The sequence below is a fragment of the Pseudoalteromonas sp. OF7H-1 genome, assembly GCF_022347825.1.
Taxonomy (GTDB): domain Bacteria; phylum Pseudomonadota; class Gammaproteobacteria; order Enterobacterales; family Alteromonadaceae; genus Pseudoalteromonas; species Pseudoalteromonas maricaloris.
The window spans coordinates 1-57671 of record NZ_JAKRFX010000014.1 but is presented as its reverse complement, the minus strand read 5'-3'; the positions used below and the strand labels follow the sequence as shown (position 1 = coordinate 57671).

The window sequence follows — 57671 nt, the reverse complement described above, 5'->3', positions numbered from 1 at the left end:
AAGATTATGTTCACCGTATCGGTAGAACAGGCCGCGCTGGTGCGACAGGTGAAGCTATCTCGTTTGTTACCCAAGAGACCGCAAGCGACTTATTTGGCATTGAACGATTAATTCAACAGTTGGTGCCACGTAAAGTGGAGCCAGGGTTTGAACCGCAACTTGCCGTACCTGAGTCAAAATTAGATACGCGCCCAATCAAGCCGAAAAAGCCAAAGAAACCGAAAAAACCAAAGGCGACAGACGCTGAGCAAGCACCTTCCGCTCAGCCGAAAAACAAACCTAAGCAAAATTCAGGTCCTCGCAACAATAAGCCAAGTGGTAACGGTAAACCTGCTGGTAATAACAATGGCAACCGTAGACGTCGCCCATCATCGTCTGCAAACAAGCCAAAGAGCCAACACGCTGGAGAAAAACGTACACCACGCCAGAAGCCCACTTCTGGCAATCAATAATTAATGGTGTAAGCAGGTGTAATAGCATTTGCAACACCTTCTCCTAAGCTAAAAAGGCTGTTAATCGTAACAGCCTTTTTTCGTCAAAGGAGCTAGACAATGAATATCTTGAAATTGATACTGTTCACATTGTTTGGTAGTACATTTTTAGCGCACGCTGGTACGCAATATGTGACCCAAGCTGCGAGCAATATCACAGAAACCTCCGCTCAATTAAACGGCTACTCCGCCTCTACTATTGGTTTAAGTGGAGAAACGTTTGATTATGGCCCAACCACTAACTACGGCTACAGCGTACTCGCAACACCGGCTGGTGTGAATGGCCCGGTTAGCGCACAAATAGCGAACCTAGAGTGCGGCAGCGAATATCATTTCCGTTTTCGAGGAGATCCAAAGCCACCTCGCACCACCATTCAAGGGGAAGACTTAACCTTCACTACAGCCCCATGTGGCCCGACGATTTTTACTAATGTGTCGTTTGAAACCGGCGGACAATATTACTTCGTCGCAGAAAATAATGGCGGTAATACAGTAAACGCCAATCGTATTACGATTGGCCCTTGGGAGAGGTTTAATCTTATCGATGTCAACGGCGGTAACCTGTTTGATGGCGACACCATCCACATTCAAACAGCCACTGGCTATTACTTTGTTGCAGAGCAAGGTGGGGGCGCTGAGTTAAATTCCAACCGAACGGTGGCTTCTATTTGGGAAACCTTCACGATTGAGTTGCCGAATAATCCCGGCGCCTTGATCCAAAATGGCGATAAAGTGGCGCTGAAGTCAATCAATGGTCACTATATCCAAGCCACAGGTAATGGTGGCGCGGGAGCCAATGTGCATCCTACCGTCATAGGCTGTAATGCCACTTATCCCTGTTCATGGGAAATGTTTAAGATTATTTTTTAACGCACTTGGCCATGGTAAAAAATTTTATCACGGCCTTACACGCGCTATCCGTTCGAGCCATGTTATAATTGCTGTTTTAGAACTACAGAGACAGCGACTTTGACTCAGCCACTTTTTTCAAGTACCTCACTTTCCAGCGCCTTACTCGATAACCTCGCGTCATTGGGGTATCACACCATGACTGACATTCAAGCACAAACCTTACCGCTTATCTTGGCGGGTAAAGATGTCATTGGCCAAGGTAAAACAGGCTCAGGTAAAACCGCCGCTTTCTCTTTAGGACTATTACATAATTTAAACGTGAAACGCTTTCGCGTGCAGGCGCTCGTGGTATGCCCAACTCGAGAGCTTGCCGATCAGGTTGCGGTTGAAATTCGCAAGCTTGCCCGTGCTGTTCATAACATCAAAGTGTTAGCGCTGTGCGGTGGTGCACCTATGGGTCCGCAAATTGGCTCTCTTGAACACGGTGCGCACATCATTGTGGGCACGCCAGGGCGTATTGAAGAGCACCTGCGCAAAGGCCGTTTGTCGCTAGATGAAGTGAATACCTTTGTACTGGATGAAGCGGATCGCATGTTGGAGATGGGCTTTGAAGAGTCACTACAGTGCATCATAGATCACTGCCCTACAGCACGCCAAAATCTGTTATTTAGTGCAACTTACCCACCAAAAATAGAGCAGCTCGCGCAGCACATCATGAAAGATGCTGCCAAAGTCACGGTTGAAGCAACACATGACGATAGCTCAATTGAACAGTACTTTTACGAAGTCGACAATAACGACGCGAGATTGCCTGCGGTACAAAAGCTGTTAATGCAATTTCAACCAAACTCAGCGGTTATCTTCTGCAACACCAAGGCAGAATGCCAGAACGTATGCGACAGCCTATATAGCCTAGGTTTTGATGCAGCAGCACTTCACGGTGATTTAGAGCAAAAAGACCGTGACCGCACATTGGTTCGTTTTGCGAATAAGAGCGTGACCATTTTATTGGCAACGGATGTCGCAGCCCGGGGTATCGACGTCGATCATGTAGATATGGTGATCAACTACCATATCGCCCATGACCCAGAAGTACATGTTCACCGCGTTGGCAGAACCGGACGAGCAGGCAATAAAGGCGTGGCATGCTCTTTAATGAGTTATAAAGAATCGCATAAAGTAAATGCCCTTGAAGACTATTTAGGCAAGACCATTGAGCCCAATCCCCTGCCAAGCGATCAAGTATTAAATAACAAAATTAACCGGGCACCGATGGTAACCATTCAAATCGACGGCGGTAAAAAAGCAAAATTAAGACCGGGTGATATCTTAGGTGCACTGACCTCAAATCAAGCGTTAAAAGGTGATCAAATCGGCAAAATCAAGGTTACTGCGATGTCATCATACGTTGCGGTTGAGCGCAGTGTTGCCAACGTGGCGCTTAAAACAATCTCAGAAGGAAAAATGAAAGGCCGTAACTTTAGAGCTCGTAAAGTGACAAAATAACAGATAACTTTTCTTTCCCTACGGTGGTCAACTTTTCCCTGACCACCACGACTTTAGATTAGCTCAGCAATTACTCGCCTATTTATAACCTATTTCCACCACAGGGGTTTAAATCTGCACAATGACCCCAAGGTCTTAGTTAAGCAAACACTTTAAAGGAGTTTATCTATGAAGACCTTAATCATTGGTGCCAGTGGTCAAATTGGAAAAATGACGACAAAGAAAATGCTGGAACAAGGCCATGACGTTGTGGCGTTAGTGCGCAATAAAAACAAGCTAGCTGATATTCAGTCTGAGCAACTCACTATCATAGAGCAAGACCTTGAAGGCGATTTTAGTTCAGCCTTTGACAACGTCGAGCAGGTAATATTTAGCGCAGGCTCTGGTGGAGAGACTGGAGCGGATAAAACCCTACTTATTGATTTGTGGGCCGCCATTAAAGCCATTAACTATGCTGTGAAAGCAAACGTTAAACATTTTATTATGGTCAGCTCTATTGGTGCTGACGATCCTGATAACATTGAAAGTGAAATCAAACCGTACTTGGTAGCCAAACACATGGCTGACCAACACCTACAAAAAAGTATTGTAAACTACACCATCGTCCGACCAGGTGCGTTGCAAAATGAGCCTGCAACTGGGGGATTCTCCACTTCACGCCCTACAAATAGAGAAGATGCCGTAATAAGTCGAGAGAATGTCGCAGACGCGCTAGTTTACCTTGCCACTCAACATCCTCAGAATCTAACGTTTGAGCTATTTAACGGCAAGCAGTCAGTCGAACAAACGCTGTGCTAATAGAGTAACTATGTCTCGGGGTTTAACGCCTCGGGGCAAACTTAGGTGCTTTAATTTGGCTAAGTGTTGAAAATATTTATCGCTTCGCTGACATAAAAAGCTTGCTTTAAAAAATGCAATTCTATATCATCCCTCTCTTGCTTTAACTTCCTCTCAAAATAAAGCAAACCTCAAGTAATGCCTCCTTGCCTTGATCCAGTAAGTCCGCATAAAAAATACAAGTAGAGCTTAATATAGTCAGGCGAAATCAAGCCAATTAAGAAAATTGGTATAAGCTGTCATACCCGTCTCGGGTCGTTGCGAGGACAGTGTCTTCTGTTCGCTAAACTGTAATGAAGCTCATCTACTATCAAAAGCATCAGCTAATTTGCTGTGCATTATAAAAGTGAGTTTTATTATGTCATATACATATAACGGAACAGAGATCCGTGTTGAGCAACCAATTCGCTCAATTTCGGTGAACAAATCTAAAGTGATCTTTGCTGACGGCACGGGCCGTAAGATCACACAATTCGCCAATGGCGGCGAAGCACGTCAATTTCTGAGCTGGTTAACTTCAGCTCAGTAATCGCTAAAACGTCGAGCTTGCTCGACGTTTGCCATCCTAATAAAACAAATGAACTAAATACTCAGATTCGCAGCTGTCTAATCGCTTTGATTAGGTCTTTGTCGCTGATTCGCGTTGACTTTAATTTGCTGATTAACTTTTTAGCACCTAGGGTATTTCCTTGGAGCATATAGAGCTGGCTTAAACGTAACCGTGCCCAGTTTTTATCTGGACCATCTGTACTGATCTCAAGTGTTAAATACGTTTGTAATGCTGCGATCCCCTCGTCTACATTAACCTCTGAAAACACCGCCGTCCGACCAATTTGGTAAAGCCCCGCAGCGTAATGCTTTGCTTCCTTAATTACTATTAAAGTTCTAAAAAACGCAAATGCACCATCGTAATGTTTGATACTCTGCAGCGCTATTCCAGCTTTAAACAACACTGTTTCATCAATAGTTTTGCGTTCGAGCAAGGTGTTAGTATATGTTATCAACGCTTCATCATTGCCAGTCTGCAAATAAAAGTCGATCCATAGTTTCATTGCGGCATGGGAAGATAAGGCTTCTATCGCCCTTATCTGTCGCACCGCCTTGGCCTCAGAGCCACCAGCAATGCTTGGTGCTGAAAGGTAGAAATAGAACAACCCTTGCTGCGCTTTGATATGCGTTGCGTCTTTGTCTATTGCCGCTAAAAACGCATCTTCTGTGTTGCTGGCATAACTCAGTTTTGAAAATATAGAAGCATGCTTTATCTGCTCTGCATTTACCTTGGCGTACCAATAATACTCATCCGCACTGTTGGGCTCGAGACGCAGTGCTTTTTCAAGGTACTCTTCTGCTTCATCAAATTGATTCGACACCAACTTAACTCTGCCAAGATAATAGAACGACTCATTTGGATGCGTTTCTTGCAGCGCCAGAAAAGCTTGCTCAGCATCCACTATCGCCTGTTGCTCAAATAGTATTTTGGCATGCTTCAATGCATCGGTAATATTCGGCATCGCAAACACTTTTGGAGTTACCACTAGTATCATCATTAAGCAAAGTACTTTATTCATCCGAAACATTATTTGCTCCCCCTTGCTTGACGGTGATTAAGCTGTTTTTTGTAAAACAGGATGCCCAAGGTGCCAACCACAGCGGGTAACAACCATGGTACTAGCTGCCAAGCCCCAGGCATTAGCTGCGCTAACCAATGACGTCCACCCACCGCAAAAAATGCCGTATATACTGCAATCCCAGCGCCTAAAATGGTACTCATATGCTCCAGCACCCACTCTCGTGGTTTGAGTGTTGGTTTAAATATGTAGAACAACATAGTAGCGACGGTAGAGAACACAATAAGTGAAAATATTAGATAGAGCGTACTGCCAAATGTAAGCGCTGTGTACAACACTCGTCCACCCGTTGCCGCTAAGAGCCCAATCAGCAATAAATGAGACCCGCTTCTTAATCGCTCTCGGTGCTGTTTAGCCGCTAAAACCAAGCTCGAATGACGAATATTTGCCAACACCAATACTGACAGCATCAGTAAAAATTCACTTAATTGACGTTGCTTCAATACCAGCTGTTGCCCTAGCGCCTGATCAATGTGTTGAGAGGGGTAACGGATCGCCAATGGGTCGTAGATCACAATTAGGCACATGACAATGCCACTGACGGAAACTAGCCACATACACCAAGTAAATATTTTTCCCCATAGTCTATGCTGTGGGCTGCCTTTTACGGTCACGACTGGAACCCAAAATACAATTAGCGCAATAGCACCAATAATTATGTGCAAATACAAAGCAAACTGATGAACAATAAGCATAACAATTTCTCTTTTATGATTTTGGTCTTTAGCTTAACGTCACTACATTTGGAGTGCCTGTCCCAGACGTCATGATGTAAAACCATGACTTTTGGCCTATAGGCACAACCTTGTTACTTTGTCATACTTAGTGAAGAAAACGGCACGAGGACATAAGCGTTGGCATTCAGCACATTAATCGCAAATCGAGATATGAGAGACCTACTGGCGCTGATGACTTGGGTTGCCCTTTTCGCTATTTCAGTTTACATAACGAATCAACAGCCTGAAGCGCCCGAAATATCTCTCTTTAGCAGCTTCTTCTGTTTTTATGCGCTTGGCTATCTCATTGGCACCTGTGAGCAATGTAAACACAAATTACGATGGCTTGCGCTAGCCCTTATGCTATTTTCAGCTTTTGCCTGTGGCTGGATCCTGCAATTTGGATACCTATCCATTCTTACCATTATCTGGGTTGCCGTTGTCGCTTATTTGCTCCCCATTCGCGTATCAGCTTGCTCCACTCTCATCATCGTATTGGCCTGGTTTACGATGCAGAGTGTAAAGCAACAACATCTGCTTTGGATTGAGGGATTACTGTATGGCCTGTTTCACTTATTCGCCTTGCTATTAGCCACCACCCATCAACGAGAACAGCAAGCTAGGGTTGAGCTACAAAATCAACATGCTCAGTTGCAATCCACACAACACTTGCTTTCTGAGCTGTCGAAGCACTCTGAGCGCACCCGCATCGCGCGGGACTTACACGATCTGTTAGGTCATCACCTCACGGCACTCAGTATTAAGTTGCAAATAGCGCAAAGAATGACTGCCGACGCACCAGCCCAGCAGCAAATCCTAGAATGTCAAAGCGTAGCTAAGTTACTACTCAATGATGTACGAGATGCCGTGGATATGCTCAGACAGCATAGAGATATTGATTTTCATCAATCGCTTACCTTACTACTCCAACATACTCCTGAGCTAAAAGTGCATGCAACCATTCCACAACATATTGCTGTTGACGATAGCCATATAGCACAAGTGCTGCTGCGCTGTGTTCAAGAAGCAATAACCAACAGCCTAAGGCACAGTCATGCGAAGCAATTTTGGATTGTAATGACGCAAGATGAAGAAAAGCTTTTCGCCAATATGCATGATGATGGCTATATCAGTGAACAATGGCAAAAAGGGAATGGTTTAACGGGGATGTCTGAACGCGTATCTGAGTGTGATGGTCACTTGCATCTCTATGAGCACAATCGTGCCCTACACTATAAAATTGAACTCCCGTTAACTCCACAGTAAGGACGATATTGATGAAAGTAGTCGTGGTTGACGACCAGAAACTCGTAAGAGAAGGCATTGTCACTTTATTACAATTTAACGAAGAAGTTGAAGTGATTGCCCAGTACGACAATGGTCAGACGTTACTTGATGGGCTATCAGAGGTTTCACCTGATATTATTCTACTGGATCTATCCATGCCAATTATGAACGGTATCGCTACTTTGAAGCAGCTAAATAGTCGCGGTATAACGATCCCAGTATTAGTGCTAACAACCTTTGATGACCCCAAACTCGTTCTGGACAGCTTAAGTAATGGAGCCAAAGGCTTTGTACTCAAAGATATCGCTCTGGATTCGTTGGTGAATGCAATGAAAACCATCCTCAATGGTGAAACCTACTTTCAACCGGCAATTACAGAAACCCTATTAAAGTATGCACCAAAACTCGACAATGATTTTTCTGAGTTCAAAGCCACAGAGACGCTTAGCGTACGAGAAATAGAGGTATTGAGACTGGTTGCAAATGGTTATTCCAACAAGGAAATAGCCGAAGCCTTACACAAGTCAGAAGGCACAATCAAAAATCATGTCTCCAATTTACTTTCTAAACTGGGTGTGAGGGATAGAACCCGTGCGGTGCTATTAGCAATCGAGATGGGAATATTACAGTAGCTTAAACAAAGCGCACCAATTTACCCCTGAGCAGATTGGTGCATCGTCACGGCGCTTAGCAATAGTAAGCTTCAACCGTTCCTTTTGATTTAATTAGCAAAGGCTGACCTCGGCGATCTAGCGCTTTTGGCGCAGCGACTTTGATCCAGCCTTCACTAATGCAATACTCTTCAACATCGGTACGTTCTTTTCCATTAAAACGAATGCCAATGTGGTGCTCTAGTATTTCTTTAGCATAATGTGGGCTGCGAGGATTGATAGAAAGTCTATCTGGTAGTGCTGGTTTTTCGATTGAATCTGTCATCGTTTTTCTTCAATTATTTAAGCATGCTGTATTGTAGGTAATCCCACGCGTGCGCTCAATAGCTGAGCGTCTTATAATCGCAATTGAATTAAAAACTGTATCGATTTAAGAGCGCTATGAGGTCTCTGAAGTTTAGCTAACGTTATTACTTAGAAATGCCTTGGCACATTCACCCACGTATCGACGGCCAGGATTATCTCCACTCAACCATTCTTCCACAGTAAACAGCTCAAATAGACCTATTTTACACAGCGTTGGGATTGCAAGCTTTAGCTCGTCCTCTACTTGTCCTCGCTCACCAGCATTGTAAAGGTCAATGTTATGCAACATAGTTGCTACTGTACCCGTTTGCACTCTACTACCATCTTTTAATTGTACCGATGGTAAGCACTCACCTTCTCTTACTACCTTTTGATTTACCGCAGCCAACTGCTCAGTGTTTTCTACATTTTTCATCTATATATGCTTCCTATAAATAAAATACCCATCCCCCTTGCACTCTCCACTTTTCTCGATAAGATAAACAATGAAGTTAACACAAGGAAACAAGTATGAAACTTAAATTAAACAAAAAGGCGATTAAGTCCCTTTCAAAAGATTTACAAGACTTACCAATGGCGCAAACCCCAAATATTGCAGGTGCTGGCAATCCACCTTTATACCCAGAAAGCAAGTTCGATCAAGGCTGTCCTTGGTTTACACACTTTCAGGTTCGAACTTGTCCAAATCCGTATTAATGCGCCATTGTGGGTAAGTACTCTTACCCACTAAACTTGTTATAACACCTTTACCATAAAATACTTACAGCCATCTTTAGGGTAATGTTCTTGGATCCATTGGGTCTCATAGCCATGCTTTTCATAAAATGGCATTGCCTGAAAATTTAAGGTATCGAGTAAGCATTTCACGCACCCTCTTTGCTTGGCTGCCGCTTCTAGACTTTCTAGTATCTGTGAGCCGATATTTTGACCTCTTAGTGTCTCAGAAACCCACAAAGTATCAAGCAACAACCAGTTGCCAAAAGTACGCGCGGCTGCACCTGCAACAACCTCTCCTGACTCACCCTTTACTTCAACCGCCAATGGAAGGCGCTCTGTGACCTCCCAATTCACCCAGTTAAACTCGCTAATTTTACTACTTAAAAAATCGACAAAGTGTTGCTCAGGATTTTCTACTACGGATATTTTCACAGCTACGCTCCGGTTGACTACGTTGAACTAAGGTAATTGTTGTTCGTTTTAGTATTGTCACCTATCATAGTCAACAAAGTACCTATAAAGGAATCATCTATGATGAAATCAAAATCTAGCATTGGAAGCTCAATTGTATCTATTATCGTGATTGGCATTGTGTTACTTTTTTCCATCACATCTTGCACAAATCCAAGCACACCCGCAGGACATGAAGGCTATGTTTTTGAGCAACCAAGATTTTTTGGTTCTGGTGGTTACCAAGGTAGCTTAGTAGGTCCGAGCAACTATGGTTTTTCCCCGCTCAGAAATCAAGTCGTCAATATCGATATGCGCCCAAACACTTATACAGAACGCTTTGAGATCTTAGCCAAAGATGACTTGAACATCAGTTTTGATTTTCATGCAGTCATTGCAATTAAGCCAGACACAGTAAAAGATGTCGTTGAAAATTATGGTGCAGAGAATTGGTATCAGCGTTTTGTTCGCGAAACTTTCAGAACCTATGTTCGCGACGAAGTCCAACAATACGATAGTGGCGCATTAAAAAGCAAACGCGAACAAATTGCTGAAATCGTAACAAAGCGCTTAAAAAGCTACCTACAGTCAGCGCCATTTGATATCAAACAAGTGGTGATCGGTAACATTAATTATCCAGATATTGTAGCCAATGCCGTAGAAAAGAAACTCGCTGCGCAACAGCTGCTAGCAGAAAAAGAGACTCAAAAGGCCATTGCTAAAAAAGATGCTGAAATTCGGATTGAAGAAGCAAAAGGTATCGCTGAAGCGCAAAAGATCATCAACGCCACACTTACTGCAAACTACTTACAACATGAAGCGATAAATGCGCAGCTAAAAATGGCAGAATCTCCCAACCATACAACGGTTTATATTCCGGTTGGCACCAACGGCATTCCACTGGTTAAAGAGAGTCGATAACAAAGTACCAATAATTCGTTTGAGTTGGGAGTAACAATAGCAAGAAGGCCTGTTGTTGCTCTCAACCTAGGTTATTAAATAAACTCTTTTTCTGTCGCATTTACCAGCTGTTGAAATGCGCGAGTACTGCCTAGGAGCTCTCGCTTTACCTTATTCCACTGTGCATTGTGATGACCAAACCTTAATTGCCATTCGCGCTTTTCGTCCACACTTAAAGGGTGCAGCCTTGCGCCCAAGGCCATGAGCTCGTGCTCACAGCGCTTTTGCAGTTGCTCTATCTGCGCAATATGGGTATGAAATGTTTGCTTACCCGCGTCCTCGATTTCCCCTTTTAAGCGCAGCGGCAAACCATCTAACCAATGCTGATTTGCGACGGTCACCCAAGCATCGGGGACACTTTCGAGTAAAGCTATCTGCCCTATCTCGTTTTTTAGCAGATCAGGACCTGCAAACAAGCCAACAACGCTAGGGTCAATAACCTCTATATGTTTTGTTCTTGCCATTTTGGCCACTTGTGCCCAAGGCACATCAATAACATTTGCCGACGTCATACTGTAAAAATGACTCAAAACCTTAGAAGCAGGCACTCTTAGCACTACTCCTTTGAGTTTTTCAGGCAAATTAATCAAGCGGTTGAACTGTTTTGTGCTTGTTAGGGTGCGACCTCCAACGAGATGATGCATTAAGATATTCAGTTTTCCTTGTTCACTAATAGGCTTAATAACGAGTGACTGCCACTGTGGCGAACAAATTAAATTGAGAAACGCGCGATTTGAGCTCGCCCAAAATGGGATATTAAGGATATCTAGCACAGGTAACGCCCGAGACAGATTTGACACAGAGATAAGTGCGGCCTCCACATATCCACGAGTCACTGCCGCCATTAACTCGCGGCCACTTCCAAGCGAGCCACTATGGTGAATATCAACATAGATTTTACCACGAGTCATAGACTCAACATTCTCCTTAAACACTTGATGCATGTGCGGGATAAAGTCACTTTGATCCGCAGGGTATGGGGAAGCTAATCTTAAAATATGGAGGGCAGCACTGCGCTTAGCCATTTCTTGTTCTCGTTCATCTTCTGAGAATAAATGTAGTGCAAGTACTTGGCTAACCGGAAATGAAGCACTCAAACATGCCGCTAGTGAAGCTTCAAGAAATTGACGTCTACTCTTGGACATGGGAGTACTACCTATATTCCATACCTTAATTAAAGATAGCTGAGTCGATCACTATTTCAATAAGCTTAGATGTACACCCAAATCCAAAACACAAAAAACTCACTTGTATTTAACAAAATTTATACTAGTCTATTTTGGATTCACCACAAGGAGTGTAGTGCTAGTTTATTCATCAAAAGCGATAGCTTTACTATCATTACTTTTGTCTCGCTAGGTGTTTTCTTAAAACAAAGCAAATTTAACGCAGTAATCACGTTCATATCGATTAATAAAAGGAGATTAACGATGAACAGAAGAAATGCACTAATCTGTGTTGCCTTGGGGTTTTGTGCCCACTTATCCGCCAAGACACCTCAACCAACCCTTTCGATCAACACTAACCTTGATTATGACGGCCTCATTACAACACCAACTGGAAAGGCTTATTTTGGTCAGCAGTGGCTTGAAAATGCCAGTGAAGTCACTTTATACCCAAAAAATGGCAACAGCGCGCTTTGGACATTAACATTAACCTATTCTGATGGCAGACCGGCCGTTGGTAAAACCATTACTATAAATTCAACTTATAACACGCTCACCACATCAAGTTGGCGAGATAAAAATACCATGGCAAACCGTTTTCCGAGTGGTTCAAGAGCAACGGTAATTCAAAGAATAGACCAAGGGCTGTTCCGATTACGAGCTCCTTACGAAGCTTCAAGTCTAGTGACCGATGCTAATGGCCAAGTGAAAGTTACCGTAAATAACTTCCATAGCTGCGGTAATGAACAACAGCCAGGCTCTGATAAGTTAACAGCCTCAACTGGTAACTTGCAGGCTCAGCTAATCGTAAAATGCGCAGTAACAGGCTTAGTCAACATTCCAGACCGCGCAAGTGAAGGGCTTACTACAGCAGGTCTAGTTGGCCGCCACTTACACCCAGACTTGCTAAGTGCTTTACAAAATTTAGGACAAGCTTGGAAAAACGTACAAAACAAACCTGTCGGGATGCCAAATTATCTCACAATAACGGGAGCAACCATGCGCTGGGGTGGAATAAATCCTCCTCACTTTACGCACAAGTTTGGTGGTACAGTAGATATTCGTCCGATAGGAACATCATCAGGCCCAGTTAGCGTTGGTGACGCACACTACCATCGCCAAGCCACACAGACTATAGTTGACGCTTTGGTACAATTAGGCGCAACTAAAATTATCTTTGCCGATAATTTGAAAGGCGTTACAGATGTTAAATCAAATCATAAGAATCACCTACATGTCAGCTTCTTAACTGAACCTTTAGAACCTTGGCTTGCTCCTAATGATAACGAGCTTGATAGCGAAGGTGAAGCTTGGCATGACTACAGCAATATCTACGATACTAGCTATTTCGTGCCTCAAGTTAAATCGTTACAGGTTACCGACTTTCATTTTGAATTAGGAAAATAATGACGAATATCGCTTGGCTAATTTATCTCGCTATCTTTAGCATTTCGGCAAGCTTTGATTTATTAAGCTGCGAGCTCACTATGTCTAGCGATAAAGTAGCCTTAGCACCCTCTACTGAGCGGCCAGAGTGCCGCTTTGAACAATCAGACAATAATGAGTTAAAGCCTACATCGTTGCCGCACACGCATTTTATTCCACCAAACTATCCAGATGCTGCAATACCTCTCAATTTCGATAGGGTTCAGTCAGCCTGTAAACTTAAGAGTGACACCATCCATTGCCAGTTTGCTGACCGACAAGGCGCTTTGCCTTTAGCTAGTCAATACCAACGTGGTCGGTTAAGCTATGATCAGTGGCGCGTAGACAACCACTATTTTATTGGATGGACCTCGCACGACCCAGAAAAACCTGCCGGATTTATGGTACTTTCCACCACCAAACCCGCTTATTGGTTACCTGTGGAAGATGCTTGTAAAGCAAGGCTCAGCACACGAGTCGTGACGCTTAATAGCAAAGAGAATCTCTGTTTGAATCACCAGGGTGCTTGGCAGCGCAGTAACACAAAGTCACTACCTACGCCTTGCGAAAACCCATACTCTGTCGCTACCGATAAAAATGGGGTGTGGGCTTTGCAGCTAAACAATGAAAATCAAAGCTGGAATATTTGCCACTTTGATCACGCATTACAACTGGTGAAAGCATATCAATATCAACTTGATATACCGCAATCGCTAGCGCCATACAAGCTTGTACCTACGTCTTTTTCTCAGGTTACCGCCTTATTCGGCGAATATGACAATGCGCCAGCATACGCATTTGATATTAGCGCTGTTGAGCCTATGTTTCTATCAGCCTTCCCAAGCTCAATACGTCGCATACAAATCCCACTTACACGAGCTAAATATCGGTTAAGCCTAATAGCTCAATAACCTGCTTTACCGATAACTCACAACCCATTTGAGACTTTAGAAAATGCTGTAACGGTTCCAAATTATTTCTTCTTTCCCTTCCTTTCAAAACAAAAACTTCCATTTTCACATTCTCTGCACTTTTGCCTGCCAATTTTAAAACTCGAATCACAATAAGGTTTGGAATAACGATGAACAACGCGAACTTTCTACGTGCAATGGCACTTGTTACCGCGGTGGCAAGTTTACCAATAGCAGCACAACATAAGCCTCTACCACCTCCGCCTCCAGGCCAGCCACAACCAAGCTCGGCGCTGGATGATGAACTCTCACAAATTATGCGTGCTCGCGGTATTACAGGCAGAGTTGCAGGTGCACAACAATTGCCGAGGATCTCAGATCCCATTGCTCAGCTCGGCATGCAGTTATTTTTTAGCAAGGCCCTTGGGGGAGAAAAATCAGTCGCTTGTGCGAGCTGTCACGATCCAAGGCTTGGTGGTGGCGATGGCCTTTCGTTGCCAATAGGTACAAACGCAGTAGAAAGTGATGTGGTAGGCCCAGGTCGCCAAGCAGTCAACGATGACATCAATATTCCACGTAACTCTCCCACCATTTTTAATACCGGATTTGCCAACAACGCTTTATTTTGGGACGGCCGTGTTCAACGTGTGACTATCACTGACGACCAAGGCAATGAAAGCAGTTTTATCAGTACGCCTGATTCAGGTTTTAACCAACCAGATGTAAACGCGGCAGATTCACTAGTTGCAACCCTGTCTCGCTTTCCTGTCACCTCTCGTGAAGAAATGCGTGGAGAGGCTTTCGAAAGTGCCGAGACCAATGAACAAGTCCGCTCACACTTAGCCCAACGCATTGGCGATTACGGTGATGAAGCCGGAGGCTTGGCCACCAATGATTGGCTTCAGGCCTTTAGAGAAGCATTCAACTCGCAAGCTGACGCGCAAACCTTAATTACCTTTGATAGTATTGCCTTTGCGCTCGGCCAGTATCAAGCGTCATTTGTGATGGTGGATACCGATTGGCATCGCTATGCTCGTGGTGACCGTGGCGCACTTAGTGTTCAACAAAAACGTGGTGCTAAACTCTTTTTTACTCCAGTAGCTGAAGGCGGTGCAGGATGTGTTGGGTGCCACAGTGGTGAACGTTTCACTAACGATGGTTTCTTTAACCTCGCCTTTCCACAGTATGGTATTGGCACACAAGATAATCAGGCCGATATCGGACGCGCTGCAATTGACCCCTCGCCTCGCAATCAATTTGCGTTTAGAGTCCCGAGCTTAATCAATGTTGCCCTGACTGCGCCATATGGTCACGCAGGAGCCTACGAGTCGTTAGAACAAGTGGTCAATCATTACTCAAACCCTGAGCAAACCGTCGAGCAATTTTTTCAACGTGGTGGTGCTTGTGGATTAAAGCAGTTTTCCTTAACCGCTCAGTGTGACACACTAAACCTACAAGCGAGAGAAAATAGTGAAGCGGCGTTAGCGTTACTGCGCCAGTCACCCTTTGTTGCCGCTAATTTAGCGCCACAACAAAAGCAGGATCTCGTTGCGTTTTTACATGCCTTGACAGACAAGTGTGCAAAAGACCAGCAGTGCGTAAGAAGGTGGGTGCCAAACCGTCGCACACCAGACCCTGATAATTTACGCTTGCATGCACAGCGTTAACCGGTGGAATAACAACAACCATGAAAATGACCATTCGCGTCAAACTATTGCTGATAATTTTGATAGCCAACACCACATTGGTGCTGGCTATCTATATCGCCAATAAATTAGCATTTGAAAAAAGCTTTACTGCCTATCTTGAAAATACCTCTCGGGCACAACTCAAAAATGTGGTAACGCAAGTTGCTGAGACTTACGCACGCCATGGTTCTTTGGACTGGGTGTATCGAGGCTCAGAGGATTGGGACGGCATAGTACGTAGCTTCTATGGTCTTTCTGAGGATGAGCGACCGCGAGACAGGCTACATTCTCGTCCACCACCAAGACATCGTGAAAGAGGCGAAGGAGGGCCACGAAGACGTGATGGCCCTCCACCGCGTTTTGACAATAAAAAACGCCTGCTGATCAAAGACGCACAAGGCAATATTATTATGGGCACACCGAAAAGTAAGCAGACTTCGTTGTGGTTCCCAGTCTATCAAAGCGACCATTTGGCGCAGCCTAAACGCGAACAGATTATCGCCTACTTAGGTGTCGAGCAAAGTGGCTTGGTACGAAATGACTTCGACCAACTGTTTGCAGAGCAACAACGTAAACAGTTCATCATCATTGCGCTCGTCGCCCTGTTGGTTACTTTAGTGATTGCCGTGCCTTTTAGTAAATATATGGTCAACCCAATCGTGTTGTTGCGCCGCAATGCAAAAACACTGACACAAGGAAATTACGATGCTCGCGTCAATATCGCGAGTAAAGACGAACTCGGTTTGCTTGCCAGAGATATGAACCGTTTGGCAGACACATTAGCGCAGAACCAAATAGCTAGGCAGCAATGGATAGCGGATATTTCGCACGAGCTACGCACGCCGATTGCCGTGATCCGCGCGGAACTTGAGGGCATGATTGATGGCATTATCGCAAGCGATCCTGAGCAACTGGTGTCCCTTAACGAAGAGATCCAACGATTGACTCGGCTGGTGGACGATTTACATCAACTATCGCTGTCAGACCGCGGTGCACTTACTTACAACATGGATAAAGAAAACCTTTACGACCTGCTCTCACGCACGTTTGCGAAAAGTAATCACCAAATTGAAAAGCACCATCTTGCTTATTCCTTGCAATGCGATGAGCATATTACCTTAGAATGTGACGAGCAGCGCCTTGGGCAGCTATTCGATAACTTGTTGCAAAACACCTTGCGTTACACAGACTCCTCAGCTGAACAACCGGGAAATCTCGATGTAAAAGTCATACAACGACAAGATAAAACGATAATTTACTGGCAGGACAGCGCACCTTCTGTGCCACAAGAACAGCTAAACAAACTATTTGATAGACTCTATCGAGTAGAGGAAGCGCGGAGTAGAAAAACGGGTGGCTCTGGCCTTGGTTTAGCCATTTGCCAAAGTATCGTTGCTGCCCACAACGGAAAAATCACTGCGGACTTGAGCGAACTGGGTGGTCTCGCTATTATTATTGAACTGAAAAGATAATGAGTTTCCCCCGTGCCAAACAAACATATTTTAATCGTCGAAGATGAACCAAAACTTGCCGATATTTTAAGTAAGTATTTGGCTCAAGCCGAGTATACCAGCCACTGTGTTCATGATGGCGCTTTAGCTGAAGAGGCTTTTAAACAACAGCAACCCGCCCTTATCTTACTCGACCTCATGCTGCCTAACCTTGACGGTATCGAAATTTGCAAGCGGATCAGAGCTTATTCAAACGTGCCAATTGTCATGATCACCGCCAAAGTAGAAGAAATCGACCGTCTCCTTGGTCTTGAAGTGGGTGCTGATGATTATGTGTGTAAACCCTATAGTCCAAAAGAAGTCGTCGCAAGGGTCAAGGCAATTTTAAGACGCGTGACGCTAAATGAGCGCGGCACAGTGTCAGAAACCGAGAGCAAACTTAAATTAGACGAAGAGAGCTTGTTTGTCTCCTTCCTCGACGCGAGAGCGACGCTCACTTATGTCGAGTTTATGCTCTTAAAGGCAATGTACGGACACCCATGCCGAATTTATAGCCGCGACTTATTGATGGATCACATCTACGATGACAGCCACATTGTTAGCGACAGAACCATAGATAGCCATATCAAAAATATTCGTAAAAAGCTGCAAAGCATCGCGCCTAAATACGACTTTATCCACTCCATTTACGGAGCGGGATATAAGTTTGAGGCGCAGGAACGTAATTCCTAGTCTCTAACCCACAATGGCGTTGGGTTATGCACTAATCCAACGCTCACCTGAGGCTTAATTCACCGCTACACCCCATTCCCTTTTATTGGTAAACTCCAAAAAATAACTAATAATTATAAAAAGGAATGGGCATGAAAAGGCTTGCTTTGGCAGTCATAATCACATTAACAGGCTGCAGTAATAGTAATGTTGTAGAGCGAATAAAATCTGAGTCTTCCGTGGTAAAACATAGCTCTGTAGAAGGGTATGAAGATAGATATTCCAACATCTACAATAAGTTTAAAGATTATCCAGTGACTTGCGAAGAAAACTGCTATCCAGTCACCCAACAAATTCAATGTCAGTCCGAAATGCAAGATTGCACTTACGTTGGCAACAACCCCACTCTCTCGCTCAATACTGGTTTTGCTATCCAATGGCTCGGACATGCGAGTTTTAAAGTCAACACCAAAGATGGACAACAGTTTTTGTTTGACCCTGTCACGGCTCAATTTGACTGGCCTGTAAACTGGGCGTTTCGCCTCTCAGAAGGGTTTAATCGCAATCAACCTGCACAGCTCAGTCAAACAGAGTTACAGCAAACCAATGCCGTAATGTACTCCCACATTCATTACGATCATTTTAACAAGAGTGATATCGAAGCGATTGGTACTGGACCAAATTACCTCACCCCGCTTGGATTTGCAGAGCACTTTCCTGAAGATGGATACAAGGTTTCTGAAATGGAGTGGTATTCAAGCAAACAACTTGGTGAAGTAACCGCACACTTTGTGCCTGCAAATCACTTCAGCAGCCGTATTTGGGTGCCGTTTTTATACGAAGATCATGGCGCTGCACTATGGGGTGGCTGGATATTAGAACACCTAGGCAAGACTCTATTTTTTGCTGGAGATACTGGATATTCACCGCACTTCAAAGACATTCAAGAAAAATACGGTGATATTGATGTGTGCCTACTTCCAATTGCCTCATACTACAGCGAAGAACATCCTGATTGGTATCGTAAAGTACACACCACACCAGAAGATGCACTGACTGCCGCAAAAGAGCTGGGCTGCAAGGTTATGGTGCCGTGGGGCTACGGTAATGCTAGTTGGAAAATGGGAGATAGAACTTCGCATTCAGCGCTTTTCCGCTTACTGCATATGCAACAAGTGCTAAAAGCCCAAACGCCACTGTATATTTTAAATGAAGGTGATTCAGTGCACCTATAACCTTATGCTAGCGCACCAAGTCTCTAATTGATTTGGTGCGTTATAAAGCCTCCTATTTTCTAGCTTTTCTCAGTGATGGTTAATTATGCTTTTTATTGGCTAAAAAGTGGTATAGATGACAACAAAAAACAATTAATAAAAACAGATACAACAAGTAGTTATAAGGCCTATTCCGGTTTTGTTCAGGTTAATGTGTTATAATTACAAAGTGTTAATTCAAGGAGGCACCATACCCGAGTGAGCAGAGCCAAACTAAGTCAAGACGAAAGCTTATCTTTTAAAATCAACTATCAACTCCTTCCCAAAGAGACAAACCAACTCGACCTGTATTTTTCAATCCCAACCGATATGGGGATTAATACCAACACGTTGAACGAAGTAGACTATTTTAATGCCAATATAAAAAGCCACAGTGCATATTACTCGGAGCAGCTCCACCTCCCCTTGGTACGTAGCCGCTTTATCAGCCAAAGCAAAGGTCAAAAAACGGATTACCGCGTTAATCTAAATCTATTTTGCTACCAGATCCGCATTGCGCTAGATGCCGATGTAAAGCAGACATTGAAGCTAAAAGAGGCTGATGAGTTTTATCCAGCTGCACAATTATTGGTGGAAGAAACCGAGCGCCTATTGAAAAAACTCAGGCGTTACACGCCACCAGACAATAAGCTTAAGCCTTACTATCAAAACGCAGATAACTACCTCAGCTGGCATACTGAGCAAGCGTTTTTGAAACTCCTCTCCAGCGGGCCTAAGTCAAGCGACTTTAGTCATGAGCGAAGCTGTATTGTTAGTTTCTGTCAACGAGAAAGCCAATACCGCGAGGAGCAGAGCTACAACTCGCAAGTCACGTTGGACGACCCAAACCGCATTACCAATAAAATGAAATTGCTTGAAAGGCTCATTGAATATGGCGTTGTTTTTAACAAACAAACCATCGACTTAAGTACCAATCTAAAGCGTTTAGTTCGCGGTGTGGTTACTGGTATTATCATGGCCTTCGTGATGTTTATTGTGCTCAACGCCCGCTCTAACTTTCAAGAAGTCACCGTCGCCCTTATCGCTTTGCTTGGGGTAATTTATGGCCTTAGAGAAACATTCAAAGAAGACTTAACCCAGTGGGCATGGCGTCATATTCAACGTGGCCGGCCAAAGTGGCGCAACAAGTTTAAAAACTCAGTGACGGACGCCATCGTTTGTACACAAACTATATGGCTGGAACATATTCGTAAAAAAGACCTACCAGAAGACGTTGATAAGCTACTAAAGAAGCGTCGACAGCAAAATAAACAAGCGGCGCATCTACTGCATTTTTGCTGTAAAAACCAAGTGCATATCGACGAGTTTTTACCCGGTTACGAAGAAGTGCAACAACGTATCACCTTTAACATGAGTTCGTTTGTACGCTATCTGAAAAAAGGTGCAGGAAAGCTTTATAGCCTTGAAGGGAAAAAGGTCTCGAAAAAGTCAGTTGAACGTCGCTATCAAATAAACTTGGTAATGCGGTTTAAATCTTCTCAGGGAATCCAGTTAGAAAGATATAAACTCACCATGAACCGCTCTGAAATCGTCGCCATAGAGCTTATGGCAAGCGATTCCGTGTATATTGAAAACGACGCTTAAGCACAGATGTAGTTTCGAATAACCGCCGACAAAATGGATTGGAAGCAGGTTTACCGCACTCCAATCCTAAATCCTGCGATGCGGCTACTCAAAGGATATTAATGCGCTTTCTTTGGTCCGTAACGAACCATGTCTTTACCGTTTTCATACACGTCTTGAGATACCCAACGACCCAACAACAATTGGTGTTTATCATCCAAAATCGCAATAAATGGTCTGCCATCGCTGTTGTTCGTTGCCAGTGCCACACCAGCCACGTTTTGCAACCCTAAGCCACCGTTATCAATTAGCAACAAAAAAGCTTCCAGCTCGTCCAAAGTTTCAATGATATCTTTATCGTTGATCATCTCTTTACTCTCACTTACTCAGTATGCCGCGTAGAATAGCAGTTATGTTGAAGTGATTGAACCTGACGCCACAATTACATCCTATTCAAACTATGGCTTAATGCTTCCCATACACACTGTACGGCTTTACTGCGGCCTTGTTTACCTAAACACACTAAATGAATTGGTTGGCGGTCAGGATGTGCGTATTCGGTTAAAATAGGTACCAACTGACCTTGGTTTAATTCCTGTTGAACGTAGTAAGGGTCTCCCATCACAACCCCCTGTCCAAGCACCGCAAGTTGCACCATTGCACGGGCATCATCACAATACGTTACGGCATGGGGCTTGATGTTGAACACCTGACCGTTTTGATGGACAAATGGCCATTTGTCCATGGTGGTGCCTTTATTTTTAAATACCAAGCAACGATGACTCAATAAAGCATCGGATGAGTCAGGCGTGCCGGCTACAGCCAAATACTCCGGACTGGCAAACCAAGCAAAGAATTTTTCACCGATTTTCTTAGCAAGTAACGAAGAATCAGGTAAATGCCCTATTCGGATAGCAATATCTATCTGATTATCGATTAAATCGACAATATCGTCCGTCAAGTTCAGCTCGAAACGTATATCAGGAAACTGTTTTGAAATATCATGTAGTTTAGCCAGCAAATAGCGCTCAGCCATTAAGGTCGAGCAGCTGATCTTTACCTTACCGCTTGGCGTTAAACGTTGCTGCTCACTTAACTGCTCAGTCTGGCTTAATACTTCCTGTAACTTTTCGGTACTTTTGAGTAATTGGCTGCCGCTTTGGGTCAGTGCCAATTTACGCGTACTGCGCTCTAATAAACGCACATTGAGCTGCTGCTCTAGCTGCGATATGCGCTTACTGACCGACGAGCGTGGTAACTGCACTTTATCGGCAGCGCCCTGAAAACTGCCTATAGAGGCCACTAGCCTAAATAAATACAAATTTTCTAATTGCTTGTGTAATTCCATTTCATTGTTTCTCTAAGAGAACTTATCAATTCGTTTTTTATCATCTTATCAGCACGAATTGCAATCACTACAATGTCATTTATACCATCGTATAACGCATAAGGATTTACCATGTCATTACCAACCATCTTGATCACTGGCGCAACTGCTGGAATTGGACTTGCAGCTGCCAAGCATTACCTCACCCAAGGCTGGAAAGTCATTTTTACGGGAAGAAACGAAGACAGAATTGCAACGGTCGAAAACCAACTGCTAGCATGCGCAAACCATCCTTCACAAGTGCTTGGGCTGCTCTGTGACAGCAGCGTTCCAACCCACTTTGAAAGCTTACCAAAGAAGCTACAAGCACAGGACATTAAGCTTGACGCGGTGATTTTAAATGCGGGTGTATTCTATCCAAAACCTTTTGCCGACAATGAGCTAAGCGATTTAAATACGACCATGCTTATTAACTTCACAGGCCCTGCAATGCTATTACAACACTTGTTACCAGTAATGAATAATCCATGTAGTGTTGTTTATGTATCAAGTATTGCGGTACAGCGTGCTTTTGCTGGAGCGGCAAGTTATGCCGCTAGCAAAGCCGCATTTGAGGCGCTAGCTGCAACGCTCAATTTAGAATGGAGTGACCGTGGAGTACGTATTAACCACCTACGTCCTGGGGTGACCCATACTGAAATCCAAAATAAAGCAGGAATGAGCGAGCAACAAATAGCCGAGCTCAATGCAGGGTTGTCGTCGATTCCATTAGGTCGCATGTTACAAGCAACAGAAATGCTAGCAAGCTTAGACTTTTTAACTGGCGAAGGGTCAACAGCAATGCGCGGTGCGCACATCACTGTTGACGGTGGTTACTGCTTGTAAAAATGTAAGGATCAGTCCGCCGTTGGTTTTACCTCTCTGGGCTGATCCTGCATTTTTTGAAACAACCAACCAATTCCCACCAGACATAAGCCTAAACCGATAAAAGACAAGGCACGCAGCAAGCCTTCGAGGTTTGCCATATCGACCACAAAGGCTTTTAAGATAACAATGGCTAGCCCTGCAAAACCGGCGTTAATCAACACCTTATGCTCTATCCGCTTGGCAACAAAAATCAATACGGTTGAAATCAATAGCCAAACAATTGAATAGGTATATAACTCGGATTGCTCCATCGGCATCGACAGCACGAGGAAACCTTCATGAAATAACGCCCGAATTTCACCGTTGATAAACAAGACCCCTAGTACGGCTATCAGTCCGTATACCAAACGCTTAAATTGCGGTGGTATTAACTTAAACTGGAGCATGACAGCGAATACACATGCTGGTGCCAACCACTGCAAAAGTAGCCAATTAAACACACCGTCTCCAATATATTGCCTGTCAAAAAACGGATTATTGGCAAACGAAATATCGGCGTGGAGCAACGCGCTTCCAAGTAACAGCAAGCTCGCGGCAAGCGGATAAAGTCTGTTGCCCTTGTCGCTGAGCTGCCCTCGCCACAGATATACAGCGCCAAGCACCAGCCAATTTAAAGCAAGCAACACGGATTCTTGGAAACCGAGATTAGTAAAATCAGGGTAGTCACCAATCAAGAGATAGCTTGTTTCGGTCGTGACCAGAAGCGCCACAATATGCATTGCAACGCCCATAAACCAAGTGTTCAGGGCCTTTGAAGGGTTGTATTTGGTAGCAAACCAAATGATGCCCAGCACCAGCGGATAGACCACAAGTGTCCAATGTATGGTTAAAATTGTTTCGTGCTTGTAATCTGCAAGCCAAGGCGCAAAAGTAAGACGGGTAACAACGGCAATAAGTGCAGCCTTATACAACCAATCAGGTAAACGCACCTTGTACTTCCAGCTCAAATAACTCATAGACGCTACTTGTGCCGCAATCGCTAAAGTCAACGAGCTTGCCGAGAGTAACATCGTAAAACACAAACTCAGCATGGCATTCGCCAAAATAAGGTAAGTGACCTGCTGAATATTAGTATCCGTTTTCATCGCACAATACGAAGCGAAGAGCCCGATGGCCAACATTTCAATCGCCCATACAGGATATAAAATTGCTTCTGTGACTCTCGGAGAAATAGCGTAGCTTACACCGTAAAGCGCAAGTGGTGCCACGTTCAACAGCATCAAATAAGCGAGTCTTGATGGATATCGCTTAATCATCATCATGCTAAATAACATCGTAATGACCACTGCCACTTGGATAAACAAATACTTACCGGTAAAAGGAAAAAGGACGTCGTCGAAAGTGCCCACTTTGGGCATCAAGTAGAATGAGAGAAGTACAAACAATAGTAAATAAAATGGCCAACTATCCAATGCACTATGTCTATAAGCCGCGCACAAAACCACGCTAGCAAATAAGACATTAGCCCAAATAAGCGTATCGATATGGGTTTTTATTATTAGCGCACATGCGATAAGTAACAGTGGGAGTAAAATTCCCAATTGCTCTTTTCTTGGCATTAATAGATCTTTGACCGGCAACGGACTTATCATTGAATTCGTCAGGCGCCAACCCAGTACGTCTACCAACACATATAAGTACATTGAGATAAGCGCAAAAATCAGCAGCACCCAAAAGTCGCCGCTTCCACCAACCGCAACCGCGGTGCAAAACCATAAGAAATGCCCAACAAAGCTTTGCCACCACAACCATTTTTGCTTCACATAATCCGCAACCCATATCGCAGAGAGTGAAACAAAGCTGATATACAGCAGTAACGCACCGATATTATTAGAACCTGTCGATACCAAAGCAGGCACGACATACGCACCAACGATGCCAATACCTGCGAGCACAGGGCCAAATCTCAGTGCCAAAGAGGTCGCAACCAAGGAAATAATGGCGAGTAAAACAAAGGTCAAATTAGCTGGTATAAAATGATAGAAATCAAAAGCAACCAATATCATGGCAAAGCAAGTGATCACGCCACCACTGGCAAGCGCTGCAGAAATGTATGGAGTATTAATTTTTAGCTTTTCTTTGTAGCGATTTACGACTTCAGCGGCAGTAACCAAACTGATTCCAAAAAGGGCCCCCAGTATCACTCGCACACTTGGGGGAAGAAGTCCGGCTTCAATAGAGTACTTAGCTAGAAAAACGCCGCCCAAGGCTAGCACTACAGCACCTATCCAAAAAAGTCCATTTCCTTTTAATAAAGAATCTAAAGTAAAGTCAAATTCAAAGGCAGGTTTACTCTTACTAGGCTTAGCTCTTGCGATAGTGACCGTGCTTTCAGGCTGCTGAGGTTGTGTATGATTGGCTGTTGCCGTGGATTCGCCCAATGCAGTCCGTGCTGTTAATGATGTGGTGTCAGCTGTTTCGCCATTCTTTTGTCCACACTCAGAAAGCTTATTCTCTGAATGTGTTTGCTCTGAGCATGCTTGATCTGAGAATTCACGACCTTCAAGTGTCGAGATCCGGCGACTTTGCTGCTCTATCGTATTTTGTAACTGATGTACTTTTTTAACGAGTTGCTTAAGCCTTTGTCTATCTTGTAGGGCAAAAACAGCGCTAATAAATACAAAAAGATAAAATATAAAAGAGATAAACTCCGTTTCCATACGACTCCTTATTTGTTTGCTAGGCCCTAGCTCACCTGCATTAGAAACAGTATGAGATCAACCACACCAATAAATCAATCTCTCATGATGGGTGCCATAACTTTAGCAAGCCACATTGAAGTATGATGACTTGAAATTTTCTAACATTGGCAAAAAATGCACATGCGCCCCGTTGTCATATTACCTCCTTGTAAATAAACTAAAAAATTATATTTTAGGGACGTTGTTCTAAGGATTTTTCTGTGCGTTTTTTATCACTTTTACTTTTTGTAGCGATTTCTGGCTGTAGCTATACTCAGCCAAACTTAAAGCCAAAACAGTGGCGTTTTGCGACCGATCCGCATGGCAGCCAAGCAATTCTGAACGGCCCGCTTGTTAATGAAGAGCAAGTTGCTATTCAGTTTAAACGCGTGCCGCGAGTCGATAAACAAAACAACTCTTGGGTAGAGCTTATTTACGACTTACCCGCAAAACAGCTTCCCTCTCAATTCAATATCGCACTGACGTATAAAAGTGATAACGCTTTGATCGTTAAGTTATCGCAACAGGAGTATGGCGGCTCAGGTGATAAAAGCTATGCGCACTACCAAACTAAATTACCAGCATCAAACACTTGGCAAACAATCAACGTAGCTCTGAATGATTTTGCCAGACCCAATTGGACACCAGCTTGGTCAAAAGACAAAGGGGTCATACTCAAGCATGTTTCAGCACTTTACTTCGTACCAGATTTAACGGATGTGGAAGGTGGTGAAGCAAGCCTTGCAATAAAAAGTCTTCGAATTGAGTAATTCACTGGTTAGAAATGATGTAAACGAGATGTGAGATATTGCGGCTTTTCGCAAAGCCACAATATAGCCAGCACAGATAACGGTTAAATTAATAGCGCTGGCTAATCAGGGAGTAATTAAGCGTTAAAATTACGCACCTAATGCCGTTAGCTTTTCTTTCAATTCTTCTTTATTGATTAGACCCATTTCGTGCTGCTTTTTGGTTTTACGAATTTCATCGAAATTGTCTAGTTTCAAACGCGCTTTAGCCAGCTTAGTATCAAACTCGTCTTGTGAGATGACATCAAGCTTTAGCGCTTTTTCTAGCTTCTCTTTTTCACCATCAAACTCTTTTTGGAAAACCGCTTTTTCCTGAATAACAATCTGATCTTTTAGTTGCTTCTCAATAGCGATAACTTCCGCTTCTAAATCATCTTTACGCTTAATTAACGGGTCGATACGCTCGATAGTGTCTTGCAATACAGCCTCAAGGTTTGCACCATCGTTTTTGATTAGGTTTTCAATGTATTTACGGCCAATATCTTGGTATGCAATATTAAGTTGACCATCGATTGACGCGATATCTGATTTCAAACCAGCAAGCTTTGCATTGTCTTTTGTTGAAGACACAATATCACCGCTTAGTTTACTGGTAGATTCGCCAATACTGCTACCAATAGATTGCGCTTGAGTTTTGAATTTATTTAATAGACTCATGGTTATTTTTCCTTAAATAGATTGAGATTTTCAATTTATGTAATATCTAATACGGCAGACAAACCGACAAAATATATTTCAGATTAATTACGTAATAATTATCAAGCCCAGAGTATCTTGACTTAACTTTAAGACACTCGTTTCTTGCGCTTCGACATGATGCGTTTGGTGCCACTCCACGCCATCCAACAGCCGAATAACACAGCTCCAACGACCAAAGAGTAAATAGCAAAAGAAGCGACTTTAATAATAAAAATGACGAGCAAGGTGATAAATAGAACAACAAACAACAAAAGCTTTGGTGATTTAGCCAGTTGCTTGGCAATAAAAGAAGGTAAAAACGCACTTAATATGCGCTCCAATCTTTGAGCATTCATAACACTATAATCCTTGTGTTTAAGTGAGATTATTTTAAGACGGGCGATAGATTATCAGCTTTATTGCTACCTGCCAAATTAATTATAGGTTAATTATCAAGCTGAACAATCCCAACCTCCAAACCAGTTATTAACTGTAATCTACAGCCGAAATAAAAATTAAAACCATTACTTACAAAAAGTTATCATTTTAAAAAGTGTTACACCTTGAAATTTTAATACCTTTTTTCTCAACAATTGAAACTAACCAATTATTAGTACCCAAAACGACACTACTTTATTTGTGTAAATTTCGATAGTGCCTTCCAGATTTAGGTCAACACTTATCCAAGATTTTACATGGCTTCATCCAAACGCAGGATCGAAACCAACTTCTCCACTAGGGATACTTTCACACCAGCTGTTAATCATAAAATATTCTTTTGGTATCCCTGAAACCGTAAGCTCTGGGGAGTGGTTAAACCCAAAGCGTGAGTAATACGCAGGCTCACCAATCAGCACTACGCCGTCTACATCTCGCTGTTTTAGTATCTCTAACGCTCTGTTAATTAGCAGACTTCCTATGCCTTTTCCCTGCACTTTTGGAGCAATGGATACCGGTGCTAGTGCTAACCACTTACTGGCTTTTCCATTGATTGTTATTGGAGAAAAGGCAATATGGCCAACAACGCTTTCTCCATCTTCAGCAACCAAAGATAGCGCTAAACGCGCTGTATTTCTTAACTTTTCAACTATCAGGTGCTCCGTCGGCTTTGCTCCTGGTTCATGATGTGGATGATTTTCAAAAGCTAAGTACGTGAGTGAGCGAATGGCTTCATAATCTTGTGTGATTTCTGGTCTAATGTTCATCATTACCTCTTTAATTTGGTTATAAAAAACTGATAGCCATATTCACCTAAGTAATTATCATGGATATCAATTTCATCTTTTAAATCTGAAAGAACAGTAGTGTCGATTGTACCTGTCGCATGCCCCATCAGCTTCGTTTTGAGTGGTTGAAGATAATTATCCCACGCCTCTTGAGACAAACTAAAATGATCAATTATTTCAAAATCTAATCGTTTAATTTGCTCAATGCGGTACTCTACAGTTTGCATATCAGGATACTGTGTACTCCAATACATTTTGGCTTTTGTCGAGGGTTCGTCTGTAAACCAAACTAGATCACTAAAAATAATAAAGCCTGTTGACTTTAAAAAACGACGCCAATATTTAAGCGCCTTTTCAACCCCCATAATGTATGCACTACCTTCAGCCCAAATGACATCAAATTTTGCACTATCAAATGGCAATTGAGTCATACTTGCACATACAAAACGAACTAGCTCTGATACCTGTTGAGCCGCCAAGTTTAACTTTGCTACACAAAGAGTTAGTTCATCGTTATCGATAGCCAAAATTGAACCCCTTGTATGGTATGCGAGCACTTGCGTTGATATCCCCTTTCCACACCCAATCTCTAACACTGCTCCATTGCTATCTGGCAATTTTCCCCACGCCCGCAACGTATCAGCAGCAGAGCCTGGTCCTAGCCTTTCTAATCCGTTAAAGACAGCGTCGAATTCCCCAATATACTGATCATGTATGTTCATATCCTGAGACAACCACCTTAATTTCAATGCCTGCTTCTCAGTAAACCCTTGTTTCAACAGCCAATCGAAGTGAGCATCAGGGGCTTGCTTGTCCATCGCATGATGCCATGTACGCATAGAGTCCATTCCAAGTAATGAAGACAGTAGCGCCTTCGCTTGCACTTTTTGGGCAATTTCGGTCTCTAGCTTCGCTAACCTTTCCTCGAGTAGCTGGCGATCAACTTTCGCATCCAAGCATGCAAGACACTCTTTTAAAGACAGTCCACCAGCCTGCAGTTGCAATAACAGTTTAAGCCGCTGCAGATCACCATTGGTATAAACTCTGTAGCCATTGAGTTGACGTTGCCCCTTAATGAGTCCGAGCTTTTCGTAGTAGAGCAAAGTTGAGCGGCTCAAGCCGACTTCGCGTGCTAATTCAGAGATCCGATACATCATGTTCTCCTCAGATTGAGGTGCAAGATAAAGTATGAAGTTATAGACAGGTCAACACTAATCTACACATAAAAGAAATCTTTTGGCAAAGAATTAATGTCGAACCTGTAAGTTAGACACATCACTGCTAATAAGTAGATACTGCGACTATGTAAAGGGGGGAGTATGGATATTAATCATAAATAACCTGAGCTGCGGCTAATAAATAATGTTGAAATGTGATACAAGCTCAAATTCGTATCACACCTCACTATGACTGCTCATCCAACTTTTTTAATAAAAATATCGCCTCCATACATCCTTGGGTTTGACTATTCGGTCGTCAATTTTATGTAAGGCGTAAGTGCGCCGACTTTATCCAAACAGCGGATTTGGGCAACAGGTTGCTTTGCTCTATCTGAAAAATTAACAACGCCACCGCGCTGACATTTTGCTTTGAAAGCTTGATAAGCCGATACCCCATTTTTAAGCAGATCCACTCCATCTACAAACTGTATCTCCATGTCATGGTCAAATACTTTGCAGTTCTCTATCGGGTAGGTCTTGATATAGTCATCGTAATAGCTGAGGCTAATCCTGCGGCAATGAGTACGCATTAGTTCTATGATAATCTCTTTACCCCAATGTTGATGGTAAAAACTAGGGTAGTCCGTTGACACAGCCCCCTTTAGCACAGTGCCTTCAAACCAAGTCTCTATTTCTCTGAAGTTATCTTCCACTCTTTGATCGCTAAAACGCCCCAGCGCCTTAGCAAGCCTATCATTGCCGATTAAGCCATTTAGTACATTAAAGTAATCGCTTTGATTGTATGAGTAGGCCTTACTTTGTGCGAATAGATGTCGCCAGATATCAAAAAGTGACTGCGAGGGGTTTGTAGCTTGAACCTGATAATGACTGGCAAGCGCCATTACCGCGCCACAAGAATAATAGTTTTTGTATCGTTGTTGCTTCGCTGACTCGTTAAGCGCCGTTTGCTCTTTGTTCAATAAACATTGATTGGCTGACTCTTCAAATCTTTGTAACCACTGTTTAGCGTCAATAAAACCAAACTCAAGCATTGCAAGGTAAGCAAAAGCATCGGCTCCTCCTTCATGTAGCCAAGCATGTTTATAGTCTTCAATCGCATACATTTGACCATTCCAAAAATGAGCAGCTTCATGGGCAAGAAAGTGGAAGAGCTGGTTAAAACGCTCACTGTCTTTGTTTTGCCAACGTTTACCATTCACACTTAACTGCACCAGTCCAGCTAACGTTCCCCCTTCATAATTGGCAAAATCGTCAGCTAAGTGTGCATAATTAAAAAATACCACTGGCTTGAAGTTAAGTGGTTGATCTAGTTTTTTGGCGTAATAGTCAAATAGTTTGGGGAAATACGTTTGTGTGTTTTGCCACACCCACTTAGGTAGCGCTGGATCTACTACCGCTATCATGTTGTCATTCTCAATGGGAGTGATCGTGCCAAAGTAAATATAAGTTCCATCTCCGACTAAATCCCAGCTTGCCTTATGCTTATATCGCTTGCCCGAGAAAACGATATCGGTCTTTGGGCTATAAAAATAAAACCGGGTCCCATCAAATATGGCCTCCGATTGTGCAGTTACCTTTTCACTAAGGCTAAGATGATTGGTGTAAAACAAAACGCTGCCATCACTGTATTGCACATTTTGGCTGTAGTCTTTTAGGATAAAACCATAAAACGAATCAAATGTAAGCGAGAAAGACGTAAACTTTTTACCATTCGCTGCGGTGATTGATAGTACTCCACCTTCTTGCTGCCACTTCAGGTCTGGTTGAGTTATTTGGTAGTGCTGCGTGCGGTCGAAGTTACTTTGTCTTGCAAAGCTTACCCGCTCAACTGCTTTAGGCAATTTGTACTGTATCAACCATGAATCCGAGGCTTGTTGATAATGGACATGGATCTGCAGCTTATTTTCACTCTCAGATGCCAAAGTCGGCGTTGATAGCATTAGTAGCAACGAGAATAGCAAAGTAATTGCTAATGTTATTGTATTTTTCATGCAACTCGGATTGTATCTTTTTTAGGTGCAATAAAATTAACCTATTTATTGACTAAATACTAGTCGAGTACGGCTTCGCTCTGTCCTGAGCTAATTTGCTCATCAAATTGACTGTTTTTGTCCTAGCTATTGAATTTTCTTCATTCCTATACTGGAGAACATAATAATAACGACGAAAAGGTTACTCAGCATGATTGCAGCAACTCAATCACATAGAGTCAGTTCAACCAAAGGTATACCACGGCATACACTATCACTTCTGATAGCGGCTGTATTATCAGGCCATAGCTATGCCGAAGCAGAGTCCACGCTTAGCACTGAGCAAAACAAAAAAATTGAGCGGATCAGCGTTACCGCAACGCGGCAAACCGAAAACCTACAAGATGTCGCGCTTGCGGTGACCGCCCTCTCCGCCTCAGAGCTTGAGAAGATGAACGTACAAGACCTCGGTGACTTGGCATCTCACGTTCCAAACCTTAACCTGCACTCAGGTGATGCTTCCAACGCCGTCATTTATATTCGCGGAATTGGCCAAATTGACTCTATTTCGTTTAACGATCCCGGCGTTGGAGTGTATCTCGACGACGTATATCTTGGGCGCGTTCAAGGTGCCTTTTTAGATGTTGTCGACCCGGAGCAAATCGAGGTATTACGTGGTCCACAAGGAACCCTTTACGGTCGCAATACCATAGGTGGCGCGGTGCGTTTCAGTAGTGCCAAACCTTCGCAAGACAACGAAGGGTATGTCAGCGTGGCGCTTGGAAATTATAATGCTCGAACGATAAAAGCTAGCGTCAACGGCGCATTGATTGAAGACACGCTCTCTGGACGTTTTGCAATTGCCAAAAGTAGTCGAGATGGTTTTAGTGAGAATCGCTATAACAACCGTGACGACCACGACAAAGACACCTTAGCGTGGCGTGGCAGTTTACTTTATCAACCAAGTGAGAATTTTTCGGCCTATTTAGTCGTCGACGGCTCGAACGCATCCCCCTCAAGCTCACGCACTCCACATCGAGAAACGCCTATCTATTCTGTGATAAAAGAAGGCTACTATGCGCCTGAAGAAGACCCATTTGTCGTCGACGTTAACTACAACGATTTAGAAGAGCTCGATACCTCGGGAGCGAGCTTAACGCTTGAATATCTCACAGGCCACTCGGTATTTAAATCCATCACAGCTCGACGCGAAATGGAATACCGCACGCACTTAGACTTAGATACCACCCCCGATGCATCATTTGGTATTTTTAACTTCGAAGATCAACAGCAGATAAGCCAAGAATTTCAATGGTTATACAAAGACGACCAGTTCTCCTTGGTATCTGGGCTCTATTACTTTAATGAGGACGATCTGAGTTTTGGCGGCTCCGTTGCTCCGGACTTTTTCGTTATGGTGTCACCAGACGTTTACCTGCCTTGGCCTGTGATTAACGCAGGAGAACGCGACCAAGAAAATACCAGCTCAGCCCTCTACGCTAACCTCTCTTGGTCTTTGACTGAAAAGCTCGACGTCACGCTTGGCGCACGCTACACCATTGAGAAAAAAGAAGTCACATCCAAAGGCGAGGAGTTTTTTGGCACCGGTGTAACAACAGCTGAGGAAATGGAAGCGGTATTCGGCACGGGGATTGGCTATAGCCCGACAGGCTACAGCGCATCCAAGGAGTGGAAAGAGTTTACCCCAAAAGTGGTGTTCGATTACACCATCTCTGACAACAGCATGGTTTACCTGAGCGCCGGAAAAGGATTTAAAAGTGGCGGTTTTAACGGCCGGATCACCTCATTTGCGCAACCTTTTGAGCCAGAAACCTTGTGGAGCTATGAAATTGGCTCTAAGTCTTTATTGAATAAGCAGAATATTCGCTTAAATACCGCGGCTTTTTTCAATGACTACAAAAACTTTCAGCTCAGCCGCTTTTCTATCGACCCCGACACCGGCGCGTTTTTATCACTGTTTGAAAATGCAGGTAAAGCCACTATTTACGGCGCAGAAATGGAGCTCGAAGCCGTGGCTTCCGATAACCTCACTCTGAACCTCAATCTGGGCTATTTAGGGGGCGGTTATGATGAGCTTATCGGCGACTTTGGTAAAGAAGTCAGTGATGAAAGGGAGCTGGTTAATTCACCAAAATGGAATGGCCGAGCAGGCTTTGAATACTTCTTTAGCGCCTTTACACAAGGCGAATTTTCACTACGTGCTAGTGCCGCCTATCGCAGTAAAACCTATCTCACCGTGAGCAGTTCAGAGGTACTTGCACAGTCTGGCTACACCCTCTTTGATATGTCACTGCACTACCGCTCCGCGGACGACACTTGGGAAGCCAGTTTATACGGCAAAAACTTAGGCGATAAACGCTATCGCCAACATGGTTTCGATCTTAGCGCAGCACCTGGGGTTCAACTTGGTTATTACGGCGCGCCTAGAACGTACGGTATCAACCTTAAATATAAGTTTTAATTATGAAATTAGACAAACAAACACAAGCACTGTTAGACGACCTCGCGGCTCAAGCTGGCGACATTCATGACATCGAAATCTCCATTGAGACCTCACGACAAGGCGCAAGAGCGATGTTTTTGGGGCTCGCGGGAGAAATTGACGCACAAGTAAGTAGCCAAGACCTACACATTGAACACAATGGTATTCACGTGGGCGTTCGCTGTTACCGGCCAGCGCAGTCTTTGGCAAGCCCCAGTCCCGCGGTGGTGTTTGTCCACGGCGGCGGCTGGTCTTTAGGAGATGTCGACTGCTATGACGGACTGGTAAAAGACTTATGCCAGCAATCCGGAGTCGTTTTTTTCAGTGTCGAATACAGCCTCGCGCCTGAGCATAAGTTCCCATGCGCCCTGCAGCAAGTGATAGCCGTAGTAGATTGGCTGCAAGAAAACCACCAGCAGTTTGAGCTAGACCCCACTAAGATTTCCCTGATGGGCGACAGTGCAGGTGGTAACTTAGCGCTTGTTGCAGCACATAACTTACATCAACAACAGCCAAACACCCTAAGTAACTTATACCTAGTTTACCCGGTAGTTGACTCCTTTTCTCCCCATGAAACCTATCCGTCACGCATGCAGTATGGCGATGGAAACTTGTTGCTAACTAGGGACGCAATTAAAGACACCTGCAACTGGTATCTCGCACCCGAGCAAAGCGCTGCGGACGTCAATGTCTCGCCATTATTTATTGAAGACATGACGCAACTTCCTGCCACTAGTGTGTTGCTTGCCGGCTGCGACCCACTTTACGACGAAGGAATACTGCTCGCCAAAAAACTAAAGCAAGCGGGTGTGCTTAATACCCTAACCTGCTTTGAAAATACCATACATGCGTTTTTCTCCTTTGCCGTGCTCGACGTCTGCAAGCTCGCGCGCAGTAATATCGCCAATCAGTTAAAGCATGACTTGACCTAGGGTAAAAATATGAAAAATACAAACACGACTTTGCGCACTCACACTTATGGGTTGCTCGTTTTTATCTCACTCGCAGCAAGTGGTGTAGCGCACGCTTCAGCGACACTTGAAGCCACCTATACCACGGGTATTAACAATGGCTGGCAAAAGGTTGAAAGATGGCGAGATAGCTCAGGGCATATCGGCAATGAAAGTTTTCCTGTTGACGGCCGTGGCGATCAATCAGGTCAGCGTGCTACTTTCTTTGCATCTAACCAACCAAGCTCTACGCAGTTTCTGCTTTATCATGCGCCGGGTTGGGATAGAAACAGCCGCCAAACACCGGTGTTGCTGATCCACGGTGCCAATCAAGATGCCGATTTGGCTTGGGCAAATCCAAACGAGGCCGGTAGTTACGGTTGTGGTCGACAAAACTGCCCTTCGCAAGGCTTAATGCAAGCGCTTGCCAATGATGATTACAAGGTTTTTGCCTTAAATCTGGCGCATAAAAATGGCGATGGCTTTACCTGGGCGGAGCAGATAGCCAATGCCATCGCTCAGGTTAAAAATAAGACGGGGGCAACGCAAGTCGATTTAGTCACTTGGTCAAAAAGCGCGTTTAATGCCCGCATGTATATTTCTTCTTTGACCAATGCTTGGAGCACTAAATTTAACAGTGATGTACGCAAACTGGTGATGCTCGGCGCCCCCAACAATGGCATTGATTGGTCATTTCGTCACGGCGTTAATCATACCTATGGTGCTTATTCGCAATGTGGCGGCAGCATAAATGGGCCTACTGCGCATGATCAAATATTATGTTTTGGCTTATGGTATTCAAGTTCCAAGTGGGTTTACGACTCGCCTTACTTTCCCGGCTCCGCGCAGATGCTAAAAGCACTAGATGATAAATATGCACTGCCCACCACAGAGCAAGATTGGTATACCACTTACTACGGTGGCTTAGGGTTTGTGAGCAAAGGCCGAGGTATTGCAACGTTTACGGTCAACTCACTGGTAGACCAAGTTCGTAGCGCTGGCACCGACAGCAGCGTCCAAGTTTATAATCTTTGTGGCGATCAGGCCGATATGGCATTTATTCACAATGAACATACCGGCCCTTCCGATGGCGTTGTATTTATCAGCAGCTGCATCGACAGCACAGGAATAAGTAACTTGGCGGGCTCGGCGGTTGTGGCCACCAACCATCTAGAGCTTGGCTGGGAACCCAGTGCAATCAACCAAATCAAAAATTGGTTAAGTGCACCCTAGCTGCCCCTCCGCGGGTGGTGACAAAATACTGCACTAAAGTTGCAACGCAAAACTATTGCTATCTAGGGTTGATGTTGATTAACTGAATTGTTGAGAGTGACAGGATGAGCTTACGTATTTATGTCAAACACCGCTATTGCACCTTGCTACGTGCAATTGATGCAGCACACACTCACCGCAGCAAAGCTGGAATTTGCTGCGGTCGCGCAGTATTTGGCTATCAATAAAGCCATTGATGCCCTAGATGCCATTGAGTTTATGCGCGTGATGGAACACTGTGCTGTCGAGCTCAATGACGAAAGTCTAAACCTCAACCGCAAAAAGCTTCTGCCTGGCACCAACGAATTTGTATTCAATAGCCTGCGCCATTGCCGCACCATTACTCAGCTCTTACAAGAGCTTGCCCGTGGCTATAACTTTATCCACGCGGGAACTTACAATTTCTGCGAAGTATCACACTCTCAAGTGAGTTACATAATTGATGATGCAGCCTTTGACTACGCCACGGCCGCTGACGCGCAATTTTCTCGTTGTATGTTAGATAGCATGCTGATATTGATCCATGGCCTCGTAAAATATGTGTGCGCCGAAACCACCCAAGTTCAACTCACACAAGTGCAGACCAAAAGTGACTCAAACTCGCTGCTAAACTCGGTTATCACCCACATTCCCATTAAACCCTTAAGCAATCGCTACTTACTCACCTATCAATATCAAGAAACGAATCAATCATTAGATTTGGCGAAGCTAGAGCACTTAACGCTCAATACCATTTATCATTCGCTCGCAAGTACACTCCATCACCAGCAGTCGATTAACGACCATGCTAACTTGCTCGATAAAGTCTATAGTGAGCTTAACGCGGGAACACTGTGCCAAGAACAAATGGCTGACAAGCTCAATATCAGTCCGGCAACATTAAGACGAAGGCTCGCTGAGTATCAAACCAGTTTTAGGCAACTCAAAAATAACGTACAGAACAAGCAGGCCAAACTGCGACTGACTCAAGGCAGCAGTTTGTATGAGGTGGCGCATACGCTACAGTTTTCAGATGAGCGTAGCTTTATACGTGCGTTTAAGTCGTGGAATGGCGTAACGCCGATGCAATTTCTGCAGAGTTTGAGTTCTACGGTAAAAGTTGACGTTAAACAAAGCAAAGCACAACAAAAGTGATATTGTGCAACAAGCAAACAGAGTAAAAATGTAATACGCGGAAGGGATATGGAAACACTTCAACTTGCAGGAACGCTGCTCGGCGGTTTGGGAATATTTTTAGTTGCGATAAGCATGATGACAGACGGCCTGAAACTAGCGGCCGGCTCTTCACTGCGCCGAGTGCTTGGAGTGTGGACCAAAACCCCTCAGCGCGGTATTGCTTCTGGCTTTTGCATGACAGCCTTAGTGCAGTCGTCCAGCGCGGTTACCGTGGCCTCTTTGGGCTTTGTAAATGCAGGTCTTATTACCATGCATCAGGCGCTTGGTATTGTCTATGGCGCCAATGTTGGCACCACCATCACTGGCTGGTTAGTGGCAGCGGTTGGATTTAAATTTAATATCCAAGCTATCGCACTTCCCTTGATAGGCATTGGTGCCTTGATGAAGTTGCTACTACCTCGCTCACGACTGGCATCGGCAGGCATGGCTTTGGTTGGTTTTGGGCTATTTTTTATCGGTATTGATATTCTCAAAGGTGCATTTGAGCATATTGTCGCTGCTTTTGACTTAAGCCAATTTACCGCAGAGGGAATAAGCGGCATGTTGACCTTTTTGCTGGTGGGAATGGTGATGACAACTCTCACTCAGTCCTCCAGTGCTTCCATCGCCTTGACCATTACCGCCGCTGCTAGTGGCATGATTGGATTATATGCCGCAGGCGCGATGGTCATCGGCGCAAACGTCGGCACCACGTCAACATCTATGCTGGCATCCATTGGCGCAACAGCTAATGCCAAACGCGTCGCGGCGGCTCAGGTCATATTTAATGTATTCACCGCGATGGTCGCTTTTGCGGTGTTACCTGTGTTGTTTTATCTCATCAACCATTTTACCGCGCTTTTCGGCGTCACTGCTGATCCTGCGTTGTCATTGGCACTTTTTCATACTTTGTTTAATATTTTGGGCGTGCTACTCATCTTTCCACTCAATGACAGGCTTGCTGGCTTTTTAATGAAACGTTTTTGCAGTGCCGAGGAGACGGCTTCGAGGCCACGCTTTTTAGATAATACCATCGCCCAAACGCCAGAGCTTGCAATCAATGCGTTATTGCTTGAGTCCAAACTCGTTGCAGATAAGGTGTTGGCCCAATTTGATAAATGCCTACTCCCGACCGATAAGCTCGCAGTTGAACAGGCACTCCATGCAGTTCAATCTCTGTGTCAGCAAATTAGCCTTTTTATTGTATCGGTAGAGCAATCAGCATTATCATCACAGACCACCTCACTACTCGCTAAACTCATGCGTATTGAGCAGTATTTGTTTACTTGTAGTCACTGTGTAGAACAATTAACGGAACACGCTCCATATAAGCAACTCGCAGAGCATCATGACTTGCATGCACAACTGAATGAATACCAAGCCCAACTTAGCCACTTCATGAAAACCAGCTTACACGGGCAAAACGTAACACCTACTGAGCTGTTGCTGGCGCAAGAGGCATTACAACGTTTACATGACGATGTGAAAGACGACTTAATTCTAGCAGGTACTCACGCGTCACTGGCGATAGATAAGATGGTAAGCAATATCAATACACTAGCGGAAATGTGGCAACTTTCACAGCAGTGGCATAAAGCGATGTTGCTGATCCATGCCATTGAAGCGCAGCTAGAGCTACCTCAATCAAGCATTCAAAGCAGTGAACACAGCACCACAGCTTAGCGCTGTGGTGCGATACTTTTAGTATTACTCGGTAAAATTGAGCTCTTGAGATTCAAGCGAAAATTGCTCGCCGGTATCCAGTGAAATTTCAATATAAAATACATGGTTCTGTTTGTAAGTGGGCTCACTGTTCAGTGCAAACTGGATAAATTCGCTCGCTTTTTTATCTTCCATATCTAAAAATTCAGATATTGAAAAGTAGTCATTTTCACCATTATCCAGCCTACGATAATCAACCTGATTAGAGTAATCGGAACCGATATAGACGATGTCGAACACCTCATTTAAGCTTGAACCTGCAGGTAACTCGTCACTAAACGCAGCGCTAGAGGTAATATTTATATCCGTGATTTTTTCATTGGTATACGGTGGAACAGGTGAACAGGCATAAGCGGTGCTAATTAAAGAAAACTTAAAGCTCGGTGCGCTTAACTGCGCTACAGACTGCGTATCAGCTTTAAGCTGAAATACGAGTGTTTGATACGAAATAGGTTCAACGCCATCATATTCAGTGTTAACCCACTCATCTACCTGATCAGCACTAAATTCACCGAGGTTAAAGCCGGTTATATCAAACCTTGAGTTGCCAACACCACCACATTGACCATCATCAGGACCACTACTGTCGCTATTACACCCCACTAACCCTACCGCTAATACTGCGCTTGCAACTATCAATTTTGCTTTCATTCTGGCTCCTTTTCCAGCTGAGTAAAGTCTCTATTTTGAGTCCAACCAAGAAGAAAATACAGTGTTAAACCTGCTTAGTTTGTTATTAAATGTTCTCGTAAACACCGAGTTTAATTCGACTTAACCAGTGCAGAGATAGAAAACGGTAGTATTAACATCTTATTTAACTTCTCCTTTAGAAGATTTACCAAATGAAGGGCACTGCTATGAATTGATTCGAAATTCGGTGACTGGCACCTTATTAAACGGCAAAAAAATGAAAAAGCAGGCATGTTGACGGAGCGCTCTTAAGTAGGAGAAGTCGTGTGCAAAAGTTACTTTCGCAAAAGCCAGAGCAAAGCTCTGGCTTTTAAAGCGGCTAACCGTGACTTCGTGCAGCTTGATATGCGGCGCGAGCTTGCACTTTTTCAAGATAAGCTTTGATATTGCCACGCGTTGTGAGCAAACCGACTTTATCTGCAATTTCTAGCATCACTGTCATCATTATATCGGCAGCGGTAAAGTCGTTGCCTGCGAAATAGCTTTGCTTAGCAAGTGTGGCATCTATGTAAGAAAAGTCGACATTGACTTCTTTAGCAATGTAACCATCCATTGGTTTATCGCCTGTACGCTGCTCCATCTTCATCATCAAAGATGCGATCACCGGCAGTGCCAATGACCCCTCAGCAAAGTGCAACCATTCTTGATATTGATAGTATTCAGGTGTCCCCGCATCTGGTCGCAAACGGCTGTCTTCTGCCTTATCGAGCAGATATTCCATGATGGCTCCAGACTCACATAAGACTAGGCTGTCATCGACCAACACGGGGGCTTTTCCAAGCGGATGCACCTGTTTAAGACTTTCAGGCGCAAGGCGCGTTTCAGAGTTTCGCTCGTGCTCCACAAGGTCATAAGGCATGTCTAGTTCATGTAAAAGCCAAAGTACTCTTGTCGAGCGTGACTCGTTTAAGTGGTGAACAGTTAACATCTAATTTTTCCTGATAAATCTAATTATACGAGTTCGTCTGGACCTAAGCGCACGACAAGTTTGCCGAAGTTTTTACCTTCCAATAAGCCAATAAATGCCTCGACTGTATTATCCATCCCCTCGACCAAGTGCTCTTTGTACTTAATCTTGCCCGCGTTTAACCATGGCAGCATCGCTTCGCTGAACTCGTTGTATCTATGTCCATAGTCGTCGAATACAATAAAGCCTTGCATTTTCACTCGCTTAATCAGCAGCGTCGCCATCAGCATCGACATACGATCAGGCCCCGATGGCAACTCAGTGGCATTATACTGAGAGATCAACCCACAAAGTGGAACCCGGGCACTTGAGTTAAGCAATGGCATAACTGCATCGAACACCTTGCCACCCACATTTTCAAAATAGACGTCAATTCCTGATGGACATGCCTGCGCTAATTGTTCAGCGAGATCATCCTTGCGGTGATCAAGGCAGGCATCAAAACCAAGTGCCTCGGTAGCGTAACTGCATTTTTCGGCGCCACCAGCAATGCCTATTACTCTACAGCCTTGCAGTTTTGCTATTTGTCCAACAAGGCTACCTACTGCACCAGTTGCTGCGGCAACCACTACAGTTTCTCCAGCTTTTGGCTGACCGATATCCATCAGTCCCATGTAGGCGGTAAGGCCTGGCATCCCTAACACGCCCAAGCTATATGATGGGTTGGGTAAATTGCTGTCTAATTTAAGTAAGCCAGTGCCATCCGAAACGCTGTAGTCTTGCCAACCGCTCATCGCGAGTACCCAGTCACCTTTGGCGAATTTAGGGTTATTTGACGCTTCAACTCGGGATACTGTGCCACCTACCATCGCTTCACCGATAGCAACCGGCTCAGCGTAAGATTTTGCATCGCTCATACGGCCACGCATGTATGGATCTAACGACAAAAAGACGGTACGAAGGAGCACTTCCCCCTCTTTCGGCGTTGGGATCTGTGCTTCTTCATAATTGAAATTTTCTTGCGTTGGTGCACCATGTGGGCGTGACGCTAAGGTAATGCGACGATTCGTTTGTGCGTTTTGAGTTTGGTTTATTGCGTTACTCATGATTTATTCCTTTTAATAAGCAGGTTACAGCTGGTTTAGGTACGTCAGCATTTTCTCAGCGACAAGTTCAGAGCTTGCTGGATTTTGTCCTGTAAACAGTAAGCCATCTCTAACAGCAAACACATTCCAATCATCGACTTTCTGGAAATCAGCGCCTCGTTTAACTAGCTCATCTTCTAATAAAAACGGTACAACATCAGTCAGCCCAACTGCCGCCTCTTCACTATTCGTAAAACCAGACACCACTTTACCTTTTACCAGATACTCACCCGACGTGGTTTTTACATCCATTAGCACCGCCGAAGCGTGACACACCGCACCAACTGGTTTATCTGCTGCTAAAAAGGCGCTTATCAATTGGATTGAGTTGGTATCTGTTGCTAAATCCCATAATGGTCCGTGACCGCCAGGATAAAACACAGCGTCAAAATCTGCCGCGCTCACCTCAGCTAGTTGCAGCGTATTTGCCACCAGTTCCTGTGTTTTTTGATCATCAAAATAGCGTTTCGTACTGTCGGTTTGGAAATCAGGCTGTTCGCTTTTTGGGTCAATTGGCGGCTGACCACCTTTTGGTGAAGCAAGCGTTACTTCTACCCCTGCATCCACAAAGGCATAGTAAGGTGCGGCAAACTCTTCAATCCAAAATCCTGTTTTCTCACCTGTATTGCCAAGTTCTGCATGTGACGTTAGCACCATTAGAATTTTCTTTGCCGTCATCAAAGTTACCTCTCATTCTTTCTTGAAACTTCAGGCTATTTAGCCTGCGGATAAATATAAATGTATGAACTCAAGACAAGTTAAACAATGCAGACAAAAGCTAACTCTTTGTTCAAACAATTGATACAATCAATTCATCTCAACCAGTGGAGTAATGGGTGGACATTTCGTTTGAGCAACTTAAAAGCATGGTCGTTTTTGCCCAAGTTATTGAGCAAGGCACCTTAAGCGGCGCCGCTAGGCATTTAAACTTGTCTCGTGCAGTGGTGAGTTATCATGTCAAAAAACTGGAGTCACAGTTAGGCATAAAATTGCTCAACCGCTCGACTCGCACCATTTCACTTACAGAGGCAGGCCGCGAATACTATCAGCGCTGCCGTGTGATTGCAGAGCAAGCTTTTGCCGCAAACCAGCAAATTGAGAATTTAAAGAAAGAGCCTATCGGCCTAATAAAGCTTACCTGTCCTGTGAATGTTGGCCTGCAAACCATAGTGCCTGCACTCATTGAATTTAGAGCTATGTATCCAAAAATTCAGCTCGATATCATGCTCACAGATGAAGTCGTCAATATCATCAAAGAAGGGATTGATCTGGCTATTCGAGGCGCACCACTTCCCGATTCAGGTTTGCAAGCCAGTAAACTTTCGGTGCTAAAGACCTGCCTGTGCGCATCGCCCGACTATTTGCAAAAGTACGGCGTCCCCAAACACCCCACCGATCTCTATCAGCATCAATGGGTGATTTACAAGCTGACATCGGGCGCACTCACATTGAGTAAAGGGGCTCGGGCCTATAGCATCACGATGAAAGGCGATATAAGCACCAACAATGCAGCGGCACGCACCGCTTTTGTTGAGGGAGGTCACGGTCTTGGACGAATTCCGACTTACGATGCGTTACCAAAAATACAAGCCGGTACTTTAGTGCCTGTATTAGAAGATTACACGCTGCCAGACATACATGTTTATGGCGTTTTCCCAGAAGGCAATGCCAACTCTAAAAAAGTGCGATTACTGCTCGATTTTCTAAAAGGGTATTTTCAGCGCCAATTGGTTGAAGCGTAAAACATCACAACTATCGAAATAAACAAGGCACCTAAAATAGCAGCTCCAACACCTGCGCCGTATTGCTCAGTTACCCCAATATAAATGAGTAATCCACCAGCAACATAAAACGGAATACCAACGGAGATAAAATCCAAATGCTTGCCAATTGCAGCAAGCAAAAACTTCAGCTTTGTAGAGAGTGATAACGATTTTTCCTTGGTCATAACAGACTATGCTCCTTGCATGAAATTTATACTGCCATGATAATAAAGTGTTTAACCACTTTGGTCGAGTAGGTATCTCAGCTGGTGGATGAGATACTAATGTTGAGTGATCAATGAAATCACAAAGGTCAGAAGCTACTTTCTGACTTCATTGACTTTTGACACTTAAATGTTCTTAGCTATTAAATCGGCTTTCAACAAGCCACCTTTAGTAAACAATTTTGCTGAAAACTTAGGTTTTCTCCGTGCTCTATAGGCATCCAGAATTCGCTTAAGTCCATCAGCCTCCAGCAAAGAGATATTTACTTCAGTATCCATTTCCGCACTCTCAACAAAGTCATCAGAAAACGAGGGAGCGACGATTAAAACTTGAGCAACTCTTTTACCAGCACCTTCACATCTTCCTACATATGACTTTACTTGTCTTGAGGTCGTCGAGTACTTTGCAAAATCTCCGTTTTTACATGTCTTCGCTTCGCCTACAATTACATCATCCTCACTCAATGAAATGAGAATATCAGCCTTATCTTTCGAGGTGTTGATCGAACGTCTCAAATCTTCATCTACTTCAAGACCTAATTGTTCAAATATTGCCTTAGTTACTTCTTCGAATTTAACTCCTAATTCGGCTTCAGCTACTTCTATATTTTCACTTTTCAATTTAGTCAAATCTCGTCTCGCTAGAGCACCATAATTATCAATCAGTTTGTCTGTTGCATCAGCAAAGCTGCTAAGGATATTTAGCCTTAAGTTTCCTCGCTTTTTAATCCCCATACTTTCAACAACACTTTTCACTTCATCATTGGTCAACATATATAAAATATCATATGGTGTAATACTCAGCGCCCGCAATTTCTCGACATCTAGCTCCTCTTGTTCTTCAAGCTCGAATTCTTGTTTCAATATTGTAGCTAATGAAGGGAAGTGATTTTGCAGCGTCGAAAATAGCTCTTTAAATCCTGTAGCACTTAAAGCATTAAACTCTCGCTCCGAGCTTTGATTTAAAGCATTTAAGATTAGATCTATACGTTCTTCTATCGTTGAACCAAATTTATCCAATTCTAGATCTAGATCTTGTATCAATGTTTTTAAGCGATCTTTACAATCGTTGACTGGCGTACCCTCGCTAAACATGTCCACTTTTAGGATTTGAGTGACCGACAGCCCCAACTTGATTATATTTACGATCTTATCTTTTCTCTCAACACCACGAATTTTCTTTCTGTGGTTTTTAAGTACGTTTGAGAGCTCCGCATCAGTAAAGGTTCTAAGAATTCTTAGCAGATGCTTGTCGGCAAGTTCCTTTCCTTGTAGCCGGTGAAACAAGCTTACAATTTCATCAGGAACGTATACGGTTTGCCTTTTTCTACTTACAAAAACCAGTCCAATTTCTCGTAAATCATTAATTGCATCTTGCACACCATTCTTGGGGATTTGATCAATCAAATGCTCGATTCCAGCTTGATTATCTGAGGTAACATCAAGGTGCTTAGCTAATACATTAAGAATACCACGTTCATCATCCGTGATTTTCGCTTCTCTATTATTTCTTTCATCATTCGAATATGCTTCTTTTAGGCAAGCATGATAGATTCCTAACCGTTTTCCCTCGGAGAATATGTCATCATCACTGATACTTGCAATTTCAGAGCGTAATTCGTTAGCTTTGGAGTCAATGAGTTCCCATTCTTTTGTATATAAAGACTCAATCCAATTAACCCTAGCAATGCAGTTTCCATCTCTACTTAGAATATTTGTCAAAAGAGTAGCTTGAGCTCCCAACATCGCTAATTGTTCTTTTACCGACTTTTCAAAGTGAGGTAATACAATTTTAAATAGCTGAGTAATATCATTACTTGTTGCATTTTTAATTTGACCATCAAGTTTATTTAACTGAGTTGCTATTTTGTTGTCGTGCTTTACAGCTTCTAGACAAATCCTATCTATAGCATTTATAAATTTTGACTTCTCCACTTGATTGACCAGTGAAAGTACACTCGATAATTTCATGCGTTTCCTTAGTTTTTGTTTTCCTTGGTTCTTCATTACACAACGAAACTTTAGCATCTTAGCTAGTAAGGCTGCGCTTATTTACTAAATACACTACTAAAGCCGCGATACAAATTCACTATTTTTTTACATTTATATAAATAAAATTAGATTTAGATCTAACCAGTCAACTTTAGAGGCACAAAGATATATTTGTGAACAGAAAATGTCATATGAGAAACTTAAATCAAAAACTGTAATGTCCTTTGTGATACGTGGTCTAATTACAATATTCAAGGTTTAACTGAAGTTATTAGATGCTTTAAGCGTCGCCCTAACCGACGGGACAAGCCGACGACTGACGGGAACACTTGCTCCATTGGTTAATTTCAAGTTGCTTTGATTATTATCACTTTCTAATGACACCACTTCATTTAGATTAGTTAAATAAGAACGATGTGTTTTTACAAAAATAGAGGGCAAAGTAAGTTCGAGTTGTTGATAGCCCATAAGCTTGAGTATAATTAGGCTTTTGGCCTCTTACATCCATAGCATTATGAAAAAGCTCTCAAAAGTACAAGAAAAACAGCAAGCTTTGGTACTCACCATTGCAGATAAACTCGAAGAACAAGCTCGTGCAGAAATTCCCGGCATGGTGCAATGTTGGTTTGATGTGGAATATCACTTGTTCCCCGGTTCATTAATACTCTTTTTCCAATTTGAGAACGAACAAGCATTGGAAGCCGCAAGGCCGGACCTTCTTAAATGGCAAAAGCGTTTAAGCGCCGCCATGCTGAAAAAAGGGGTGATTTTAAAAGATATGCGTAAACATTTAACCTTTACTTTGCTTGGTCCTGAAGACTGAAGCAATGTAGATTTATTCGGGTTTGTGAAAAACTGTCACTCTTCTAATTTCAACCATACTATTTGGTTATTATTAAAAAAAGCGTATATGTTACCCTTGTAATACCAAATAGTCTGGGTATCGTATAGCGGAAATTTTGGTCTTCTCAGTGTTGGAGTTTGAATGCGTATATTGTTGTTATTGCTGTTTTGTTTAGCAGCTCCGGCTTTGGCTTACCAAGTACAACCTATGATTGTCGACCTCTCGTCACATGGTAAAAAGTCACTCGTGACCTACCGCCTCCAAAACCCCAGTGACAATCCTTTACCCATCGAGATAGAGGTACTTAAACGTACTTTTGACGAGCACCAAAAAGAAGTGCTGATCAGCGCCGAAGAAGACTTTATTGTGCTCCCTCCACAAGTGGAAGTACCGGCAAAAAGCTATCAAGTATTCAGAGCAAAATACCTAGGCTCGCCCGAACTCAAACAAACACAGTCTTATCGCATTGTCTTCAAACAGCTGCCACTTCCCGGAGAAGATGAAGCATCTGGCGTTAAAATGGTATTTAACTTTGCCACTTTAGTGTTTGTTAGTCCGGATGGTGTTCAATCGCAAATAAATAGCGCGCTGCAATGTGAAGAGCTGACCGACTGTACACTCACCCTAAGTAACCAAGGTGACCGAGTACTGGACTTATCGCAGTTTGAATACCGTTTCCACGATGGCGCAACTGTCATAGATTGGGTGAAGTTTCAGTCAGTTACTGCGGGCCGTTTTATAATGCCAAATCACACTATGGTGATAAATTTACAGCCATTGCTCAATGACAAGCCGAGTAAAACAGTAGAGCTTATCAATCTACTGGCTTCTAAGTAAAAAATAGCTAGATGTTAACAGTGCGCTCAAGCCTGCGCTTGCCTCGTTTAAAACAATTTTGGTTTACTCCACTTTATCTGATGTGGACAGCCCCCGCATGGGCGGCGGTTTATTCAATGGATTTTCCCGTTCGGCTGAATAATGCCGAGGTGGGGCAAGTTTCTGCCTCTGTAGATGGATACGATTTAAAATCGGTTTCAGCCATGCAGCTGAAGGAAAACCTACAATCCGTATTAAGTAAAGACGTACTCGATTGGCTCTCAAGTCTTGAGGAGCACGAGGTCACCCTAGATATGTTACAAGCAAAGGGAATTACGCTTGATCTCAAGGCACAAGATCTCACTATAGACATGTCGCTAGCAGAAGCGGCCATGGCTACAGACACGCTTTCTTATGGCAGAAAGAAATACTTTGAACAACCAACACAAGAAGCGCGTTGGGCTTTACTGAATAATCTCAACTTAAACCATGAGCGTAGTGACAATAATCAAAGCTACCACTCACAATTCGAATGGCTTATAAATGCCAATGTTGGCGGTAGCAACGGCATAAATATGCACAGTTCGGTTTTTTGGGAAAGCGGCAGCACCGAGCAAAGTCACGTCTACCGTGGTGATACGGCTGTATTTTACGATCAGCCCGAAAAACCGAGACGATTCACATTAGGCGATACCCAAAGCAGTAACAATGGCCATTTATCGGGTGCTCCACTTGCAGGCTTCAAAGTCGCAAGCGCCTATTCAAAGCTGCAACCCCAACGTAAGATCACCCCAGGTAACAGCCAACAGTTTATGTTACCCCGCCCTGCAACACTTGAGATATTTATTAATGAGTTTTTGATTTCTAGAGTACGCCTCAAAGCGGGGCGCTATGACCTCAATGACTTACCGCTGACTTCAGGCATAAATAATATTCACGTTGTTGCGACATATGCCAACGGTGAAACCCAGCACTTCCATTTTACTAGCCACTATAACTCTCGGCTATTAGCTCAAGGTGTGAGTGACTACTCGCTAGCAGTTGGTTTTTTATCGGTAGTAGATGATGGTCGTTATCATTATGACGACGACGCGCTGCTCTCTGGCAGTTACGAATATGGCGTTACCGACAAACTCTCACTTGGAGTTAATGGCGCGGCTCATCCACAAGGGCAAGTATTTGGCTCAATCACCACATTCAGTAGCCCTTTGGGTAATGTATCGCTGCGTTACTCGCAAAGTAAAACGTCTGATATTTCCGGCAATGCTTTCTCAATAGAAACAGAGCATAGTATTTTTGGTCATGGTAATTATGGCTCGCCCAACTTACGTTTGGGTTATGAAATCATGGAAGACTTTAGCAACTCGCCTTGGCTTGAAGAAGTCACGCTCAGCAATATCAAGAGAGCTTTTGCTGACTACAGCTATATTATCAACGACCACATAGACTTTACGCTCAACGCAACGCGGCAAGTAAATAATGAAGATTTGGTCACTAAAAACCTTTCTGCTGAGCTTAATTTTCGCTACGAAGGGGCCAGGGTAAGAGTTGGATATAACCATAATGTCAGTGACGATCCTCGTGTCGTCTCCGAAAATCAATTCGTGCTTAACTTTACGTGGAACCATTACAACCGCCAAGACAACGTCCGCACGAGAGCTCAATATAACAACCGTAGTAAAGTCGCCAGCGTAAGCTATGCCAAAACAAACAATAACTACGTCAATGACTATGGCTATGAATTACGGGCGGAAAAAGGCAGTGGGTATAGGCAAGAACAGCTAAAAGCCAGCCATACTAACGCATTTTTTAGAGCTGATATGACCGCAAGTAATTACACTCGCTCGCAATTTACGAGTGACAGCTCCGCCAGTGTTAACTTATCGTCAAGTATAGGTTTTGCTGATGGTCACTTTGGTATGGGCGCCACTACTACCACTCCTTTTGCTGTAGTTACTAAGCATAAAACATTAAAAAATAACGACGTATTAGTTAACGTCGACCGCTTTGGCCGTGCACAAAACCAACCAACGCAACACATTGGCGCATTAATTGACTTGGGCACTGGCTACACCAACTATCAATTTAATATTGATGTACCCAACGCTCCTCTGGGTTATGATTGGGGTCCCGGCACTTATAAATTAGTCGGTGGCGCCAATACAGGGCACCATATTCAAGTAGGTTCGGACCTGTCTTATACCGTGATAGGTACAGTAGTCGACGAACAAGGCACACCTATTGCACTGGGAAGAGGACAAGTAATAAGGCAATCTAATGCCGGCGACAGTGACAACGCTCCAATCAATCGCACCTTTTTTACCAACCGAGTGGGTCGATTTGTTGTAGAAGGTATCAGTACAGGTAGCTACCTAATCGAAATTAACAACATCGTCGGACAATTTACCGTGAATGATGGCGAAAAACGATTTATCAAAATTGGCACCATCACGCTTGAGCAAGCACAATTGCAGGGAGATCCAAACAAATGAAGTTCGCACTATTTTTGCTGCTTGCACTCAGCTATTTGATCTCGCCTGTTGCATTGGCCAAGCGCAACAAATGTGATGGCAATTTTTTGGCGACCTCTAACTCAGCCGAGATAAAAGAAGAGTATGGCAATCAAGTAACCGTATATTTACCGCTAAAAATACAGGTTTCGGATTCGCTACTAGATTGTGCCGATGAAATCTGGGTTGAAGATACATATTATTATTCGTTTGTCTTCTCAGGCCCGACTAAAGATAAATACGCTAGACTGCTGGACTCTCAATACAAACGTATTAACGTTAAAAACGGTATCGCCAAAGCAACCTTAACTAGCCGCTCTACACAAATGTGGATGCGCTTAAGGCACTATAGTTTGTTCCCTGCAGGTTATTACTATGGTGCGGTAAAAGTGTCTATTGTAAGGCGCAACAAGGTCATCGCAGAGCAATATCTGGAGATGACCTATTATGCCGAGCCACAAATCGCCATCTCGCTCGATAACTCAAGCAAAGGTAAAGTGTCGGGCGATGATGGTCACTACCTCATAGACTTAGGCGAACTAAAAACGAATATGCGCTTTTACTGGGGTATAAAAATATTGAGTAATAGCTCATACGATATCGTCCTAGACTCTGAATATAACGGCTTGCGTCATGAAACCAACAAACGAGCCCTTATTGATTACGCAATTAGTTTCGATAACGTCAAAATATCGTCATCAGAACGTTTAACGCGAAGCTATAATTTCTATCCCGGCGTCAGAGATTCGTGGTTTGGCTTTGAATTTCAGCTAGGTAATACCGAGCTTATGCCCGCAGGCTACTATCGCGACAATTTATCACTCACTGTCTACCCAAGATAACAAATTGAATTATAATAATAAAAAAACAAAACAATAAAAAGAAAACAAACATTAAAAACATTGGCACACCAATTGCTTTTAATTTGAAATAACTAGGTATTCAACCTAACACAAATTATAAAGCAGTACTTTATTCAAGGGGATGCGCCATGAACACATTACTTAAATCACTATTTGTTGCCTCAGCAATCACGTCAATGACTGCGGCAGCTGCTGTAGTAGAAACAACAGGAAATGAAGCAAGTTTCACCTTTGAAGGTACTATTGAAGCCATGTGTAAAACTGATAGTGGCTCAAACAGCGTAACTAACTTAAATCTAGATTCTACTCAAGAAACTCAAGAAATTGGTACGCTAGACGTGTGGTGTAACACAGGTGAAAATGCAATAACTGAATATAGCTCAGCTAACGGCGGCTTCTTAGTTGCTGGTAACGGCAAAAACAGCAAAATTGCTTACACGCTAGATATCGGCAGCACTTCAGGTGTTGACTTACAAAACGGTACTTATAAGCACCTAACTACACTGGCAGGCACAGGCAGCGCAGGTGACACGCAAGCAACTACGTTAAAGATCACACCACAGTCAAATGGCTTAAACGATGCGGGTACATACTCTGATACCATCACTGTAACGGTTAGCCCTAACTAACAAAATAATGAGGCAGTGAGCGTTTGACAAAAGCACTCGTTGCCCTCCCCCAAATAAAGTAAATGGCCGGGCTAGTAATTATACATCCCGGCAATTAATTTATAGCGCTAAGATAATGTTCTACTCTCCCCAAATCTACAGATAAAATATCCCGTAGCCCGTGGCATTTCACTTGCAAATTGAGACATAACTGCTGTACTTTATTTGAGGGGGAAGAAGCCATGAACACCATACAAAAATTACTCTTTGCAGTTTTAGTAAGCGCATCTATGTTTGTGCATGCTGCAGTTATTGATACAACGGCTTCTGAAAGTAAATTCTCCTTTGAAGGCACTATAGACCCCGCTTGCAAAACAATTAGTACTGAAAACAACACCACGGGACTAAACCTAGACGCATCCCAAACAACCCAGCAGATTGGCGTATTAGAGGTTTGGTGCAATACCGGCGAAAACGCAACCACTTCTTATAGCTCTGCCAATGGCGGATTTTTAGTTTCCGATAACGGTCAAGGCAGCAAACTGGCTTACACCCTAAATATTGGTGATAGCGAAGGGATAGATCTGCAAAATGGTGTATATCAGCACACCAATGCAACAGCTGCAGGTACCGGTAGTAGTGGTGAAACCAAAGCAACGCCGTTGAATATCACCCCGCTTTCCAACGGCCTAAATGCCGCAGGTACTTACTCAGATGTCATCACAGTAACGGTAAGTTCAAACTAGCTACAAGATCAGAAAGCACCTTTGGCTTTTCTAAATAACCTGAGGTTTGGATAAGGAATGTTCCAACTCATTGTTTCTAAAGAACAACTTAGTTTTTTACTTTTCTAGCCAGAGAGTTTTAGGGAAAACACCGCTTCCGCGTCCTGCTCTCGCTAAGGTACCTACATCCTGTAGGCAAGGCGAATTTACGCACCAATAGCTGGCTATTGGAAGTGAATTCAACGCAGTTAGCGCTAAAACAGGCTGCTAGAAAGGCATTAATTTTCCGCAGCTCAGGTTAAATAGGCAAAGCTCTCCCCTTTCTCCATCGACTCACTTAACCCAGCCGATTCCATATTGCGTTATTTTCAAGTAAGCTGCTAAGGCTCCTTATAAATCTCAAAAAAGAGGAAAGTACGTTGGATAAGAGAATTGAACCTGAGCTTCCCAGTATTACGCCAGATTTAGATCAGGTTGAAGCCTATAAAAACTCCACCACTCAAGCGAGCCGTAAAACCTCAGCACCAAAAGAAAGTACCAAACAAACAAGCCAGCCCGCCAAAGGGATGGGGATGATGAATTGGTTGGGTGCAATCTCGATTATTGCGTTGGCTGCTGCGGCGTTTGCGCTCTACCAACAAAACTTAACAACTCAGGCACAATTACTCGAATCAACAAAGCGCATTGCCGAGCTTGAGCATACCCTCACCGCCACAGATGAAGAGATGGACTTGTCCGCGGGTGCAATGCAAGCAAAATTGAACACACTAACCGAGCGCACAGACGAGCTTTGGTCACAGATGGATAAACTATGGGCGTCAGCGTGGCGAAGAAACCAATCAGACATCAAAAAGCTCGAAGAGCAAGCAAGTAATAACGCTAAAAACCAGACCAGTACGACTACCAAAGTAGAAACGCTATCGCAGAGTCAAACGGAGCTTGCTTTAAAACTATCGCTATTAGAAGAACAACAGCAAGCCGCTAGTGTGCTAAAAAATCAAATTGCAGCCATTAATGGCGATGTTGATCAGTTAAAGTCTCAAGCGCAAAGCAGAGACTCTAAACAGATAGAGATCGGCGCAAGCCTTACCCAAATAGAGATGACACAAACCGCACTGGCAGAAAAACTAGAGCGTTTGGAGCGTAAATTGGCCGCAGCCCCCACAACTCAAACGCAACCAAAAGCGAATTAATCCGCCATTATCAATGGTTACGTTAGTAATATGAGTTGGCTGCGAACTCGCGCAACCAACTCAGCTTTTATTCTTTTGGACACTCATAAAGTCCCTCGCCAGTTCACAAAATATAACGTAAAATATCCTATTACATTCCTGTATTTATTCGCGCGTAAGCTTTACGCTTAAATCAATACACATTATCTACTCAGGCATACTGTTTTGCCGATTGAGTATTTCTTGCTTGAAGGCAACTATGAAAAAGACATTTGAACTAATTCACCCTAAAATCAAACTTGAAAGACGCGTTGACGCGGTTAAGCATGAGCTTAAAAAATACCTAAAGCGCGAGCGCAACAAAACTTTGCCAGCAGGAGCTGATTATTGGGATTTTGATTGTAAGTTTGGTAACACAGAAGCAGAAGCCGAGCCGGTGCACCTATCACAACTAAACAAGTTGATTGATAAAACGCAAACTGAAAACCTCACTTCCTTTTATGTTGAGATTTTAGCAAAGCCAGGCTATAGAAAATCAAACGATTTATCTGACGATGAGTTAGAAGACTACTAAGCCCAACTTCTGTAGGTCGAGCTTTAGCTCGACAACATCTACTCTCCCCCAACAATACCAACTGGCACAAAATCACGCGCATGATACAATCGCTCGTCGAATTTTTGGTGGCACTACTGCCGGTATAGTGAGAATTAAAAAGTATGAGCGAGTCATTTGTAGCAATCGGATTGGTAAACCCTAAATCACCAACCAACGTGGGTGGCGTATTACGGGCCGCAGGTTGTTATGATGCGCAAGCCATCTACTTTAGTGGCAATCGTTATGCAAGGGCTGCAAAGTATCATACGGATACAAAAAACGTTGCCGACAACATTCCCATCAAACAAGTTGATGATTTTATCAGTTTAAAAGTAGCTGGCCGTGCGCTTGTCTGTGTGGAGCTGGTAGAGGGCGCAGCCCCACTGCCTCAGTTTGTTCACCCCGACAATGCGTTATACATTTTTGGTCCTGAAGATGGCAGCCTGCCACAGGAAATCGTGGATGCCGCCGATGCCGTGGTATATGTACCAACCACAGGCTGCATGAACTTAGCCGCGACAGTCAACGTGTTGTTATACGACCGTATGGCAAAACGCTCAACTGGATTTGATGCTAGTCAGATACTCACCAGCCGTGATATCAATAACCGCCTCACGGTTGGATAAGTTCTTGCTGTAAGCATCTTTTTATTTTTGACTAACCCGCCCTTTGACCGGGTAGTGATTTGCGTTTTTTAAGCTTTGTAAGTCATCAAAACGCACGCCATGCTGGGCCATAACCGGGCGTACTTTTTTACTTATCAATTGTCGAATATAAAACGGTTGATTAGGCACAAAGTGATGAATTGTGTGCGTACGGCCAAAATCAAAACAAAATAACTGAAATGGTAAAAACCAGCGACTGGTGATCACATGGGTCTGCTCTAATACGTTACTCACGCCACCATAATAATGCATTGAAGATGTAACAAGGTTTAAAGATGCTGAGCGGATCATATTAGGCACAATCAATACCACCATTAAAAATTCAGCAACTGCTAGCAACTCTGCTCCCCACCTAGGTAATTCAAACGGTTGCATAAATTGCAGCACGTAATAAGCAATCACACCATATAAAGTTGCAAAATAAGCCGTAGCAAGCGGAAAACCAGCATTAAAGACCTGCAAAAACTTAAAACCCTTGATTTCTCGACTAAACCGCTTGGCATTCAATAATAAACCTAACAACCCGTCTGTAACCACCACAGCTCGCAACCAAGGAGATTGGATACCATTACCCACCAAGCGCTCTTCTATGTCTTGTTCAGTACCAGACACTTTGTGGTGATGTAAATGAATTTGCCTGCGATACCAAGGATTTACCGTATTTGGCCGCATCAGCCACACCGTCAACATCATAAAATGATATACGAACGGGCGATCACTAAAATACTGCTTGTGGATCAAATCGTGCTCAAGCTCATGAGAAATAGAGGCGATAAAAGCCGCCAAGATAATACACAGCCATGCAGGAATAACGGCAAAATAGTAAAGCGAGGCAACACCAAATAGCGCACTTAACGACAACAGCAAAATAACCATAGCAATACCGTTTTGCTGATTTAAAATAGGATAACGCGTTCGAAGCAACTGCTCTTCAGCTTGGATAGCAGTCACTATCGCTTTGATATTCTGCCTCGCAGTTAATATTGGCATTGGTCGCTTTACTCACTTTTTGATATCAAAATCATAACGCAATCTCGTATTACCGTAGCAGCGGCTTTATGCAGCGACAACTTTAAAACAGCAACGCAACGAAACACCTAAACTCCAAGCTTCTACTGATTATCATCCATCTTATATTCCCGTAGCAGCGGCTTTATGCCGCGACAACTTGAAAACAGCAACGCAACAAAACCCCCAAACTTCGCGCTTCTATTGATTATCGTCCATCTCATATTGTCGTAGCAGCGGCTTTACGCCGAGACAACTCTAAAACAGCGGTACAACGAAACACCTAAACTCCGAGTTTCTACTGATTATCATCCATCTTATATTCCCGTAGCAGCGGTTTTATGCCGCAACCGCTTTTCAAACAGCAACGCAACGAAACACCTAAGCTCCGAGTTTCTATTGATTATCGTCCATCTCGTATTGCTTCAATATCGCCAGCATGCTCTCTGGAATTGGCGATTTTTTCCCTGTTTTCATATTAAACATCACCACATTCGCATACCCCGTTGTGCATACTGCTTGTTGTGATTCACTAAACGCCTCATAGCGCATGGTAAAGCGGTCTTCTTTGATATCGGTAATATATGAGCCAATATACAAGGTATCTGGAAACGTAACGGGTCTTTTATATTGCGCGTAAGTATCACGCAAAACCGGACTATGGGTAGGTTCAGATAATACAGAAAGTAAGCCCGTTTGAGTCAAAAAATCGATTCGCGCGGTTTCAAAATAACGAAAATACGACACGTTATTCACATGCCCCAACGCATCCATTTCTCCCCATACCACATTCACTTTGGTGGTGATTGCAAACTTTTCTAAAAATTCCTGCATGATGTTACCTTTAATTTTATTTATTGAACTTGAGAGTAACAACTCATCGTACCAGCAACAAGGTTAATGAGATGATTTAAAGACAACTTGTCAAAACAAAGAAAGCAAAACCAGCATTTCGCAGTGCAACCTTACGCTATCCCACGTAGGTCGCCATTTATGGCGAAAAATAATGCTTCAACTCCTTTTGATCTCGACAAAGCGGCAGATATAAGCACACGGAAAAAGCTGGGTTTTATAGCTTTGCTCTTGCATTGTACCCTACGTAGGTCGCCATTTATGGCGACAAGTAATGCTTCAGCTCCCTTTGTTTTCAGCGTAGCTTTAGATAGAAACACAATTCAAGCGAAATCCCTATCACTCAATCTCACAAAAAATTGACGCCTTTTATAGGTTCAACAACCAAGATAAATACACAATAAATTTTCTCAATACTTTCAATACATAAGCAAACAGCAGAGCAATATTTACAAGCTTGGTTTAAAAAATGCATCTGAAATCAAAATCAGAATTAAACTTAAGCATGTCACCAATATGAACAACAGCACAAATACAGTTTATGTACTGAGCGGTTACGCCAAATGCGCCATCACTCAGCAAGGAAAATACAAACTTGGTAACAAACACTCCATCGGCCTGCTAACCACAGACGAAAACTACGAAGATAACATCAATAAACTTGAAGCCTTTATTAAAGATTTAGGTTGGGAGTCCATTACGTTTTGCATGGTCGAAACCGTTAACGACATCAGCACCCTATCCAACGACGTTTTGGTATCCAGTTTTCTTCGAGCTCAGCAAAATGGCCAATCGTTAGTGGTAAACGACCTGCCTATTACCGTCCATTAAGGCGGTAAATGCACACAACAAGGCCTGACTGTAAGCAATGGCGGCAAAAGCACTACGCTACTCTATACCAAGCTGAAGTTAATCGGGTGGGAGCGGCTTCACGCCGCGATCTTTTGATGGTTGCCAGCGGCTATGAACAATTCGTAGCAGCGACTTTATGTCGCTACTTGTTTTTGAATCCAGTCTTCAACTGTACCTTTTGTCGCTTCGCCGGCGAGGAAAAACCAAAGACGTATATTATTTGTCGCCATAAATGGCGATCTACGTAGAGATTTGGTGTGAAGTCTCAGCTATACGTTGCTATAAGAGATCGCGGCGTGAAGCCGCTTATATGGACTCCTCCAATTGTACAAGCCATTTTTAGCATTATTGGTGTGATTGCGTGCTTATATCCGGGCTCTTGATGAGGTGCTACCTCGGCCTCTTTGATGTATTCGCGCCCTTGTGCCT

57 protein-coding genes (1 of these 57 running past the window's edge) are annotated in these 57671 nt (G+C 43.5%); 34 read left to right on the top strand and 23 right to left on the bottom strand.

Annotated elements, in window-relative coordinates:
- The 5 genes from MHN30_RS16770 to MHN30_RS16750 all read left to right on the top strand — a co-directional run.
- On the top strand, positions 1-452 hold the 3' portion of the coding sequence (locus MHN30_RS16770) for a DEAD/DEAH box helicase (RefSeq protein WP_239360438.1). It extends 973 nt beyond the left edge of the window; only the last 452 of its 1425 coding nucleotides appear in the window; its start codon lies off the left edge, out of view; it ends in the stop codon at positions 450-452.
- Positions 453-551: 99 nt separating this feature from the next.
- Positions 552-1361, top strand: a complete 810-nt coding sequence (locus tag MHN30_RS16765) for a peptidase S8 (protein ID WP_239360436.1) — start codon at positions 552-554, stop codon at positions 1359-1361.
- Between the two features lie 99 nt (positions 1362-1460).
- Positions 1461-2849 (top strand): ATP-dependent RNA helicase DbpA, encoded by a 1389-nt coding sequence (gene dbpA / locus MHN30_RS16760; RefSeq protein ID WP_239360434.1) that lies wholly within the window; start codon positions 1461-1463, stop codon positions 2847-2849.
- A gap of 168 nt (positions 2850-3017) precedes the next feature.
- Positions 3018-3647 (top strand): SDR family oxidoreductase, encoded by a 630-nt coding sequence (locus MHN30_RS16755; protein WP_239360432.1) that lies wholly within the window; start codon positions 3018-3020, stop codon positions 3645-3647.
- A gap of 397 nt (positions 3648-4044) precedes the next feature.
- The gene (locus MHN30_RS16750) at positions 4045-4215 is read left to right on the top strand and encodes a hypothetical protein (protein WP_099642116.1); all 171 of its coding nucleotides are present in this window, start codon (positions 4045-4047) and stop codon (positions 4213-4215) included.
- A 61-nt stretch (positions 4216-4276) separates the two neighbouring features.
- On the opposite strand, the gene MHN30_RS16745 is transcribed toward MHN30_RS16750, so the two are convergent.
- Both MHN30_RS16745 and MHN30_RS16740 read right to left on the bottom strand, forming a co-directional pair.
- A complete protein-coding gene (locus tag MHN30_RS16745; protein WP_239360431.1) occupies positions 4277-5263 on the bottom strand; it encodes a tetratricopeptide repeat protein in 987 nt (328 codons plus the stop codon).
- Positions 5263-6009, bottom strand: a complete 747-nt coding sequence (locus MHN30_RS16740; RefSeq protein WP_130164663.1) for a hypothetical protein — start codon at positions 6007-6009, stop codon at positions 5263-5265. The genes MHN30_RS16745 and MHN30_RS16740 overlap by 1 nt, the downstream gene beginning before the upstream one ends.
- 159 nt (positions 6010-6168) lie before the next feature.
- Between MHN30_RS16740 and MHN30_RS16735 the strand changes: the two genes are divergently transcribed.
- Together MHN30_RS16735 and MHN30_RS16730 are read left to right on the top strand one after the other, a co-directional pair.
- On the top strand, positions 6169-7296 hold the full coding sequence (locus MHN30_RS16735; protein ID WP_239360430.1) for a histidine kinase: 1128 nt from the start codon (positions 6169-6171) through the stop codon (positions 7294-7296).
- 11 nt (positions 7297-7307) lie between these two features.
- Positions 7308-7949, top strand: coding sequence for a response regulator transcription factor (locus tag MHN30_RS16730; RefSeq protein ID WP_010607256.1), 642 nt, complete (start codon positions 7308-7310; stop codon positions 7947-7949).
- Positions 7950-8004: 55 nt separating this feature from the next.
- Here the strand turns inward: MHN30_RS16730 and MHN30_RS16725 are convergent, their stop codons facing one another.
- Complete coding sequence (locus MHN30_RS16725; protein ID WP_102056316.1) at positions 8005-8253, bottom strand: DUF3297 family protein; 249 nt, start codon at positions 8251-8253, stop codon at positions 8005-8007.
- A 132-nt stretch (positions 8254-8385) separates the two neighbouring features.
- On the bottom strand, positions 8386-8709 hold the full coding sequence (locus tag MHN30_RS16720) for a hypothetical protein (protein WP_010607258.1): 324 nt from the start codon (positions 8707-8709) through the stop codon (positions 8386-8388).
- Between the two features lie 95 nt (positions 8710-8804).
- Here MHN30_RS16720 and MHN30_RS16715 point away from each other — a divergent pair, with 95 nt between their 5' ends.
- Positions 8805-8990: a hypothetical protein gene (locus MHN30_RS16715; RefSeq protein ID WP_010607259.1), complete on the top strand. Its 186-nt coding sequence runs from the start codon at positions 8805-8807 to the stop codon at positions 8988-8990.
- A 39-nt stretch (positions 8991-9029) separates the two neighbouring features.
- Here the strand turns inward: MHN30_RS16715 and MHN30_RS16710 are convergent, their stop codons facing one another.
- Positions 9030-9443: a GNAT family N-acetyltransferase gene (locus MHN30_RS16710; RefSeq protein ID WP_130164665.1), complete on the bottom strand. Its 414-nt coding sequence runs from the start codon at positions 9441-9443 to the stop codon at positions 9030-9032.
- A 102-nt stretch (positions 9444-9545) separates the two neighbouring features.
- Here MHN30_RS16710 and MHN30_RS16705 point away from each other — a divergent pair, with 102 nt between their 5' ends.
- Complete coding sequence (locus MHN30_RS16705; protein WP_130164697.1) at positions 9546-10382, top strand: prohibitin family protein; 837 nt, start codon at positions 9546-9548, stop codon at positions 10380-10382.
- Positions 10383-10456: 74 nt separating this feature from the next.
- Here MHN30_RS16705 and dctP read toward each other — a convergent pair whose 3' ends face one another.
- Positions 10457-11566, bottom strand: coding sequence for a TRAP transporter substrate-binding protein DctP (gene dctP, locus MHN30_RS16700; protein ID WP_239360428.1), 1110 nt, complete (start codon positions 11564-11566; stop codon positions 10457-10459).
- 285 nt (positions 11567-11851) lie between these two features.
- On the opposite strand from dctP, the gene MHN30_RS16695 reads away from it, so the two are divergent.
- The 7 genes from MHN30_RS16695 to MHN30_RS16665 all read left to right on the top strand — a co-directional run bounded on the left by MHN30_RS16695 (position 11852) and on the right by MHN30_RS16665 (position 20631).
- On the top strand, positions 11852-12994 hold the full coding sequence (locus MHN30_RS16695; RefSeq protein WP_239360426.1) for a hypothetical protein: 1143 nt from the start codon (positions 11852-11854) through the stop codon (positions 12992-12994).
- Positions 12994-13923, top strand: a complete 930-nt coding sequence (locus tag MHN30_RS16690) for a hypothetical protein (protein ID WP_239360425.1) — start codon at positions 12994-12996, stop codon at positions 13921-13923. Before MHN30_RS16695 ends, MHN30_RS16690 begins: the two co-directional genes overlap by 1 nt.
- Positions 13924-14093: 170 nt before the next feature.
- Positions 14094-15590 (top strand): cytochrome c peroxidase, encoded by a 1497-nt coding sequence (locus tag MHN30_RS16685; RefSeq protein WP_239360424.1) that lies wholly within the window; start codon positions 14094-14096, stop codon positions 15588-15590.
- 20 nt (positions 15591-15610) lie between these two features.
- The gene (locus MHN30_RS16680) at positions 15611-17083 is read left to right on the top strand and encodes an ATP-binding protein (RefSeq protein ID WP_130164669.1); all 1473 of its coding nucleotides are present in this window, start codon (positions 15611-15613) and stop codon (positions 17081-17083) included.
- 12 nt (positions 17084-17095) lie between these two features.
- Positions 17096-17794 (top strand): response regulator, encoded by a 699-nt coding sequence (locus MHN30_RS16675; protein WP_039492087.1) that lies wholly within the window; start codon positions 17096-17098, stop codon positions 17792-17794.
- Positions 17795-17925: 131 nt separating this feature from the next.
- Positions 17926-19008 (top strand): MBL fold metallo-hydrolase, encoded by a 1083-nt coding sequence (locus MHN30_RS16670; RefSeq protein ID WP_130164670.1) that lies wholly within the window; start codon positions 17926-17928, stop codon positions 19006-19008.
- Between the two features lie 237 nt (positions 19009-19245).
- On the top strand, positions 19246-20631 hold the full coding sequence (locus MHN30_RS16665) for a hypothetical protein (protein WP_045989600.1): 1386 nt from the start codon (positions 19246-19248) through the stop codon (positions 20629-20631).
- Positions 20632-20729: 98 nt separating this feature from the next.
- Here MHN30_RS16665 and MHN30_RS16660 read toward each other — a convergent pair whose 3' ends face one another.
- Both MHN30_RS16660 and MHN30_RS16655 read right to left on the bottom strand, forming a co-directional pair.
- Positions 20730-20978, bottom strand: a complete 249-nt coding sequence (locus MHN30_RS16660) for a hypothetical protein (RefSeq protein ID WP_010370646.1) — start codon at positions 20976-20978, stop codon at positions 20730-20732.
- A 74-nt stretch (positions 20979-21052) separates the two neighbouring features.
- On the bottom strand, positions 21053-21958 hold the full coding sequence (locus MHN30_RS16655; protein ID WP_239360423.1) for a LysR family transcriptional regulator: 906 nt from the start codon (positions 21956-21958) through the stop codon (positions 21053-21055).
- Between the two features lie 111 nt (positions 21959-22069).
- Between MHN30_RS16655 and MHN30_RS16650 the strand changes: the two genes are divergently transcribed.
- Positions 22070-22822 (top strand): SDR family oxidoreductase, encoded by a 753-nt coding sequence (locus MHN30_RS16650; RefSeq protein WP_239360421.1) that lies wholly within the window; start codon positions 22070-22072, stop codon positions 22820-22822.
- 11 nt (positions 22823-22833) lie between these two features.
- Here MHN30_RS16650 and MHN30_RS16645 read toward each other — a convergent pair whose 3' ends face one another.
- Positions 22834-25524 (bottom strand): DUF2339 domain-containing protein, encoded by a 2691-nt coding sequence (locus MHN30_RS16645; RefSeq protein WP_239360420.1) that lies wholly within the window; start codon positions 25522-25524, stop codon positions 22834-22836.
- A 242-nt stretch (positions 25525-25766) separates the two neighbouring features.
- Between MHN30_RS16645 and MHN30_RS16640 the strand changes: the two genes are divergently transcribed.
- Positions 25767-26315: a carbohydrate binding domain-containing protein gene (locus MHN30_RS16640; RefSeq protein WP_239360419.1), complete on the top strand. Its 549-nt coding sequence runs from the start codon at positions 25767-25769 to the stop codon at positions 26313-26315.
- A 129-nt stretch (positions 26316-26444) separates the two neighbouring features.
- Here the strand turns inward: MHN30_RS16640 and MHN30_RS16635 are convergent, their stop codons facing one another.
- From MHN30_RS16635 to MHN30_RS16615, 5 genes are all read right to left on the bottom strand, one after another.
- A complete protein-coding gene (locus MHN30_RS16635; RefSeq protein ID WP_017217868.1) occupies positions 26445-27011 on the bottom strand; it encodes a hypothetical protein in 567 nt (188 codons plus the stop codon).
- Positions 27012-27139: 128 nt separating this feature from the next.
- Positions 27140-27388 (bottom strand): hypothetical protein, encoded by a 249-nt coding sequence (locus MHN30_RS16630; protein WP_010370628.1) that lies wholly within the window; start codon positions 27386-27388, stop codon positions 27140-27142.
- 345 nt (positions 27389-27733) lie between these two features.
- Positions 27734-28240 carry an N-acetyltransferase gene (locus tag MHN30_RS16625; protein WP_205992076.1) on the bottom strand — a complete coding sequence of 169 codons (507 nt, stop codon included), beginning with the start codon at positions 28238-28240 and terminating at the stop codon, positions 27734-27736.
- Complete coding sequence (locus tag MHN30_RS16620; RefSeq protein WP_239360498.1) at positions 28240-29412, bottom strand: MerR family transcriptional regulator; 1173 nt, start codon at positions 29410-29412, stop codon at positions 28240-28242. Before MHN30_RS16620 ends, MHN30_RS16625 begins: the two co-directional genes overlap by 1 nt.
- Before the next feature lie 311 nt (positions 29413-29723).
- The gene (locus MHN30_RS16615) at positions 29724-31430 is read right to left on the bottom strand and encodes a hypothetical protein (protein WP_130164674.1); all 1707 of its coding nucleotides are present in this window, start codon (positions 31428-31430) and stop codon (positions 29724-29726) included.
- 190 nt (positions 31431-31620) lie between these two features.
- Between MHN30_RS16615 and MHN30_RS16610 the strand changes: the two genes are divergently transcribed.
- From MHN30_RS16610 to MHN30_RS16590, 5 genes are all read left to right on the top strand, one after another.
- Positions 31621-33891 (top strand): TonB-dependent receptor, encoded by a 2271-nt coding sequence (locus MHN30_RS16610; protein ID WP_130164675.1) that lies wholly within the window; start codon positions 31621-31623, stop codon positions 33889-33891.
- A 2-nt stretch (positions 33892-33893) separates the two neighbouring features.
- On the top strand, positions 33894-34844 hold the full coding sequence (locus tag MHN30_RS16605) for an alpha/beta hydrolase (RefSeq protein ID WP_239360418.1): 951 nt from the start codon (positions 33894-33896) through the stop codon (positions 34842-34844).
- Between the two features lie 9 nt (positions 34845-34853).
- The gene (locus MHN30_RS16600; RefSeq protein ID WP_239360417.1) at positions 34854-36095 is read left to right on the top strand and encodes a lipase; all 1242 of its coding nucleotides are present in this window, start codon (positions 34854-34856) and stop codon (positions 36093-36095) included.
- Between the two features lie 120 nt (positions 36096-36215).
- Positions 36216-37268 carry a helix-turn-helix transcriptional regulator gene (locus MHN30_RS16595; RefSeq protein ID WP_239360415.1) on the top strand — a complete coding sequence of 351 codons (1053 nt, stop codon included), beginning with the start codon at positions 36216-36218 and terminating at the stop codon, positions 37266-37268.
- Positions 37269-37316: 48 nt separating this feature from the next.
- Positions 37317-38972, top strand: coding sequence for a Na/Pi symporter (locus tag MHN30_RS16590; protein WP_239360413.1), 1656 nt, complete (start codon positions 37317-37319; stop codon positions 38970-38972).
- A gap of 24 nt (positions 38973-38996) precedes the next feature.
- Here MHN30_RS16590 and MHN30_RS16585 read toward each other — a convergent pair whose 3' ends face one another.
- The 4 genes from MHN30_RS16585 to MHN30_RS16570 all read right to left on the bottom strand — a co-directional run bounded on the left by MHN30_RS16585 (position 38997) and on the right by MHN30_RS16570 (position 42431).
- The gene (locus MHN30_RS16585; protein ID WP_239360411.1) at positions 38997-39662 is read right to left on the bottom strand and encodes a hypothetical protein; all 666 of its coding nucleotides are present in this window, start codon (positions 39660-39662) and stop codon (positions 38997-38999) included.
- A 358-nt stretch (positions 39663-40020) separates the two neighbouring features.
- The gene (locus MHN30_RS16580) at positions 40021-40629 is read right to left on the bottom strand and encodes a glutathione S-transferase family protein (RefSeq protein ID WP_239360409.1); all 609 of its coding nucleotides are present in this window, start codon (positions 40627-40629) and stop codon (positions 40021-40023) included.
- 23 nt (positions 40630-40652) lie between these two features.
- Positions 40653-41714, bottom strand: a complete 1062-nt coding sequence (locus MHN30_RS16575; RefSeq protein ID WP_130164681.1) for an NADP-dependent oxidoreductase — start codon at positions 41712-41714, stop codon at positions 40653-40655.
- A gap of 24 nt (positions 41715-41738) precedes the next feature.
- A complete protein-coding gene (locus MHN30_RS16570; RefSeq protein ID WP_239360407.1) occupies positions 41739-42431 on the bottom strand; it encodes a type 1 glutamine amidotransferase domain-containing protein in 693 nt (230 codons plus the stop codon).
- Positions 42432-42589: 158 nt separating this feature from the next.
- Between MHN30_RS16570 and MHN30_RS16565 the strand changes: the two genes are divergently transcribed.
- Positions 42590-43495, top strand: coding sequence for a LysR family transcriptional regulator (locus MHN30_RS16565; protein ID WP_130164683.1), 906 nt, complete (start codon positions 42590-42592; stop codon positions 43493-43495).
- Here the strand turns inward: MHN30_RS16565 and MHN30_RS16560 are convergent.
- The 3 genes from MHN30_RS16560 to MHN30_RS16550 all read right to left on the bottom strand — a co-directional run bounded on the left by MHN30_RS16560 (position 43471) and on the right by MHN30_RS16550 (position 46200).
- Positions 43471-43701 carry a hypothetical protein gene (locus tag MHN30_RS16560; protein WP_239360405.1) on the bottom strand — a complete coding sequence of 77 codons (231 nt, stop codon included), beginning with the start codon at positions 43699-43701 and terminating at the stop codon, positions 43471-43473. The genes MHN30_RS16565 and MHN30_RS16560 overlap by 25 nt on opposite strands.
- A 165-nt stretch (positions 43702-43866) precedes the next feature.
- Positions 43867-45711: a hypothetical protein gene (locus MHN30_RS16555; RefSeq protein WP_069021468.1), complete on the bottom strand. Its 1845-nt coding sequence runs from the start codon at positions 45709-45711 to the stop codon at positions 43867-43869.
- A gap of 279 nt (positions 45712-45990) precedes the next feature.
- A complete protein-coding gene (locus MHN30_RS16550; RefSeq protein WP_069021470.1) occupies positions 45991-46200 on the bottom strand; it encodes a LytTR family DNA-binding domain-containing protein in 210 nt (69 codons plus the stop codon).
- A gap of 46 nt (positions 46201-46246) precedes the next feature.
- Here MHN30_RS16550 and MHN30_RS16545 point away from each other — a divergent pair, with 46 nt between their 5' ends.
- The 9 genes from MHN30_RS16545 (at position 46247) to MHN30_RS16505 (ending at position 54491) form a co-directional block, all read left to right on the top strand.
- The gene (locus MHN30_RS16545; protein WP_039492032.1) at positions 46247-46555 is read left to right on the top strand and encodes a hypothetical protein; all 309 of its coding nucleotides are present in this window, start codon (positions 46247-46249) and stop codon (positions 46553-46555) included.
- A gap of 162 nt (positions 46556-46717) precedes the next feature.
- Positions 46718-47413, top strand: coding sequence for a fimbria/pilus periplasmic chaperone (locus MHN30_RS16540; protein ID WP_130164684.1), 696 nt, complete (start codon positions 46718-46720; stop codon positions 47411-47413).
- Positions 47414-47424: 11 nt separating this feature from the next.
- Positions 47425-49884 (top strand): fimbria/pilus outer membrane usher protein, encoded by a 2460-nt coding sequence (locus tag MHN30_RS16535; protein ID WP_239360402.1) that lies wholly within the window; start codon positions 47425-47427, stop codon positions 49882-49884.
- The gene (locus MHN30_RS16530; RefSeq protein WP_239360400.1) at positions 49881-50744 is read left to right on the top strand and encodes a hypothetical protein; all 864 of its coding nucleotides are present in this window, start codon (positions 49881-49883) and stop codon (positions 50742-50744) included. Before MHN30_RS16535 ends, MHN30_RS16530 begins: the two co-directional genes overlap by 4 nt.
- Before the next feature lie 149 nt (positions 50745-50893).
- Positions 50894-51394 (top strand): hypothetical protein, encoded by a 501-nt coding sequence (locus MHN30_RS16525; RefSeq protein WP_239360398.1) that lies wholly within the window; start codon positions 50894-50896, stop codon positions 51392-51394.
- Between the two features lie 221 nt (positions 51395-51615).
- Entirely contained in the window at positions 51616-52119 is a 504-nt protein-coding gene (locus MHN30_RS16520) for a hypothetical protein (RefSeq protein WP_239360396.1), read from the top strand.
- Between the two features lie 398 nt (positions 52120-52517).
- Positions 52518-53291: a hypothetical protein gene (locus tag MHN30_RS16515; RefSeq protein ID WP_130164689.1), complete on the top strand. Its 774-nt coding sequence runs from the start codon at positions 52518-52520 to the stop codon at positions 53289-53291.
- A gap of 238 nt (positions 53292-53529) precedes the next feature.
- The gene (locus MHN30_RS16510) at positions 53530-53844 is read left to right on the top strand and encodes a DUF6172 family protein (protein ID WP_010370561.1); all 315 of its coding nucleotides are present in this window, start codon (positions 53530-53532) and stop codon (positions 53842-53844) included.
- Between the two features lie 143 nt (positions 53845-53987).
- On the top strand, positions 53988-54491 hold the full coding sequence (locus tag MHN30_RS16505) for an RNA methyltransferase (protein ID WP_239360394.1): 504 nt from the start codon (positions 53988-53990) through the stop codon (positions 54489-54491).
- 21 nt (positions 54492-54512) lie between these two features.
- On the opposite strand, the gene MHN30_RS16500 is transcribed toward MHN30_RS16505, so the two are convergent.
- Together MHN30_RS16500 and MHN30_RS16495 are read right to left on the bottom strand one after the other, a co-directional pair.
- On the bottom strand, positions 54513-55520 hold the full coding sequence (locus MHN30_RS16500; RefSeq protein ID WP_239360392.1) for a fatty acid desaturase: 1008 nt from the start codon (positions 55518-55520) through the stop codon (positions 54513-54515).
- A gap of 414 nt (positions 55521-55934) precedes the next feature.
- Positions 55935-56372 carry a thioesterase family protein gene (locus tag MHN30_RS16495; protein WP_010607300.1) on the bottom strand — a complete coding sequence of 146 codons (438 nt, stop codon included), beginning with the start codon at positions 56370-56372 and terminating at the stop codon, positions 55935-55937.
- A gap of 534 nt (positions 56373-56906) precedes the next feature.
- On the opposite strand from MHN30_RS16495, the gene MHN30_RS16490 reads away from it, so the two are divergent.
- On the top strand, positions 56907-57221 hold the full coding sequence (locus MHN30_RS16490) for a hypothetical protein (protein ID WP_239360390.1): 315 nt from the start codon (positions 56907-56909) through the stop codon (positions 57219-57221).
- Positions 57222-57671: the final 450 nt, after the last annotated feature.

Bases quoted from the DNA above. Each gene is read 5' to 3' on its own strand.
- MHN30_RS16725 (WP_102056316.1), bottom strand. From the start codon at position 8,253: ATGACAGATTCAATCGAAAAACCAGCACTACCAGATAGACTTTCTATC.
- MHN30_RS16525 (WP_239360398.1), top strand. From the start codon at position 50,894: ATGAACACATTACTTAAATCACTATTTGTTGCCTCAGCAATCACGTCA.
- MHN30_RS16510 (WP_010370561.1), top strand. From the start codon at position 53,530: ATGAAAAAGACATTTGAACTAATTCACCCTAAAATCAAACTTGAAAGA.
- MHN30_RS16670 (WP_130164670.1), top strand. From the start codon at position 17,926: ATGAAAAGGCTTGCTTTGGCAGTCATAATCACATTAACAGGCTGCAGT.
- MHN30_RS16605 (WP_239360418.1), top strand. From the start codon at position 33,894: ATGAAATTAGACAAACAAACACAAGCACTGTTAGACGACCTCGCGGCT.
- MHN30_RS16615 (WP_130164674.1), bottom strand. From the start codon at position 31,430: ATGAAAAATACAATAACATTAGCAATTACTTTGCTATTCTCGTTGCTA.
- MHN30_RS16650 (WP_239360421.1), top strand. From the start codon at position 22,070: ATGTCATTACCAACCATCTTGATCACTGGCGCAACTGCTGGAATTGGA.
- MHN30_RS16505 (WP_239360394.1), top strand. From the start codon at position 53,988: ATGAGCGAGTCATTTGTAGCAATCGGATTGGTAAACCCTAAATCACCA.
- MHN30_RS16555 (WP_069021468.1), bottom strand. From the start codon at position 45,711: ATGAAATTATCGAGTGTACTTTCACTGGTCAATCAAGTGGAGAAGTCA.
- MHN30_RS16610 (WP_130164675.1), top strand. From the start codon at position 31,621: ATGATTGCAGCAACTCAATCACATAGAGTCAGTTCAACCAAAGGTATA.
- MHN30_RS16535 (WP_239360402.1), top strand. From the start codon at position 47,425: ATGTTAACAGTGCGCTCAAGCCTGCGCTTGCCTCGTTTAAAACAATTT.
- MHN30_RS16500 (WP_239360392.1), bottom strand. From the start codon at position 55,520: ATGCCAATATTAACTGCGAGGCAGAATATCAAAGCGATAGTGACTGCT.
- MHN30_RS16655 (WP_239360423.1), bottom strand. From the start codon at position 21,958: ATGGAATTACACAAGCAATTAGAAAATTTGTATTTATTTAGGCTAGTG.
- MHN30_RS16490 (WP_239360390.1), top strand. From the start codon at position 56,907: ATGAACAACAGCACAAATACAGTTTATGTACTGAGCGGTTACGCCAAA.
- MHN30_RS16730 (WP_010607256.1), top strand. From the start codon at position 7,308: ATGAAAGTAGTCGTGGTTGACGACCAGAAACTCGTAAGAGAAGGCATT.
- MHN30_RS16660 (WP_010370646.1), bottom strand. From the start codon at position 20,978: ATGATCAACGATAAAGATATCATTGAAACTTTGGACGAGCTGGAAGCT.
- MHN30_RS16495 (WP_010607300.1), bottom strand. From the start codon at position 56,372: ATGCAGGAATTTTTAGAAAAGTTTGCAATCACCACCAAAGTGAATGTG.
- MHN30_RS16530 (WP_239360400.1), top strand. From the start codon at position 49,881: ATGAAGTTCGCACTATTTTTGCTGCTTGCACTCAGCTATTTGATCTCG.
- MHN30_RS16690 (WP_239360425.1), top strand. From the start codon at position 12,994: ATGACGAATATCGCTTGGCTAATTTATCTCGCTATCTTTAGCATTTCG.
- MHN30_RS16715 (WP_010607259.1), top strand. From the start codon at position 8,805: ATGAAACTTAAATTAAACAAAAAGGCGATTAAGTCCCTTTCAAAAGAT.
- MHN30_RS16685 (WP_239360424.1), top strand. From the start codon at position 14,094: ATGAACAACGCGAACTTTCTACGTGCAATGGCACTTGTTACCGCGGTG.
- MHN30_RS16705 (WP_130164697.1), top strand. From the start codon at position 9,546: ATGAAATCAAAATCTAGCATTGGAAGCTCAATTGTATCTATTATCGTG.
- MHN30_RS16595 (WP_239360415.1), top strand. From the start codon at position 36,216: ATGTCAAACACCGCTATTGCACCTTGCTACGTGCAATTGATGCAGCAC.
- dctP (WP_239360428.1), bottom strand. From the start codon at position 11,566: ATGTCCAAGAGTAGACGTCAATTTCTTGAAGCTTCACTAGCGGCATGT.
- MHN30_RS16590 (WP_239360413.1), top strand. From the start codon at position 37,317: ATGGAAACACTTCAACTTGCAGGAACGCTGCTCGGCGGTTTGGGAATA.
- MHN30_RS16620 (WP_239360498.1), bottom strand. From the start codon at position 29,412: ATGTATCGGATCTCTGAATTAGCACGCGAAGTCGGCTTGAGCCGCTCA.
- MHN30_RS16745 (WP_239360431.1), bottom strand. From the start codon at position 5,263: ATGTTTCGGATGAATAAAGTACTTTGCTTAATGATGATACTAGTGGTA.
- MHN30_RS16750 (WP_099642116.1), top strand. From the start codon at position 4,045: ATGTCATATACATATAACGGAACAGAGATCCGTGTTGAGCAACCAATT.
- MHN30_RS16635 (WP_017217868.1), bottom strand. From the start codon at position 27,011: ATGAGTCTATTAAATAAATTCAAAACTCAAGCGCAATCTATTGGTAGC.
- MHN30_RS16740 (WP_130164663.1), bottom strand. From the start codon at position 6,009: ATGCTTATTGTTCATCAGTTTGCTTTGTATTTGCACATAATTATTGGT.
- MHN30_RS16520 (WP_239360396.1), top strand. From the start codon at position 51,616: ATGAACACCATACAAAAATTACTCTTTGCAGTTTTAGTAAGCGCATCT.
- MHN30_RS16600 (WP_239360417.1), top strand. From the start codon at position 34,854: ATGAAAAATACAAACACGACTTTGCGCACTCACACTTATGGGTTGCTC.
- MHN30_RS16585 (WP_239360411.1), bottom strand. From the start codon at position 39,662: ATGAAAGCAAAATTGATAGTTGCAAGCGCAGTATTAGCGGTAGGGTTA.
- MHN30_RS16550 (WP_069021470.1), bottom strand. From the start codon at position 46,200: ATGGGCTATCAACAACTCGAACTTACTTTGCCCTCTATTTTTGTAAAA.
- MHN30_RS16695 (WP_239360426.1), top strand. From the start codon at position 11,852: ATGAACAGAAGAAATGCACTAATCTGTGTTGCCTTGGGGTTTTGTGCC.
- MHN30_RS16720 (WP_010607258.1), bottom strand. From the start codon at position 8,709: ATGAAAAATGTAGAAAACACTGAGCAGTTGGCTGCGGTAAATCAAAAG.
- MHN30_RS16630 (WP_010370628.1), bottom strand. From the start codon at position 27,388: ATGAATGCTCAAAGATTGGAGCGCATATTAAGTGCGTTTTTACCTTCT.
- MHN30_RS16575 (WP_130164681.1), bottom strand. From the start codon at position 41,714: ATGAGTAACGCAATAAACCAAACTCAAAACGCACAAACGAATCGTCGC.
- MHN30_RS16755 (WP_239360432.1), top strand. From the start codon at position 3,018: ATGAAGACCTTAATCATTGGTGCCAGTGGTCAAATTGGAAAAATGACG.
- MHN30_RS16645 (WP_239360420.1), bottom strand. From the start codon at position 25,524: ATGGAAACGGAGTTTATCTCTTTTATATTTTATCTTTTTGTATTTATT.
- MHN30_RS16570 (WP_239360407.1), bottom strand. From the start codon at position 42,431: ATGACGGCAAAGAAAATTCTAATGGTGCTAACGTCACATGCAGAACTT.
- MHN30_RS16540 (WP_130164684.1), top strand. From the start codon at position 46,718: ATGCGTATATTGTTGTTATTGCTGTTTTGTTTAGCAGCTCCGGCTTTG.
- MHN30_RS16580 (WP_239360409.1), bottom strand. From the start codon at position 40,629: ATGTTAACTGTTCACCACTTAAACGAGTCACGCTCGACAAGAGTACTT.
- MHN30_RS16545 (WP_039492032.1), top strand. From the start codon at position 46,247: ATGAAAAAGCTCTCAAAAGTACAAGAAAAACAGCAAGCTTTGGTACTC.
- MHN30_RS16560 (WP_239360405.1), bottom strand. From the start codon at position 43,701: ATGACCAAGGAAAAATCGTTATCACTCTCTACAAAGCTGAAGTTTTTG.
- MHN30_RS16625 (WP_205992076.1), bottom strand. From the start codon at position 28,240: ATGATGAACATTAGACCAGAAATCACACAAGATTATGAAGCCATTCGC.
- MHN30_RS16765 (WP_239360436.1), top strand. From the start codon at position 552: ATGAATATCTTGAAATTGATACTGTTCACATTGTTTGGTAGTACATTT.
- MHN30_RS16680 (WP_130164669.1), top strand. From the start codon at position 15,611: ATGAAAATGACCATTCGCGTCAAACTATTGCTGATAATTTTGATAGCC.